Origin of the sequence: Achromobacter sp. (assembly GCF_050285585.1) — a bacterium.
Taxonomy (GTDB): domain Bacteria; phylum Pseudomonadota; class Gammaproteobacteria; order Burkholderiales; family Burkholderiaceae_B; genus Achromobacter.
Genome location: NZ_JBLZXF010000005.1, coordinates 234,604 through 288,088 on the forward strand (window position 1 = coordinate 234,604; position 53,485 = coordinate 288,088).

The following is a 53,485-nucleotide window of genomic DNA, read 5'->3' on the forward strand; positions in this document are numbered from 1 at the left end:
GCCGACATCGCGCGCGACTTCCAGGCCGGCAAGACGGTCCAGTCCGACGGCGTGGCCGTTACCGCCACCGGCGACATCGACAACCTCGAAGACATCCGCGTCTTCTCGGTGGCGTACCTGCGCCGCGAGCAGGACCTGGACCTGCAGGCCTTCGGCCTGGCTTTCGACAACTACTACCTGGAAAGCTCGCTCTACACCTCGGGCCGTGTCGAAGACACCGTCAAGGCGCTGGTCGCCGGCGGCCACACCTACGAGGAGGGCGGCGCCCTGTGGCTGCGCACCACCGAACTCGGCACGGGCGACGACAAGGACCGCGTCATGCGGAAAAGCGAAGGCGGCTACACCTATTTCGTGCCCGATGTCGCCTACCACAAGGCCAAATGGGAGCGCGGCTTCCACCGCGCCGTGAACATCCAGGGCAGCGACCACCACGGCACCGTGGCGCGGGTGCGCGCCGGGCTGCAGGCTCTGGAAGAGGGTATCCCCAAGGACTACCCGTCCTACGTGCTGCACAAGATGGTCAAGGTGATGCGCGGCGGCGAAGAGGTCAAGATTTCCAAGCGCGCCGGCAGCTACGTGACCATGCGCGACCTGATCGACTGGGTAGGCCGCGACGCCGTGCGCTACTTCCTGATCCAGCGCCGCGCCGACACGGAATTCGTGTTCGACGTGGACCTGGCGCTGTCCAAGAGCGACGAGAACCCCGTGTACTACATCCAGTACGCCCACGCCCGCATCTGCTCGGTGGTGGCCAATGCCGCCATGCCGGCCGCCGACGTGGCGCAGGCCGACGCCGCGCTGCTCACCGCCCCGACCGAATTCGCCCTGATGCAACGCCTGGCCGAATTCCCGGGCGTGATCGCCCTGGCCGCCCAGGAACTGTCCCCGCACCACATCGCCTTCTGGCTGCGTGACTGCGCCTCGGACTTCCACGCCTGGTACAACGCGGAACGCGTGCTGGTCGACGACGCGGCGCTGAAGCTGGCCCGCCTGCGCCTGGCCTCGACCACGCGCCAGGTCCTGGCCAACGGCCTGGAGTTGTTGGGCGTGTCCGCGCCCGAGCGGATGTAACATCGGTTCATGGCAACAAAGCGCAAAACCACCCGCCGTTCCTCCGGCGAAAGCGGCAGCACCCTGTACGGGGCGCTGGCCGGCCTGCTCCTCGGCCTGATCGTGGCCGCCGTCGTCGCCTTCTACGTCACCAAGGCGCCCGTGCCCTTCGTGGACCGGGCCAGCCGCCAGGGCGACTCGGGCAAGCTGCCCGATCCCCGCCAGGCCCCGGATCCCAATGCCGGCCTGTACGGCCGTGACGGCGGCGCGGGCGCCGCGCCCACGGGCCCCACCGCGACCGCCCCCGCGCCGCTGCCCGGCGCCGGCGTTGCCAAGCCCGACGAGCCGCCTTCCAAGATGGACGACCTGGGCGCGCTGATCGCGACCTTGCCCTCCACCCGGCAGCAGCCCGCCGCGACGGCGCCGGCTCCCGCCGCCGCGCCGCCCACGCCCATTTCGAAAGCCGCTCCGGCCCCGGCGCCCGCCGCCAAGCCGGCTCCCTCCGCCTCCGCGGCGACGGGCACGTACTACCTGCAGGCAGGCGCCTTCCGGGGCGAGAACGACGCTGAATCGCTCAAGGCCCGCATCATCCTGCTGGGCTTGCCGGTGGCCGTGCAAAAGGCGGAAGTGAACGGCAAGCCCATCAATCGGGTCAGGGTGGGGCCGTTCGCCCGCCTCGACGACATGAACCGCGCCCGCGGCAGGCTGGGCGAAAACAAGATCGAAACCGCGGTGGTGCGCCAGTAAGGCGCGCCCCCGCCGGCGCAGGCATTGAACTTATCCGGCCCTGGGCCTGTCTGTAACTCTTTACTCAGGAACCTCTCATCCATGGTGTCCCCCAAGATTATCCGCATCCTGGCCGCGGCCGCGTTGACCGCCACGGCGTTCTTCAGCCCGGCGAGCCATGCCCAAGGCGCGCAGCAATACGTACCCATCAATCCGCCGCTGCCGTCGGACACGCCGGGCAAAGTGGAAGTGCTGGAATTCTTCGCCTACACCTGCCCCCACTGCGCCGCGATCGAGCCGCTGGTCGAGGACTGGGTCAAGACCGCGCCCCCGGACGTGGTGCTCAAGCAGATCCCCATCGCCTTCAACGCCGGCATGAAGCCGCTGCAGCAGCTCTACTACACGCTGCTTGCGCTGGACCGTCCCGACCTGCACGCCAAGGTCTTCACCGCCATCCATGGCGAGCACAAGCGCCTGTTCGACAAGAAGGCCATGGGCGAATGGGTCGCGTCCCAGGGCGTAGACCGCGCCAAGTTCGACTCGGTCTTCGATTCGTTCAGCGTGCAGACCCAAGTGCAGCGCGCCAGCCAGCTGGCCGACGCCTACCGCATCGAAGGCACGCCGTCGTTCGCCGTGGGCGGCAAGTTCATGACCTCGCCGGTCATGGCAGGCAACAGCTATGAAGGCGCGCTGAAGGAAGTGGATCGCCTGATCCCCATGGCGCGCAACTGATCCGCCCCCCCCAGTAGGATCCCGACGCCCCGAGCCTCTGCGGCCGGGGCGTTTCTGTTTTGGCCAGCGCCCCGCAGACGCGGCAGGCTCGGCCTTGGACGCCTGCGCCCGCGCTACACTTTCCGCACAATAATTCGCCGCCGCGGCGGCATCCAACGGGTGGAAGACAATGAGACAGCAATTCCTGCGCAGCAGCGCGGCGGCCGGCCTGTGCCTGGCGTTGGCCGCGGGCCTGGCCCATGCCAGCGACGCCGAGGGCGTGAAGATAGGCGTTCTTACCGACATGGCGGGCGTCACCGCCGACGCCACCGGCAAGGGTTCCGTCGAGGCGGCCCGGCTGGCCATCGAGGAAATGGGCGGCAGCGTACTGGGCAAGCCCATCTCCCTGGTATCGGGCGACCACCAGCACCGCCCCGACATCGGCAGCAGCATGGTGCGCAAGTGGTATGACACCGACGGCGTGGACGTGGTCGTGGACGTGCCCAACTCCTCGGTCGCGCTGGCGGTGCAGGGCATCGCGCGGGAGAAGAAGAAACTCGTGCTGTTCTCCAGCCCGGGCACCACCGCGCTGTCGCAGGCGCAGTGCTCGCCCTATGGCGTGCAATGGACGTACACCACCTACGCGCTGTCGCGCGGCACGGCGACCGCCGTGGTGAACGAAGGCAACAAGCGCTGGTTCATCCTGGCCTCGGACTACGCCTTCGGCAAGCAGCTGGCGGCGGACACCGAAGCAGTGGTCAAGGCCAGCGGCGGCGAAGTGCTGGGAACCGTCTACCACCCGCTGAACGCCTCGGACTTCGCGTCCTTCCTGCTGCAGGCGCAAGGCTCCAAGGCGCAGATCATCGCCATCGCGAACGCGGGCGGCGACACCATCTCGGCCATCAAGCAGGCCGCCGAATTCGGCATCGGCAGCACGCAGCGCCTGGCCGCCATGCTGTTGCTGCTCACCGACGTGCACAGCCTGGGCCTCCCGGCGGCGCAGAAAACCTATCTGACCGTGCCTTCCTACTGGGACATGAACGACGGCACGCGCGCCTTCGCCAAGAAGTTCGAGGCCCGGGTCGGACGCCCGCCCACCTTCCTGCAGGCGGGGGTATACGGCTCCGTGCGCCACTACCTGCAATCGGTCAAGGCGGCCGGCACCACGGACGCCGACGCCGTCATGGCGAAAATGAAATCGCTGCCCATCGACGACCCCTTCAGCCTGAACGCCCATATCCGCCAGGACGGCCTGGTGGTGCGCGACATGATGCTGGCGCAGGTCAAGACGCCGGAACAATCCAAGGCGCCCTGGGACTACTACAACATCGTGCGCCGCATTCCCGGCGACACGCTGGCCTGGCCGCTGTCGGAAAGCCAATGTCCCCTGGCCAAGCAATGAGTCCGCCCCTGGCGCTGGCCGATTTCGGGAGCTTCTACGCAGGCGGCCGGCAGGTGCGCATCGCCGGCCAGCCGACGCGCGACATCGCGTTCACGCAAAGCGCCTCGCTGGCCTACGATCCCAACGGGCTGTATCACTTCGAGCAGGCCTATGTGCAGTATTTCGTCCCGGCGGAACTGAAGCATCCCTTGCCCATCGTGCTGCTGCATGGCGGCGGCATGACGGGCGCGATGTGGGAACAGACGCCGGACGGCCGGCCGGGCTGGCTGCAGCACTTCCTGCGCCAGGGCCACGCGGTGTACGTGGTCGACAACGTCGAACGCGGCCGCGCGGGCTGGGCGCCGTTCAAGGAGGTCTGGCCGGAAGCGCCCATCATCCGCAACGCCGAGGAAAGCTGGTCGCTGTTCCGGTTCGGGCGCGCCGAGGACTACCCGGCGCGACGCGCCTTCGATGGGCAGCGCTTCCCGATCGCCGCGTTCGATGAGTTCATCCGCCACGCGGTGCCGCGCTGGCTGGGCAACAACGACGCCGCCCTGGAAGGGTTCTGCGCGGCGCTGGACCGCATCGGCCCCTGCCTGGTGCTGGCGCACAGCCACGGCGGCGAGGTGGCCTACCGCGCCCTGCACGCCAGGCCGGGGTTGGTGCGCGGAGTCATCGGCGTGGAGCCCTCGGGTTTCTCGCCCGAGGTGCACGCCGCCAGCGTGGCCGGCAAGCCGTTCCTGTTCGTCTATGGCGACTATCTGGACGCCACGCCGCTGTGGGAACGGCTGTGCGACATGGGCCAGGCCTATGCCGGCGAACTGGCGGGCCATGGCGCGCGCGTCGCCACGTGGCGCCTGGCCGACATGGGCGTGGCCGGCAATTCGCACATGCCCATGATGGACGACAACAGCGACGACATCGCGGCGCGCATCGGCGCCTGGATACGCGCCGCGGCGGCCTGAGGGCCGCGCGCCGGGATTCAGCCCTGAACGGCCGCGGCCTTCTCCAGGGCCTGGGTCAGGTCGGCGATGATGTCTTCGGGCGACTCCAGGCCGATGTGCAGGCGCACCAGCGCGTTCTCGCCTTCGCCCCAATAGCGGTGCTTGGCCAGGTCCTTGCCCGACACCAGCTGCACCAGGCTTTCGTAACCGCCCCACGAGAAGCCGATTCCGAACAGCGTCAGCGAGTCGACGAACTCGCGCGCCGCCGCGGGCGACAGGCGCAGCTCGACGGAAAGCATGCCGTTGGAACCCGTGCAGTCGCGCTGCCACAGGGCGTGGCCCGGATCCTTCGGCCAGGCCGGGTGGAACAGGCGCACGGTTTCGGGGCGGCTGTGCAGGAACTCGCACACCTGCAAGGCATGGCGCGCGTGCTGCGCCATGCGGATCGGCATGGTGCGCACGCCGCGCAATGCCAGCCAGGCGTCGTCCGCGCTGATGGAATAGCCCATGGCGTACTGCGTGCGGTTCAGCTTGCGGGCGATCGCTTCGTCGTTGGTGACGACGGCGCCCAGCATCAGGTCGGAGTGCCCGCCCACATACTTGGTGCCCGCGATGACCGACACGTGCGCGCCCAGGGTCAGCGGGCGGTAGATATAGCCCGACCCCCAGGTGTTGTCGGTGGCCAGCACCAGGCCGTGGCGCTGCGCGACGGCGGCCATCGCGCCCATGTCCAGCATCTCGAACAGCAGGGAACCCGGCGATTCCACATACAGCAGCTTGGTGTTCGGCCGCACCAGCTCGTCCAGGTCCTCGCCGGCCGCGAAATAGGTAATGTCGATGTTCATGCGCTTCAGGACGGCGTCGTCCAGCTCGCGCATCGGCCCGTAGACGCAGTCCGAGATCAGGGCGTGGTCGCCCGCCGAGCACAGGGCCATCATCACCATGGTCATCGCCGACAGGCCCGACGACGCCAGATAGCAGTGCGTGCCGCCCTCGAGCTGCGTGAAGACCTGCTCCAGCGCGGCATGCGTATCCATGCCCATGCGGCCGTAGGTCGTGGCGCGCCCGCCGGCGGCCTTGCTGCGCTGCGCCTGCTCCAGCGCGGCGATATTCGCGAAGCGCACCGTGCTGGCCCGCATCGGAGGCAGCGGCACGGGCGCGGTGCCGGTCTCGGGGTTGAACGGGGCGGTGCCCGCATGCTGCAGAAGCGTATCGATGTGTTTGGTAGGCATCTTCAAGGTGACGGCTGCGAATGGACGGGAGGAAAGCGGATAGGATGAACCTTATCAGGCGCGGCGCGCCCTGTCGTGGGGATGGGCCCCGGTCACCCCACCCACGTGACGGTTTCGGACTGCGCCGCGCGATTCGTGCGGTAGCTGTTGGCGGGGTGCGAGGTGTCCGCATAGCCGAAGGAAATGCCGCAGACCACGCGCCGCCCCGCCGGTATGCCGAGCTCCTGGCGCAGCACTTCCGGATACATGGCGAGCGAGGCCTGCGCCACGGTCGCCACGCCATTGGCCTGGGCCGCCAGCATGAAATTGGCGACATAACCGCCGCAATCCACCGCGCCGTACTCGCCCAGCGCCTCATCGGTGGTGATGATGGCCACGTGCGGCGCGTCGAACAGCTGGAAGTTGCGCATTTCCTGGCGGCGGTAGGCTTCGCGGTCGCCGCGCTGCACCCCGACCGCGCCGTACAGCTGGAACCCCGATTCGCGCCGCCGGGCCAGGTATTCGCCCTGGTATTCGCGCGGGAACGGGAAATCCGGCGTGAAGCCGGCCTGGTCGGCCCGGCGCTGCAACGCGCCGCGCAGGCGCTCCGTGCCCGCCCCCTCGGTGATGGCCACCTGCCAGGGCTGGCAATTGCACCAGGAGGCCGTGCGCTGGGCCAGTTCCAGGATGCGTTCGATCGTGGCGCGAGGAACCGGCTCGGGCAGGAACGCGCGGCAGCTGTGGCGCGCCCGCAGCCACGCTTCCAGCGCCGCGTCCGGGCGCGGATCGGCGTGGGGCGGGTGTTCCGGACGAGGCTGCGCGACGGACTGGGGCATGGTGTTGTCTCTCCTGGTCGGTGCCCGGAAGGTCCCGGAAGGACGCATGGGGCGCTCATGAATAGGCGGTGCTTTGCCTTTATGATGCCATCTCCGGCCCTTGCGTAGCCGGCCGACCCGTTCCAGGCGAAATCCCATGCTGCCCATCGATACCCTGATTGCGTTCTTCGGCATTGCCGTCCTGCTGGCCCTGACCCCGGGGCCCGACAACCTGTTCGTGCTGATGCAATCGGCCATCTGGGGCCGCAAGGCGGGCATGTTCGTGGTGCTGGGGCTGTGCACCGGGCTGCTGGGCCATACGGCGGCCGTGGCCGTGGGGCTGGCCGCCGTATTCGCGGCCTCGCCCTTGGCCTTCACCGTGCTCAAGCTGGCGGGCGCCGCCTACCTCGCGTACCTGGCCTGGCAGATCCTGCGCGCGCCGGTCGGAGGCAGCGCCGGAACGCGGCCGGAGCCCATGAAGCCGGGCGCGCTGTACCGCCGGGGCATCGTGATGAACCTGACCAATCCGAAGGTGCTGCTGTTCTTCTTCGCGTTCCTGCCGCAGTTCACCTCGCCGGCCCGGGGGCCGGTGGGCGTGCAGACCATGCAACTGGGCGCGGTATTCATGGCGTCCACGCTGCTGGTATTCGGCGCCATCGCTTTCTTCTCGGGCGCATTCGGCGAACTGCTGCAGCGCTCGGCGACCGCCAAGCGCTGGCTGAACCGCATTGCCGCGCTGGTATTCGTGGGCCTGGCGCTGCGGCTGGCGACCGCAACGCGCTAGGGCGCGCGGCGCCCTGCCGCCGTCAGGCGGCCGTAAACCGCACGATGCCGTCCGCGCCTTGCTCGCGCTTGAGCTTGCCCTCGAAGTAGAGCGCGTGCAGGTGCGCCAGCGCCTCGCCCATGGCGAAGGTCAGCTGGTGCAGGTCCAGCTTGCGCTTGAAGAGCACGGGCACGATGTCCGAGGTGGATTGCGCCTGGCCCGTACAGGCTTCCAGCACTTCCGCCAGGCGGTCGCGGTGGTGGTCGTGCTGCTGCTTGATGCGCTCGTGCAGGCCCTTGAAGGGGCGGCCGTGCGCCGGCAGCACCAGCGTGTCCTCGGGCAGGTCGCCGTAGCGGTCCAGCGAGCGCAGGTACAGGGGCAGGGGATTGGCGTCCGGCTCGTAGTCGAACACGCTGACGTTGGTGGAAATGCGCGGCAGCACCATATCGCCCGAGATCAGCACGGCCAGGTCCGGCGAAAACAGCGACGCGTGTTCCGGCGCATGCCCGTAGCCCACGATCACGCGCCAATCGCGCCCCCCGATGCGGACCTGATCGCCATGCAGGATGCGCGTGTAGTGCGACGGCATCGCCGGCACCAGATTGGGATAGTAGTTGGCGCGCTGGCGGATCTGCTCCTGCGCGTCCGGGTCGGTCAGCCCATGGCGGGCGAAATGCTCGACCGCCGATTGGCCGCCGGGGCCCGCGCCCGCATCGCCGCGGCGCGACGACCACAGCGATGCCACCATGAAATCGGTCATCGTCATCCACAGGCGGGCGTTCCAGCGTTCGCACAGCCAGTGCGCCAGGCCGACGTGGTCGGGATGCATGTGCGTGACCAGCACCCGCAGCACGGGCAGGCCCTCCAGCTCGTGCTCGAAGACCTGCTCCCACAGCGTCTTCACCTCGTCGCGCGCGATGCCGCAGTCGACGATGGTCCAGCCCTCCTTGCCGTCGATGTTGTCGCGCAATAGCCAGAGGTTGATATGATCCAGCGCGAATGGCAACGGCATCCGTATCCATTTGACCCCTTCCGCCACCACGTGCGCGCGGCCGGCCTCGGGCTGGAAGTCGGCCCAGGGGTATTGCAGTTTCTGCTCGTTGGGGTTCATTGCCTCTCGCTCCACGCTTGACGTTCCGGTCAAGTCATCATAATTTACGTTTACGTAAACTGCCACACGTCGCATGCCCTCGTCAACCTGGACCATCTCCGAACTCGCGCGCGAGTTCGACGTCACGCCCCGCACGATCCGCTTCTACGAAGACCAGGGGATCGTCAGCCCGGCGCGCGAGGGGCGCAACCGCATCTTCGGGCCGCGCGACCGCACGCGCCTGAAACTGGCCCTGCGCGGCAAACGGCTGGGCTTGCAGCTGTCCGAGATCCTGACCCTGATCGACATGTACGACGGGCCAGGCGACACCGAGGTCCAGCTGCGCCAGTACCTGAGCGTACTGCAACAGCATCGCGCCACCCTGGAACAGCAGCGCCGCGACATCGAAGACACCCTGCAGGAAATCTCGCTGCAGGAACAGCAGTGCCGCGAGCTGCTCGCCCAGAAGCCCTGACGCGGCGTTGCGGCCCGGCGATCAATCCGCCTTGATATTGCCTTCCTTGATGAGGCGGGCATTGCTCGCGTATTCCGCCTGCACCTGCTTGGCGAAGGCGTCGCCGGCGGCGGTGCCGGGTTGCAGGTACGACTTGGCCAGCAGGTCCTGGAACTCGGGGCTGGCCACCGCCTTCGCCAGCGCGGCCTGCAAGGGCTGCGCCACCGTGGGCGGCAGGTTCGCGGGCGCGAACACGCCGAAGTTCGAGTAGTACTGCGCCTGCGGCAGCTTCAGCTCGGCCATGGTGGGCACGTCCGGCCACGCGGCCAGGCGCTGGGGAGCCATCACGGCCAGCGGCTTGAGCGCGCCGCTGGCGACGTGCGGCAGCACCACGTCGCTATTGACCACCAGCAGTTCGACCACGCCGCCCAGCCCGTCGGTCAGCGCCTGGCTGTTGCCGCGGTAGGGCACGTGCAACATCTTGGTGCCCGTCCGGGCGGTGACGGCGGCCATACCGATGTGGGCCACGGTGCCCTGGCCCGGCGTGCCGTAGCGCACGCCGTCGGGATGCGATTTCGCGTAGTCGACCAGGCCGGCGAAGTCCTTCACCGGCAGCGCCTTGGTCGCGACGATCGCGACCGGCGCGACCGCGACGCTGGCCACCGGCGTCAGGTCCTTCATCGGGTCGTAGTTGGTCTTGGCCAGGTGCGGAAAGATCGTCAGCGGGCTGGTGGACGCCAGCAGCAGCGTCGTGCCGTCCGGCTGCGCGCGCGCCACGTAGTCGGTGCCGACCGACGCGCCCGCGCCCGGCTTGTTTTCAACGATCACCGTTGCATTGGCCTCTTTGCGCAGCACGTCGCCCAGACGGCGGCCGATCGCATCGGCGCTGCCGCCGGCCGTATAGGGCACGACCAGCGTGACGGGCTTGGCCGGCCAGCCTTGCGCCATCGCGCCGCCCGCCATGATTGCCAGGGCCGCCCCCGCGGCCCCGACCAGCAAAGTCTTCTTTTTCATATTGTCCTAGTGATATTGCGTAGCACTGCGTTGAATGAAACGGGGCGGACGCGGCGCTCAGGCCGCCAGATAGCGCTGCGCCAGGCGCACCCAGTACGATGCGCCTGCCGGAATCAGGGAATCATTGAAGTCGTAGCTGGCGTTGTGCAGCATGCAGGGGCCCAGGCCGTGGCCCGCCATGCGGTGCTCGCCATCGCCGTTGCCCAGGAACACGTAACAGCCTGGCTTTTCCTGCAGCAGGAAGGCGAAGTCCTCCGAGGCCATGGCCGGCTCGATCGTCAGCGCGCGTTCTGCGCCCACCACGTCGCGCATCACCTCCATGCAGAACTCGGTCTCGGCCACGGTGTTGACCAGCGCCGGGTAGCGGCGTTCGAAGAACACCTCCGCCTCGCAGCCATGCGCGGCCGCGATGCTGCCGGCGATTTCGTTCATGCGGCGCTCGATCAGGTCCACCACGGCGGTGCTGTATGCGCGCACCGAACCGCCCAGCCAGGCGGTATTCGGAATGACGTTGATCACGCTGCCGCCGGCCTGCACCTGCGTGATGGACAGCACGGCGGCGTCCAGCGGGCGCTTGCTGCGCGTCAGGATGGTTTGCAGCGACTGGCCGATGGCGAACAGCGCCGGCACCGGGTCATTGCAGTCCTGCGGCGCCGCGGCATGGCCGCCCTTGCCCTTGACGGTGATCTTGAACCCATTGGCCGCCGCCATCATGGGGCCCGCGCACACGCCGAACGAACCGGCCGGCAGGCCCGGCCAGTTGTGCATGCCGAACACGGCTTCGCACGGGAAGCGCGTGAACAGGCCATCCTGGATCATGGCGCGGCCGCCCGCGCCGCCTTCCTCGGCCGGCTGGAAACACAGATACACCGTGCCGTCGAAGCCCCCCGCCGTCTGCAGGTGCCGGGCGGCTGCCAGCAGCATGGCCGTGTGCCCGTCATGGCCGCAGCCGTGCATCTTGCCGTCATGGCGCGAGCGGTGCTCGAACTGGTTTTCTTCCTGCATGGGCAGCGCGTCCATGTCGGCGCGCAGCATGATGGCGCGGTCGGACGCTCCCTGCTTGATCACGCCGACCACGCCCGTCTTGGCGATGCCGGTGTGCGTCTCGATGCCCCAGCCGCGCAGCGCGTCCGCCACGACCTTGGCCGTGCGGTGCTCTTCGTAGCAGAGTTCGGGATGCATGTGGATATCGCGCCGCAGCGCCACGATTTCGTCGAGATTGGATAGTTCGAGCACGGCAACTCCGTCGCGGTGGTACATGATTTCAGGGACAGATTCGAATATTACTCATCGGCCCTCCGCGCGAAATCGCGTTTCCCCTAGGGATAACCCGACTCCAATTTACGTTTACGTAAACGTAATATTTGCAGTGCATCATTGCGCGGCAATGGCGGATCGGCGCATCATGAGCCCACCTGCGGCGGCATGGCGCGCGGTACGGGCGTCCATAAGAATGTAAGTACCTACTATCACGGAGACATCGATGAATCTTCCCGGCCTGAACTTCGACTTGGGCGAAGACCTGGACATGCTGCGCGACGCCGTGCGCCATTTCGCGCAGGCCGAGATCGCGCCCCGCGCGGCTGAAGTCGACCGCAGCGACCAGTTCCCCATGGATCTCTGGCGCAAATTCGGCGAGCTGGGCGTGCTGGGCATGACGGCCGACGAAGAGTACGGCGGCGCCAATCTGGGCTATCTGGCCCATATGGTCGTGATGGAGGAAATCTCGCGCGCCAGCGCGTCGGTGGGCCTGTCCTACGGCGCCCACTCCAACCTGTGCGTGAACCAGATCAACCGCAACGGCACGGCGGCCCAGAAAGCCAAGTACCTGCCCAAGCTGATTTCCGGCGAGCATATCGGCGCCCTCGCCATGAGCGAGCCGGGCGCGGGTTCCGATGTGGTCAGCATGAAGCTGCGCGCCGACAAGAAAGGCGACCGCTACGTGCTCAACGGGACCAAGATGTGGATCACCAACGGCCCCGACGCGGACACGCTCGTCGTCTACGCCAAGACGGACCCCGAGGCGCACCAGCGCGGCATCACCGCCTTCCTGGTGGAGAAGGGCTTCAAGGGCTTTTCCATCGCGCAGAAGCTCGACAAGCTGGGCATGCGAGGCAGCCACACCGGCGAGCTGGTGTTCCAGGACTGCGAGATCCCCGAGGAGAACGTGCTGGGCCAGGTCAACGGCGGGGTCAAGGTGCTGATGAGCGGCCTGGACTACGAACGCGCCGTGCTGTCCGGCGGGCCGCTGGGCATCATGCAGGCCGTGATGGACGTGGTGGTGCCCTATATCCACGACCGCAAGCAGTTCGGCCAGGCCATCGGCGAATTCCAGCTCATCCAGGGCAAGGTCGCCGACCTGTACACCACGCTGCAAGCCAGCCGCGCGTTCTGCTACCAGGTGGGCAAGAACCTGGACAAGCTGGGCGCGGAACACGTGCGCCAGGTGCGCAAGGACTGCGCCGCGCTGATCCTGTACACGGCCGAGAAAGCCACCTGGATGGCGGGCGAGGGCGTGCAGATCCTGGGCGGCAACGGCTACATCAACGAGTACCCGGTGGGCCGCCTGTGGCGCGACGCCAAGCTGTACGAGATCGGCGCCGGCACCAGCGAAATCCGCCGCATGCTGATCGGCCGCGAGCTGTTCAACGAAACCGCCTGACCTCAGGCCGAGCCCCGCCATGATCCGCATGTCCGACGTCCAGCACATCGAGCAGGCCCCCGCCCCGGGGCCCTCGCCGCTGGACGTGGCGCAATTGATCCTGGCGGGCTTCGACCGCCACTACGCGCTGTTCCGCTACAGCGCGCAGCGCGCCAAGGCGCTGTTCGAATCCGGGGACTGGCACGGCATCCAGCACCTGTCGCGCGAGCGCATCGAGTACTACGACATGCGGGTGCGCGAATGCGCCTCGCAACTCGAAGGCGCGCTGCGCGGCCGCCCGGGTTCGGCCGCGCCCGGGGCGAACGGCGCCGATGCCGGCGTGAATGGCGCCAACGGCGCGGGCGGTCCCGCGCCGCTGGACGAGGCGCAGACCGCGTTCTGGCAGCAAGTAAAGCAGGAATACGTGGGCCTGCTGGGCGCACACCGCCAGCCCGAATGCGCCGAGACCTTCTTCAACTCGGTGTCGTGCCGCATCCTGCACCGCGACTACTTCCACAACGATTTCCTGTTCGTGCGGCCCGCCGTGGCCACCGAATACCTGGACAGCCACAAGCCCTCGTACCGGGTGTACTACCCGGTGGCCGAAGGCCTGCAGAAAAGCCTGATCCGCATGGTTGCGGACTTCGGCCTGGCGCTGCCCTTCGAAGACCTGCCCCGCGACACCCGTCTGCTGGCGCGAGCCGCGGTCAAGCAGCTGCGCGCCCAGCTTCCCCGCCACGTGGGCCGGCGCATCGCCAGCGATTGCCAGATCCATGCGCTGGGCTCGCTGTTCTTCCGCAACAAGGGCGCCTACATCGTCGGGCGCCTGATCAACCAGTCCACGGTGTATCCGTTCACCGTGGCGCTCACGCGCAATCCCGCGGGCCAGGTCCGGCTCGACGCGCTGCTGCTGGGCGCCGATGACCTCAGCACCCTGTTCAGCTTCACCCGCGCCTATTTCCTGGTCGACATGGAAACCCCGGCGGCGGTGGTGAATTTCCTGTCCAGCCTGCTGCCGCGCAAGCCCAAGGCCGAGCTCTACACCATGATCGGCCTGCAGAAGCAGGGCAAGACGCTGTTCTACCGCGATTTCCTGCACCACCTGGCCCATTCGCGCGATGCGTTCGACATCGCGCCCGGCATCAAGGGGATGGTGATGTGCGTGTTCACGCTGCCCTCCTATCCCTATGTCTTCAAGCTGATCAAGGACCGCATCGACAAAGACGGCATGGACCACGCCACCGTGCGGCGCAAATACCAGATGGTGAAGCTGCACGACCGCGTGGGGCGCATGGCCGATACCTGGGAGTACTCCCAGGTGGCGCTGCCGCGCAGCCGCTTCGCGCCGGCGCTGCTCGACGAACTGCAACGACTGGTGCCCAGCCTGATCGAGGTCACGGGCGACACGGTGCTCATCCGTCACGTCTACATCGAACGGCGGATGACGCCTCTCAACCTGTACCTGCAACAGGCGTCCGACGCGCTGCTGGACCCGGCCGTGCGCGAATACGGCGACGCCATCCGCCAACTGGCCGCGGCCAATATCTTCCCCGGCGACATGCTGTACAAGAATTTCGGCGTCACGCGGCTGGGACGGGTCGTCTTCTACGACTACGACGAAATCCAGCGCATGACCGAAATGAATTTCCGGCGCATTCCGCCCGCCCCCAACGAAGAGGCGGAAATGGCGTCGGAACCCTGGTACGCCATCGGTCCGAACGACGTGTTTCCGGAAGAATTCGGCCGTTTCCTGCTGGGCGACGCGCGGGTGCGCGGCGCCTTCATGCGTCACCATTCGGAGCTGCTGGAACCCGAATGGTGGCAGGCCTGCCGGACGCACGTGGCGCAAGGCCGGATTGAAGAATTTTTCCCTTACGATACGGACAGACGCCTGCGTCCCGAACGCCCGCCGGGCGCCGACGCGGCCTCGTAACCCGAGCTGTCCCGACCCTCACAGGAGCTAGTCATGTCAGATCCCATCGTTATCGTTTCCGTCGCCCGCACGCCCATGGGCGGCATGCTGGGCGCCTTGTCCGGCCTGGCCGCGCACGAACTGGGTTCGGTCGCCATCAAGGCCGCCGTCGAACGCGCGGGCATCAAGCCCGAGCTGGTCGAAGAAGTCATCATGGGCAACGTGCTGCAGGCGGGCCAGGGCCAGGCCCCGGCGCGCCAGGCCGCGCTGGGCGCCGGCCTGCCGCTGGGCGTGTCGTGCACCACCATCCACAAGGTGTGCGGATCGGGCCTGAAGGCCGCCATGTTCGGCCATGACCTGCTGGCCGCGGGCACCGCCAACGTCGTCGTCGCCGGCGGCCAGGAAAGCATGAGCAACGCGCCGTACCTGCTGTTGAAGGGCCGCCAGGGCTACCGCTACGGCCACAACACCGTGTACGACCACATGGCCCTGGACGGCCTGGAAGACGCCTACGACAAGGGCAAGGCCATGGGCGTCTTCGCCGAAGACTGCGCCGCCAAGTACTCGTTCACCCGCGAGCAGCAGGACGCCTTCTCGCTGGAATCGCTGCGCCGCGCCCGCGCCGCCTCGGAAGATGGCAGCTTCAAGTGGGAGATCGCCCCCGTCACCGTGGCCGGCCGCAAGGGCGACACGGTGATCGACACCGACGAGGCCCCGACCAAGGCCATGCCGGAAAAGATCCCCACCCTCAAGCCCGCGTTCAAGAAGGACGGCACCGTCACCGCCGCCAACTCGTCCTCGATCTCCGACGGCGCGGCCGCCATGGTGCTGATGCGCGCGTCCACCGCCGAGAAGCTGGGCGTGAAGCCGCTGGCCCGCATCGTGGCCCACAGCCAGCACTCGCAAGAGCCGAACTGGTTCACCACGGCCCCCGTCGGCGCGCTGAAGAACCTGTTCGCCAAGACCGGCTGGAAGGCCGAAGACGTGGACCTGTACGAAATCAACGAAGCCTTCGCGGTGGTCACCATGGCCGCCATGGCCGATTTCAAGCTGCCGCATGACAAGGTCAACGTCCATGGCGGCGCCACCGCCCTGGGCCACCCGATCGGCGCATCCGGCGCCCGCCTGATGGCCACGCTGGTCGGCGCGCTGCGCAAGACCGGCGGCAAGCGCGGCGTGGCCACGCTGTGCATCGGCGGCGGCGAAGCCGTGGCGATGGCCATCGAAATGATCTAAGCCGGCATCGGCGCGGGCGGCCCTGCGGGGCCTGCCCGCGCCAGATGGATTCCGCTGCGCCTTTTTTGCATGGCGTTGTGCGCGACGGGTCGGTCGCGCGCCAGGCAGGAAAGGCGCAACGAAATCCCTCTCCGATTCCGACAAGAATGCCCGCCATACCGGGCAACGAGACAAACCGCTCCCCGAGCGCCTTCAAATTTCCAACAAGCAGGACGGGTGGAACCCCATGCCCATCATTGAATCCCGCATCAATACGCGGTCGCAGGACTACACCGACAATGCGCGCGCCATGCAGGCGCAGCTGGACGATCTGAACGAGAAGCTGGCGCAGACCGCGCTGGGCGGCAGCGAGGCCGCGCGCGCCAAGCACGTGGCGCGCGGCAAGCTGCTGCCGCGCGACCGCGTCGAGAACCTGATCGACCCCGGCACCCCGTTCCTGGAACTGTCGCCGATGGCGGCCCATGGCATGTACGGCGGCGAAGCGCCGGGCGCCGGCGTCATTACGGGCATCGGGCGCGTGGCGGGCACGGAATGCGTGATCGTCTGCAATGACGCCACGGTCAAGGGCGGCACCTACTATCCGATGACGGTCAAGAAGCACCTGCGCGCGCAGGAGATCGCCGCGCAGAACCACCTGCCCTGCGTCTACCTCGTGGATTCGGGCGGCGCCAACCTGCCTCAGCAGGACGAAGTCTTCCCCGACCGCGAGCACTTCGGCCGCATCTTCTACAACCAGGCGCAGATGTCCTCGCAGGGCATCTCCCAGATCGCGGTGGTGATGGGTTCCTGCACCGCCGGCGGCGCCTACGTGCCCGCCATGAGCGACGAGTCCATCATCGTCAAGAACCAGGGCACCATCTTCCTGGGCGGCCCGCCCTTGGTCAAGGCCGCCACGGGCGAGGAGGTCAGCGCCGAGGACCTGGGCGGCGGCGACGTGCACACGCGCCTGTCGGGCGTGGCCGACCACCTGGCCGCCAACGACATGCACGCGCTGCAGCTGGCGCGCAACGCCGTCGCGCGCCTGAACCGCAAGAAGCCGCAGCCGCTGGCCACCGTGCCCGTGCGCGAGCCGCGCTACGACCCCTCCGAACTGAACGGCATCATCCCCGCCGACACGCGCAAGCCGTACGACGTGCGCGAAGTCATCGCGCGCATCGTGGACGGTTCCGAATTCGACGAGTTCAAGGCGCGCTTCGGCCCCACGCTGGTCACCGGTTTCGCCCACATCCACGGCATGCCGGTCGGCATCGTGGCCAACAACGGGATCCTGTTTTCCGAATCCGCGCAGAAGGGCGCGCACTTCATCGAACTGTGCGCGCAACGCAAGATCCCGCTGGTGTTCCTGCAGAACATCACCGGCTTCATGGTGGGCCGCAAGTACGAAAACGAAGGCATCGCCCGCCACGGCGCCAAGATGGTGACGGCGGTGGCCACGGCCGCCGTGCCGAAGTTCACCGTGCTCATCGGCGGCTCGTTCGGCGCCGGCAACTACGGCATGTGCGGCCGCGCCTATTCGCCGCGCATGCTGTTCATGTGGCCCAACGCCCGCATCTCGGTCATGGGCGGCGAGCAGGCGGCCAGCGTGCTGGCCACCGTCAAGCGCGACGGCATCGAGGCCCGCGGCGGCCAATGGTCGGCTGAGGAAGAGGCGGCCTTCAAGGCCCCCATCCGCGAACAGTACGAACACGAAGGGCATCCCTATTACGCCACCGCGCGCCTGTGGGACGACGGCATCATCGCCCCGTCCGACACGCGCCGCGTGCTGGGGCTGGCCTTGTCGGCCGCGCTGAACGCGCCCATCGAAGACACCAAGTTCGGCGTGTTCCGCATGTAGGGCGGCTCCGCCGGCCTCACCGCAGTTCAAGAATAATTTCAGCCTGGATGACATCCATGTTCGACACTTTGCTGATTGCCAACCGCGGCGAAATCGCTTGCCGCGTGGCCGCCACCGCCCGCCGCATGGGCATCCGCACCGTTGCGGTGTATTCCGACGCCGACGCCAACGCCCGCCACGTCGCCTCCTGCGACCAGGCCGTCCATATCGGCGGCGCCGAGCCGCGCGCAAGCTACCTGCGCGCCGACGCCATCCTGCAGGCCGCGCGCGACACCGGCGCGCAGGCCATCCACCCCGGCTATGGCTTCCTGTCCGAGAACGAAGACTTCGCCAAGGCGGCCGCCGATGCCGGCATCGCCTTCGTCGGCCCGCCGGCGTCCGCCATCGCCGCCATGGGCAGCAAATCCGCCGCCAAGGCCCTGATGGAAAAGGCCGGCGTGCCGCTGGTTCCCGGCTACCACGGCGACAACCAGGACCCGCAGTTCCTGAAGAGCCAGGCCGACGCCATCGGCTACCCCGTGCTGATCAAGGCCAGCGCCGGCGGCGGCGGCAAGGGCATGCGCGTGGTGGAATCGTCCGGCGCCTTCCTCGACGCGCTGGCTTCCTGCCAGCGCGAAGCCGCGTCCAGCTTCGGCGACGACCGCGTCCTGATCGAGCGCTATCTGCAAAAGCCCCGCCATATCGAGATCCAGGTGTTCGCGGACACGCAGGGCAACTGCGTCTACCTGTTCGAGCGCGACTGCTCGGTGCAGCGCCGCCACCAGAAAGTGATCGAGGAAGCGCCCGCCCCCGGCATGACGCAAGAGCGCCGCCAGGCGATGGGCGAGGCCGCCGTGGCGGCCGCGCGCGCCGTGGGCTACGTGGGCGCCGGCACGGTGGAGTTCATCGCCGAACCGGACGGCCGCTTCTACTTCATGGAAATGAATACGCGCCTGCAGGTCGAACACCCGGTCACCGAAATGATCACCGGACACGACCTGGTCGAATGGCAGTTGCGCGTGGCCGCCGGCCAGCCGCTGCCGGCGCGCCAGGAAGACCTGCGCATCGCCGGCCACGCCATCGAGGCCCGCATCTATGCCGAAAACCCCGAGAAGGGCTTCCTGCCCTCCATCGGCACGCTGGCCTACCTGGGCCTGCCGGCGCACACCGCCTTCGTCAACGGCGACATCCGGGTCGATGGCGGAGTGCGCATGGGCGACACGATCACGCCCTACTACGATCCCATGATCGCCAAGCTCATCGTGCACGGCGCCGACCGCGACCAGGCCCGCGCCCGAATGCTGCAGGCCCTGGCGCAAACGCAGGCGGTGGGCGTGCAGACCAACGTCGCCTTCCTGTCGCGGCTGATGAAGGACAGCGCCTTCGCCGCCGCCGACCTGGATACCGGCCTCATCGAACGCCAGCGCGCCACGCTGCTGCCCGAACCCGAAGCCGCCGGCGCTTCCGTGCTGGCCCTGGCCAGCGCGGCGGTGCTGGTGCGCCAGGGCCTGGGCGCGCCCGGCAAGGGCGGCGCCGATCCCTGGGACGCCCGCGACGGCTGGCGCCTGGGCGGCCGCTACCATCGTGAGCTGCAATGGGTGGACAACGGCACGACCCGCAAGGCGCTCGTGGCGCGCGACGGCGCGGCCTGGACGCTGGACTGCGGCGACGGTCCAAAGGCCTTCCTGTGGCGCGCCCACGCCAGCGCGAACCCGAACCTCGCCTATGGCCTGCGCATCACGCTGGACGGCCACGAAAGCGCCGGCACGGTCGTGCTGCACGCGGACCGCGCCAACGTCTTCACCGACGCCGGCTCGCACGCGCTGGAGCTCTACGACCCGCTGGCGCATTCGCAGGACACCCAAGGCGAACATGGCGGAGGACTGACCGCGCCCATGCCGGGCAAGATCATCTCGATCTCGGTCAAGGCCGGCGACACCGTGGAAAAGGGCCAGCCCCTGCTCGTAATGGAAGCCATGAAAATGGAGCACACCATCTCCGCGCCGGCGGACGGCAAGGTGGCGGAGGTGTTCTATGCCGTGGGCGACCAGGTGACCGAAGGCGCGGAACTGGTGGCGATCGGCGAATAGCCGACGCGCAGCGCTTCCTGGAACGGGCCACGGCCTGATATCATTGCCTCACGGGGCCGGTCCGCGGACCGGCCCTGACTCTTCCTGGCCCTAGCGGCCGCCTACGCCTCGCGCGCTCCCTCGTCCCGCCGCCTCCCAGGCACCATCACGGCGTCGACGATCTCCCCCGGTTTTCCGTATTCCCCTCAACCCGCGTTTCCACGGGAAAAACATGCGCTATTCCAAGACCATTGCCCCCGCGGGCAAGGACGGGCCGTTGCTGTCCGTGCTTTCGATGTCCGTATTTTTCGTCGGCGCGAGCGAATTCATGCTCACAGCGATGTTGAACCCGCTCGCCGAGGCCTTCGGCGCCGGTTCCGCCCGGGTCACATGGCTGATCTCCAGCTATGCGTTCGCGTACGCCATCGCGGCGCCCGTCTTCGGCCACCTGTCGGACCGCCTAGATCGGCGCCGCCTGTTGCTCGTCGCGTTGTTATTGTCCGCGCTGGACGGCCTGGGCATCGCCTTCGCGCCCACGTTCGAGATTGCGGTGGCGCTGCGGATTTTCGGCGGCCTCGCCTCCGCGGTCATCGTCCCCAATGCGTTCGCGCTGATCGCCGAAGCCATCCCGCGCCAGCGCCATGCCTCGGCCATGGGCGCGGTCATGCTCGGCATGACCGCGGGCATCGCGACGGGCCCCGCGCTTGCCGGCCTGCTCACCCAATGGATAGGCTGGCGCGCGCCCTTCATGCTGGCCTCGGCGGGATGTCTGGCCGCCTTCATCGTCGGCGGCATCGCGATACCCGCCCGCCGCGTTCCCGGCTCGCCGGCCCCTGTGCGCGCGATGCGGTGGCTGCGCGAGCCGCTCATCGTGCGGCCGCTGCTCGCCAAGGGACTTTGGAACGGGACCGGCGTTGCCGCATTCCTGCTGTCGGGGGAGGTCTTGCGCCTGCGCTATGGGCTGGACGTGGCCCATGTCGGCCTGAGCGCGGCCGCATTCGGCATCGGGCTCGCCGTGGGCAATCTCTCCGCGGGCATGCTGCGGCGCCTGGGTTCCGGCGAAGCGCGCGCGCTGGTCATCACCACCACGCTGCTCATTGCCTCCGTGGCCGCGTTCTATCTTATGCCCTTGCCGCTGCCGGCCGCGCTCGTTTGCCTGGCCGCATGGGGAGCCGCGCTGGGCGCGGGCGCGCCGCTGTCCACCGCCGTGCTGGCGAGCCGCTCGGACCGCGACAAGGGCGCGGTGCTGGCCGCCGCGGAAACCCTGAACAACGTGTCCATCCTGTCGTTCGTTCCACTGGCGGCGCCGCTGCTCGCGGTTGGAACCGGCCAGCTGGCGGCAGGCGTACTGCTGACCGGCCTGGGCGCGGGCGCCGCCCTGACGGTCCGCGATGCCTTGAGATCGGATCGATGATCGGCGCGTCGCGCCGGCCGGGCCGGCGCCCGCGCCACCAGGTCCGCGCTCGGCGCTGCCCTCTTAGTTTCCCGTCAGCGAATTGTTCCTAGAATGCCGGTTCCAGCGCCCGCCGCGCCGTCCGTCCTCCTTCCTACATGCCTGCGCCCGACTCCCCCAGTCCGCTTTCCCGTCCCGCCTTTCTGCATTTCCTCAGCGCCCGCGTCGGCGCGTCGCTGGCCTTCCAGATCGTGTCCGTCGCGGTGGGCTGGCAGGTCTACGAACTCTCCGGCAGCGCGCTGGACCTGGGCCTGATCGGGCTGGCGCAATTCCTGCCCATGGCGGCGCTGACGCTGGTGGTCGGCCACGTGGCCGACCGCTACGACCGCCGCAGGATCGTGGCGATCTGCATGGCCATCGAGGCCCTGGCCACGCTGACTCTGGCGGTGGCCGCGCTCCATGGCCTGGGCGGCAGACCGCTGATCTACGCGACCCTCATCGTCATGAGTTCGGCCCGCGCCTTCGAGGCGCCCACGCTCGCCACGCTGATCCCCGCCATCGTGCCGCGCGCCTGGCTGCCGCGCGCCACCGCGCTGTCGTCCTCCGGCGGGCAGATCGCGCAGATCGCCGGGCCCGCGCTGGGCGGCGTCGGCTACGGCCTGGGCGCAGGCTGGATCTACTGCGTGGCCGCCGCGCTGTACCTGACGGCCTTCGCCTCCATCGCCAGCATGGCCATCGACCGCCCGCCCCCGCGCAAGGAGCCCACCACCTGGCGCACGCTGTTCGCGGGCATCACCTTCATCTTCCAGCGCCGCCTGCTGCTGGGCACGCTGTCGCTGGACCTGTTCGCCGTGCTGCTGGGCGGGGCCACCGCGCTGCTGCCCATCTTCGCCAAGGACATCCTGAACGCCGGCCCCTGGGCGCTGGGCGCGTTGCGCGCCGCCCCGGCTTGCGGCGCCATGCTCATGTCCCTCGCGCTGGCGCGGCTGAGCCTGGGCGAGCACGTGGGACGGCTGCTGTTCGGCGCGCTGCTGCTGTTCGGCGTGGCGACCACGGTGTTCGGCCTGTCCACCTCGATCCCGCTGTCGGTGGCCGCGCTTATTGTGCTGGGCGCGGCCGATTCCATCAGCGTCGTGGTGCGGTCCTCGCTGGTGCAGCTGAATACGCCCGACCACATGCTGGGCCGCGTCAGCGCCGTGAACACGCTGTTCGTCAGCGCCTCCAACCAGCTGGGCGAGTTCGAGTCCGGCATGCTGGCCGCCCTGGTCGGCGCGGTGCCCGCCGTCGTGATCGGCGGGGAGGGCACCATGGCGGTGGCGGGGCTGTGGATGTGGTGGTTCCCGGAACTGCGCAAGCTGCGCACCCTGACCCCGGCATGAAGCCTCTGCCCGGGCAGCCCGGGATTCAGTCTCCCGCCGCCTCCGCCCGCGCCGCCGGCACGGCGCGGGACGCGGGGCCGCCGCCCGTCAGCCGCGCGAACAGCATGAAGCTGACGGCCACCGCCGCCAGGTTGTAAATGGTGGCCCAGGCCAGCGCATGGCCATAGCGCTGCGCGCGGTCCACGTCCAGCAGCTCGGGCGATCCGATCGCCGCGAACAAGATCACGCCCACCACCGCGACGCCGACGGTGGTGCCGGTCAATTGCATGGTGGACGAGATGCCCGACCCCATGCCCGCGTCTTCCGCCCGCACCGCGCCCAGCACGGCGTTGAACGCCAGCGGTATCACGATGCCCTGGCCGGCGCCGTTGAGCACCAGCGCCGCCACGATCAGCCCCATATTGGCCACGTCCAGGATCGCGGCGGCCGCCGATAGCGTAATGCCCGCGCCGAACACCAGCACGCCCAGCAGCAGCGCGCGGCGGCCCAGGCGCTCCGCCAGGCGCGGGCCGCTGACCGACGCGGCGAAGAACGCGACCGCCGAGGGCGTGAACACCGCGCCCGCGGCCAGCGGACCCAGTTCCAGGCCGAACTGCAACAGCATGGTCAGCGACAGGAAGAAGGAACTGATCGCGGAGAAGAACAGGAACACCGCGCTCACGCCGGTGACGAAGCGGCGATTGGCGAACAGGGCCATCTCGATCAGCGGCACCCCGCCGCGCCGCGACAGGCCCCGCTCATAGCGCACGAAGAAGGCCAGCACGGGCACCCCCGCCGCCGGACCGGCATACGACCACCAGGGCCAGCCGTGGTCGTGCCCCAGCATGATAGGCACCAGCAGCAGGAACAGGCCCAGCGCCGCCAGCAGGGCGCCCGCCGCGTCGAGCCGGCTGGAGACGGACGCCCGCGTCTCGGGAATGCAGAGGCGGGCGGCCAGCATCGCCGCCAGCCCGATGGGCAGGTTGATCAGGAATATCGTGCGCCAGCCCAGGCCGCCATAATCCCGCTCGATCAGGAATCCGCCCGCGAGTTGCGATAGGGTCGCCGCCACGCCCTGCACCGCGCCCATCGCGCCGAAGGCCCGCGCGCGGCTGGCGCCGTCGAACATGACGCGGATGGAGGCCAGCACCTGCGGCATCAGCAGCGCGGCCGCGGCGCCCTGGATCACGCGGCCGCCAATTAGAATCCCGGGACCGGGGGCCAGCCCGCAGATCAGCGACGACGCCGTGAACAATCCCATGCCCCACACAAAGATGCGACGGCGGCCGTACAGGTCGCCCAGCCGCGCGCCGATGATCAGCAGCACGGCCAGCGCGGCGTCGTAGGCGACGATCACCAGGTGGACCTGCGAGAAACTCGCGCCCAGCCGCGTCTGCAGGCTGGGTAGCGATACATTGACGATGAAGAGATCGAGAATGATGAGGAAATTCGCCGAAAGCAGGGCGGCCAGGGCGAACCAGCGGCCGGGGCCGGAAGAAGAAGTGTCGGTCATGTCGTTGGCCTGAGGGATGGGAAGTATTAATATACGTACGACCGTATATTAAATTGAAGAATCGCATGCTGACAAGCGAGGACGGAGTCATGGTTGAAACGGATCGCCGCCGCATCCGGGGCGAAAAGGCGCGCGCCGGGGTATTGGCCCATTCGGCGCGCATCGCATCGGTCGAAGGGCTGGAAGGGCTGACGTTCGGCCGCCTGGCCACCGAGGCGGGCGTGGCCAAGGGCAACATCCAAGTGCTGTTCGGCGACAAGGAAGCCTTGCAGCTGGCCACGCTGGAAAGCGCGGTGGACCTCTACCGCGTGGCCGTGGTGGCGCCCGCGATGGCTCTGGCCAGCCCCGGCGAGCGGCTGCGCGCGCTGGTCGCGGGCTGGTTCCGGTTCGTGCAGGATCGCAGCCTGCCCGGCGGCTGTTTCCTCACGGCGGCCAGCAGTGAATATCGCACCCGGCCCGGCGCGATCCGCGACCGCGTCAACCAGCACAGGGCCGAGGCGCGCGACCGCTTCGAAACGCTCGCGCGCGAGGCCATCGCGGCGAAAGAACTGCCGGCGGCCACGGATCCGGTCAGGCTGGCTTTCGATCTGCTGGCCTACCAGGCCATCGCCAACGTGGCCGCCTCGATGGGCGACGAGGCGCAATTCACGATGGCGCGGGAGCGTTCGCTGGAAATCGTCCACGCAAACTAGGGCGAGCCGCCCCCGCCGCCCCCTCCGCGGCGTCGGCCAAAGTTGATACAATGGGAATCATTATCATTCCATTCAAGTCTTGACGACGCGTCCGGCCCGCCCGCCGCGCGGCCGGCACGACTGCAGGGGCATCATGGGGGAGCGTTTCTTCGGCGTGATCGCCGAGGCGTACAAAGCGTGGAACGCGGAGCTGACCGGTTTCCTGAACCGCCAGCTCAAGCGCTCGCCGGATACCGCCCAGGACTTGGCGCAGGAAACCTTCGCCAAGTGGCTGGCGGCCAGCAATGGCGCCGAGCCGCCGGAAAAGCCCCGCGCCTACCTCTACGAAATCGCGCGCAACCTCCTGCGCGACCACTGGCGCCGCGAAGGCGTGCGCGGCGAGCACCTGGCCGCCAGCCTGGACGACCAGGCATTCGCGCCCCAGGCGGGCGGGCTGGCCGCCGACCCGCGGATGCAGCCCGAGGCGCGCGCCGACGTGAACCAGCGCCTGCGGCGGCTGCAGGCGGCCATCGACGCCATGCCCCCGCGCCAGCGCGAGGCCTTCCTGCTTTATCGGTATGATGAATTGCGTTGCGAGGAGATCGCCGACCGCATGGGCATTTCGCTGCGGGCGGTGGAAAAACACCTGCAACTGGCGTTGGCACACTGCAAGCGCCACGTGCACGGCGAAGCATCATGACCCCACCCCGTCCCCTGTCCCCCATCGAAGAGGCCGCAAGCGCATGGTTCGTGCGCCGCCGCGAGCGCTCGTCCGACGCGGGCGCCGAACAGGCATTCCAGGCATGGCTGGCGGAATCGCCGCGGCACAGGCAGGAGTACGAGCGCCTGGCCCGGGTCTGGGAAGACATGGCTTGCCTGCCGCGCCCCGACGCGGCGTCCGCCAGGCCCCCCGCGCCGCGCCGGCCGGCCTTCCTGCGCTGGGGCGGGGCGCTGGCCGCCCTGGTGCTGGTCACCGGCGCGGCCTACCAGTACCTGCCCGTCAGCTATGAATCGGTCGCCAACGCGTCCACCCAGACCCGCAGCCTGGACATGCCCGACGGCACCCGGGTCCACGCCAATGTCGGCACCCGTGTCAGCGTGCGGTACACACTGGCGGAGCGCCGCATCGACATCGACGGCGGCGAAGTCTATATCGACGCCGCCTCCGACCGCCGCCCCCTCGTCGTGGCCGCCGGCGGCGCCGAGCTGCACGACATCGGCACCGAATTCAACGTGCTGCTGCTGCCCGACACGCTGCAGGTCGGCGTGCGCAGCGGGCAGGTGATGCTGGACGCCAGCGGCGCGGACGGCCCGAAGGAGCACACGCTGCGGGCCGGCGACACCGTGCTGCTGGCGCGCGCCGGCGGCCGGCTGCTGGCCCGCCAGCAGGTGGCGCCCGGCGAGGTCGGCGCCTGGCAGGACGGCGTGGCCGTGGTGCACGACGCCACCCTGCAGCAGCTGGCCGGCTACCTCGCCCTGTACCGCGAAGCGCCGGTGCGCTTCGCCGACGAGCGCGCGCGCGGCCTGCGCCTGTCCGGCACGCTGGACCTGCGCCATCCCGAGGCTTTCCTGGACACGCTGCCCGGCCTGCTGCCCGTGACGCTGAACCGCCGTCCCGACGGCTCGGCGGTGATCGCCAGCCGCTGAACCCAGTCCGCCTCGAATTGCGAATAATTTTTCTTTCGGACGTACGGGTTCCGGCGCCTGGCGCGTCTTCCCCGGTGAAGATCCACTTCTAGACTGGGGAAAGTCCATGGCGCAACGCCATTTCCGCCGCCGGCTGAACGCCGGCCGTTACGCGCTGCTGTGCGCGCTGTCGATGAGCGCCGCGCTGGCGGTCCAGGCCTTCGCGCCGTCCGTGGCCCACGCCCAAAACGCGGCCGCGCAAGCCTTCGACCTGCCCGCCGGCGGCCTGGCCGACGCGCTGGTGGCGCTGGGCCGCCAGGCGCAGGTGCAGGTGCTGTTCAGCCCCGACGCGGTCGCGGGCCGCCAGGCGCCCGCCGTGTCCGGCAGGATGAGCACGCAAGCGGCGCTGGACCGTCTGCTGGCAAAGAGCGGGCTGGTCGCGGTGCCCAGCGCCACGGGTTTCGTGGTCCGATTCCCGGCGGCCTCCACGGCCGCCGACGCGACGACGCTGGCGCCGGTCACGGTCACCGGCAGCGATCTCGCCGTCACCGAGGGCACGGGTTCCTACACCTCGTCCGCCGTCACCCTGGGCAAGAACGCGCAAAGCCTGCGCCAGATCCCGCAATCGGTCTCCGTGGTCACGCGCCAGCTGCTGGACGACCAGAACCTGGTGAACCTGGACGACGCCATGCGCACCGTGACCGGCATCACGGTGGAAGCGGGCAGCATCGGCGGCAACCACGGCAACTTCTATTCGCGCGGCTATGCGCTGGACACGATTCAGGTGGACGGCGTGAACACGCCCGCCAGCACCGGCAACGACCTGAGCTCGGGGTTCGGCCTGGCCATCTACGACCACATCGAAGTGCTGCGCGGCCCCTCCGGCCTGTACCAGGGCGCGGGCGACCCCGGCGGCACCGTCAACCTGGTGCGCAAGCGCGCGCAGAAGGATTTCGCCTTCAGCGGCCAGGTGATGACGGGATCCTGGGACCGCTACTACGCCGAAGCCGACATCACCGGCCCGCTGGACAGCGACGGCCGCCTGCGCGGCCGCCTGGTGGCGTCCTATGACGACCGCCGCTCCTTCGTCGACGGCGTCTACACCGAAAAGCCCCTGTTCTACGGCACCCTGAGCTTCGACCTGACGCCCGACACCGTGCTGACCGCCGGGGCCACTTACCAGCAGTACAAGGGCCGCCCCTTCTTCGGCCTGCCCGGCTACGAGGACGGCCAATTGCTGGACGTGCGCCGCTCCACCAACCTGGATCCCAACTGGAACCACATCACCGAAGAGATCACCGAGTACTTCGCCGACGTGGAACACCGCCTGTCCAACGGCGGCCGCATCAAGGTCAGCGGCGTCTACCGGGAACAGGACGAGCCCAGCCGCGAATTCGGCTGGTCCGACTGCGCGGTGGACCCGGTCACCGGCGACACCTGCCTGGTTTCGTGGAAATACCGCAGCCACTGGAAAACCTACGGCCTGGACGCCTTCGTCGCCACGCCGTTCCAGGCCTTCGGCCGCGAGCATGAACTGATCGTGGGCGCCGACTACCGCAACATCCGCAAGAACTTCCGCTACGGCGGCGGCGACAACGCCGATATCAACCTCTACCACCCGGACAACGACATCCCGAAGCCGGACTACGCGTTCACCAACGGCAACGACAGCAAGACCGACCAGTACGGCCTGTATGCGCGCACCAATCTGCGCGTGGCCGACGCGGTCACCATCATCGCCGGCGGCCGCTACACGTGGTGGGAAAACCGCACGCAGAACCGCAACGCCTACTTCAACCAGTTCACCGACACCAAGAGCGACATCAATGGCAAGTTCACGCCGTACCTCGGCCTGGTGGTGGACTTGAATGAACAGTTGTCGGCCTATGCCAGCTACACCAGCATCTTCACGCCGCAGACCACCACCGACGTCAACGGCCAGTTGCTGGACCCGCGCACCGGCAAGCAGTTCGAGATCGGTTTGAAGGGCGAGTTCCTGGACAAGCGGCTGAACGGCCATGCGGCGCTCTTTCGCATGGAAGACGAAAACCGCGCCATGACGGACCCGGCCAATCCGCTCTTCTCCATGGCTGCGGGCAAGATGCGCAGCCAGGGCTTCGAGGCCGAAATCAGCGGCAGCCCGGCGCCGGGCTGGGACATCACCGCCGGCTACGCCTACACCGCCACCAAGACCCTGAAGGGCACGGAAGAGCAGAAGTCGCAGCAATACGCCTTCATCACGCCGCGCCACACCTTCAACCTGTGGACGAAGTACACCTTCGCCACGGGGACGCTGGAAGGCCTGTCGCTGGGCGCGGGCGTGCGCAGCGTCAGCAGCATGTACCGTCTGAACGGCCCGGTGAAATTCGAACAGCGCCCCTACACCACCGTATCCGCGCAGGCCGGCTACCGCTTCAACAAACACCTGGACGCCACCCTGACGGTGAACAATCTGTTCGACAAGGTCTACTACCAGCGCGTATGGGCGGCCTACGGCTCGAACTACTACGGCGAGCCGCGAAGCGTGATGCTGAATCTGCGGGCGACGTACTGAACATCGCGCCGGAACGCGCGAAGCCGCCGTGCGCCTTGCGGCGCGGCGGCATCAAGGCTCGCGGGGAATCAGGTGTTGTCTTTCACGGTAGTCGTGGGCCCGTTGGCCTTGACGGACGCCACGCCTTTGTCCCGCGCCGCCGTGCTCGAATACATTTCGCTGCGGCCGATGGCTTGGCCGTTCGCCGCGCTCAACGTGAAATACGGCGAGCCGTCGCTGGCCGTCTTGAGCTGGTATCTCGCGTCGACCTGCGAGTTCTGGCGGACCGATGCGATGCCATCCTGGGCGCTGGCCTTGGTGGTGTATCGCTCGCTGGTGAGGATGACCTCGTTGTTGCCGGCTTTCAGGTTGAACATGTACTGATCGCCGCTGCGCTTCAAATCGTAGTAACCACTCATAGCAATCTCCAATATTCTGGCTTGGTCTAGGAATTGGCTGATACTGCGATGCGCACACTTGAACGCTGGCTGATAGTAGTGCAAGTCCCTTGTTCTGGAAATACGCGCCACGCGCGCGTCCGTTGCGCCCGGCAAGGCGGCGCCGCGGCCGCCCGATGGACCGCTATTCTTCTCGCACGGCGCGGATCAGGTCGGGCGCGGCATCGGATTGCGGCTTGAAGTACAGCGTGGGCGCCCGATACACCAGGTCGTGCAACGCCGCCTCCAGCTTGGGCAACTTGAAATCCGCCGCGCTCGGCGCCTGCCGGAAATCGTCCAGGCTGGCGGGCAGATGCTTCAGGGTAATCGCGTCTATGAAGCAGATGGGATCGGCGGCCATGGTCTCGCACCATTCCGGCGTGATCACCGGCTGGTCCACCGGCAGCACGAAACCGTCCGTCAGCACCGCCTCCCCCGCCTCCAGCTTGATTGCAGCGATCGGCGAGAACGCCAGGTCCACGTCGATGGCGGGCACTCGCGCGATATCGGCCTTGCCCTGCTTGAACGCGCGGTCCATGTCGATCCACCAGCGGAACTCCCGCGCCGCCTCGTCGCAACCGCCGCCCAGCCGCAGCAACACCTCGCAGCCCTGGCCCAGGCCATCGTCGGCCTCTTGCGCCGACTGCGGCGCGCCGGCGGTCCGCTTGAAGTCGGCATCCACCGCGTATCCCAGCTCCGCCATGCCGATCTTCTTCAGCCTGTCGGCCGAGCTCAGCGAGCCCGGCCCCGGCTCGATATCGGGCAGCGCGGTGCGAGGCTGATGATACGTAATGCGGTTGAGCCGGTACTCGCCCGGCCACACGGGAATCACCTGATAAAGCAGCGTGCCTCGAGCCGTCTGGAACGACGGACCGACATCCAGCAGATCCGGCTTGTGATCGCCCTGTCCGGCGCTGATCGCCAGGCCCTTTTCCGACGTGTGATTCCAATGCAGCAAGGTACTGCGCTCGCGCATGTAGCGATCGCGTGTCGCTTCGTCATCGAAATCGCGCCGGGGCGCGGCGTCCAGATTGATGGTCGGAATCACCAGCAGCGCCATCCCCTGTTGCCGCGCATCGCCCAGCAAACCATCGATCCTCTCGCGATGGCGCTCCGCCATCGCAACCGCGCCCGCCGCCACGTCCGAATCGGAAACGGGCTCGGCAAACGCCAGCACCGGAGCAAGAAAAGCGATCAGGCAAGCGCGGACAAGCACGGGGAAAGACGGCATCGTTCTTGGTTCCTGTATTCGAAGCAGAAGAGCGAGGCATCGCGGCATTCGAGTATTGGCATGCCGCAGTGCCTCGGCAAGAAGCGAGGCCATGATATCGCGTCGACGCGCCATTCAAGGGCGGCCGGTCTTTCCGGAAGCTTTCGGCCGATTTTCTTGCCGCCTAAATGTCATAACTGAACGTCGTGACCTGCAGGCTGGGTTCGATCCGAAGCCGGAATCCGTAAGGCGCGGGGCGGGCATTATCGTATCGGCCGGCGAACAGTTTCGCGGCGGCGAATTCGATGTATTTCCCTCTTTTGTCGGCGATCACCCGCGCGCCGGGGCAATCCAGCAGATTCAAATGCACGACCGGCTCGCTCACCCCCTCGCAGCGGATCGCAAGTTCCACATCGCCATCGAAAGGCCAGATCGTCAGCGCCAGCGACAACGGCCGCCTATCCACCTCGTAGCGGTAGGCAACGCCGTATTCCTCCTCGACCGGCAGCACGCCGAGGATATCGAGAAAATCGTAAGGGTCCCAGGAAAAATCCGGCATGAATATCCCGTTCAATGTCGTTGCCGAGCGCGATTGCCCAGCGCGAAAGTGTTGGAAATCCGCGTCACGAAAGATTTTCTTGCACCTCGGCAACTCTGGACAGTTATCTAAATAACTGCAAAGCAATGCGAAGTTCGCAAGCATTGTGAGCTAGGATGAATTCGTGTCCTATCAAGGAAACCCATCATGGCTCCTATCTCGCAAAAACCGCTTGCCCTCAAGTCGGTACGCCCCAATGTCATGGAGGTCGAGTACGGCGCATTTCGTGGCTACGTGGACGTCATAGATCACTCGCAGCAGACTCCCATGTGCAAGACGCACTTCTGCCGCACCGTCTGGCCGTCCCGGGACATGGCCGAACAGCAGGCGATGGAACTGGCCCGCAGCCTCCAGCGCGCGCGCGTGCCGGGCGCATCCCGCGCCATGTTGCTCACCGCCGGCCTGAGCGACGCCACGGCGGGCCGCAAGCCGCTGGAGTTCGTGCCCGTCAGCCTGGTCAAGCAGCAGCCCACGATGCCGGTGGCCAAGCGCCATCTGCGCCTGGTGGCGTAAGCGGCCATCCCGCCGCGGGCGGACAGCGAAGCGCCCCGCGAACTCCGCCCCCAAGTGCCGGACTACAATTCCGAGGCAATTCGCCGGACAAATTGTAGTTCGGCACTCTTCCAGCGACTCCTCACGCGGCATGAAAAGAATAGCAGACGCGACATCCCGGATGGCGTTCGAGCTGCTGGCCGCGTCGCTCGCCGCGCCCAAGGCGCGGTGCGAAGAGGAGCAAGGCGCCATCGCCGAACTGAGAAAATTGGGCTTCGTGGAAGAGTGAAGGCAGAGAGTAGACTGACCGCCTGTCTACCCGTATCGAGTCCACCTCCATGCCAGTCAAAGCCCTGCGTATCGGCCTGGTTCAAATGATCGCGCCGCGCGGCGGCAAGGCCAAGGCCCCGTGCGCGGGAGGTACGAATCCAGCGACACCATCGCCTATCTTGAACGACGCATGGCGGGTGTGGCCTGACGGAAGCGCGCCCGCATGACGCGCCTGGCACGCCTCATCCTCATCACGCTGAGCGCCGCGGGCGCGCTGGCCGGCTGCGATTCCTCGCTGCCCCCGGCGCCGCCGGGATCGAAACTCAACGCCGAAGCCATCGCCACCCGCGACACACCGCCGGAACAGCAATTCAAAGGCATGCTGGCGGGCCAGCCCGTGCACCTGCTTGTCCACAACTGCAAGGTGTACAAGGTCGATCAGGCCGACGGCGAGAACGTGGCCTGGACGCTGGTACTCGAAGGCGAGTTCTATCCGCTGCCGACCCGCTGCATCCGGCAATCGCTGACGGAGAGCAAGGGCGGGGTGACCGCGTTCATCGGACGGCAGGCATTCGGAGCAGGGGGGTGCTGCACCGGCACGCCGGAATACCGCTCAAGCGACGGGCTCAACTGGAAACCGCGTTAAGCGCGGCGGCGCCGGCGCGCTATCGGAAATGCGGCGCAAGCCAGAACCCCGCCGCCACCGCCAGCGCCAGCCACAGCGCCACGATCAGCGCCGCGCCGGTCCGGCTGCGGGGCTTGGCGCCGTTCGTCCGCATCCACGCCTCGGCCTGCTCTCGGCATTCCCGCAGCACGTCCGGCGGCAACAGTCGGATGGCCAGCCAGATCAGGCCGGGCAGCAGCAGAACGTCATCAAGGTAGCCCAGCACCGGAATGAAGTCCGGTATCAGATCGATGGGGCTGAGCGCATAGGCCACCACGAACACCCCCAGCGCCTTTGCATACCAGGGCGTGCGGGCATGCTTGCCGGCAAACCATAGCGTCAGGCCGTCGCGCTTGATCCGGCGGGCCCAGGCTTTGAGGCGCTCGCTGATGTTCATGGCGTTCGATCCGGGCAAGCCGCGGCAAGGCCCCTAGCGCAACGCCGCCACGTCGACAGTCATCGCCCCGCAAGCCTCCACCAGCTCGGCATCGTGGCTGGCAAACAGCACCACGCGATCCTTGCCCCAGGCCTTGAACAGCTCGGCCAGCACCGCGCGCCCCTGCGCATCGAATCCATTGCTGGGCCCGTCCGCGATCACCACCGCCGGATTCCCCAGGGCCGCCGCCGTCACGAAGACCTTGCGCCGCGTCCCCGTCGACATCTGTTCAAAGCGCTTGTCCAGATGCGGCTCCAGCCCCAGGTCAAAGGCCAGCTCCAGCGTGGCCTCATCGAGCGCCGCGTTCTTTTCCGCCGCGACCTGTTCCAGCAGCCCGCGCCCGGTCTGCGTGGGAAACACGAGGCAGTTGTCGGGCACGTAGGCCAGGCGCGCCCGGGCCTGCTGGGGCGCGTGGGTGAGGGAATGCCCGTCGATCCAGACGTCGCCGCTATCCGGCGCGATGGCGCCGGCGATGAGGTTCAGGAGGGTGGATTTTCCGGTGCTGTCTTCTTCGCATAGCGCCACGCACCCGGGCGTGAAACAGTGGGTCAGGCCCTGGAAGACGGGGAAGTCGCCGTAGCGTTTGCTGAGCTGTTGGATTCGTAGCATGCGGGAAGTTTACGCAGGAACGCGCAGAACGGCACGGCTTGCGTGCCATTGCGCCTTTCGGGGGGACGGGGTTTCAATCCGCCCGCGCTCGCCCACAGGGCATGCACGCCGACTTTCACCAGATAAAACTTTGTTGCGCTGCAACTTTACCCGCGCCGCGCGGCCTTCTTATCTTGTATTCCTGTTCTCTTTTCCCGTCGCCCGCCCCATGCCCACCCTGGATTCCGCCGCCGTTTCCTCCACGAAAAAGGCCTGCCGCGTGCTCGCCAGCCTGTCGGACCGGCGCATCCACCGGCTGACGGATATCGCCCAGCATGCGAGCCTGGACATGTCCACGGCGCTGCGCATCCTGAAGGACCTGGAGTCCGAAGGTTTCGTAGAGCGAGACCCCGAAAGCAAGCATTACATGCTCGGCCCGCAGGTCTATGCCATGCACCATGCCATGGTGGACGGCCTGGATTTGCGCGGGCTGGCGCGGCCGGCGCTGATCCGGCTGGCGCGGCGGTTCGGGGATACCGTGATTCTGTCGATGCCGGTGGGCTGGGAGTCGGTGTGCGTGGACCTGTGCTTCGGCGACTACCCCATACGGGCGAACTACCTTGAGGTCGGCAGCCGCCGGCCACTAGGCGTAGGCGCCGGCAGCCTGGCGTTGCTGTCGGCGCTGGACGAGGACGAGGCGCAGGCGCTCTTGCCGCTGGTGCGCGAACGGCTGGCGGCGCGGTATCCGCGGTTCCCGGCAGAGGCGCTGGACGCGGCGGCGCGGCGGGCTCGCGAGCTGGGGCACGCGATGCTGCTGGACGTGGTGGTGGAGAAGATGGGCGGGCTGGGCGTGGCGGTGCGAGGGCCGAGCGGCCGCGCGATCGGCGCGCTGAGCGTGGCCGCCTTGAACGAACGTATCGAGCCGCGCGAGCAGGAGCTGGCGCAGGCCCTGGCCGAGGAGGCGCGCGCGATCGAACGCGCGTGGATGCCGCATGCTTGAGCGCACGGAGAACACCGGCCTGGCGCACGCCTATATGCAGGGCGCGGCGGTGACGCGGTTTGGCCGGCATGAAGGGCGCGGCGCGCTGGACCTGATGGCCGAAGCGGCGGAGGCCGCGCTGGGGCGCGCCGGACTCGCCCGCCAGCGCGGCGCCATCGATGGCGTGCTGTGCGGTTACGCGACGACGTTTCCGCACCTGATGCTGGCCAGCCTCCTGAGCGAGAAACTGGGGCTGGAACCGCACTATGCGCACGGCATGCAGATGGGCGGGGCGACGGGGGCCGGCATGGTGATGCTGGCGCGCGAACTGGTGCGCACGGGCACCTGCCGCCGGGTGCTGGTGGTGGCGGGCGAGAACCGCCTGACCGGGCAGGCGGTGGACGCGTCCATCCAGACGCTGGCGCAGGTGGGCGAGGCAGACGTGGAGGTGCCCAATGGCGCGTCGGTGCCGGCGTATTACGCGTTGCTGGCGTCGGCCTATATGCATGCCACCGGAACGCGGCGGGAGGATCTGGCCGAGCTGGCGGTGCTGATGCGCCGGAACGCGGGCGGGCATCCGCTGGCGCAGCTGCGCGAGCCCGTCAGCGTGCAGGCCGTGCTGGATTCCAGGCCGATCGCGACGCCGCTGCATTTGCTGGATTGCTGCCCGATTTCCGATGGCGCGGTGGCGCTGGTGGTCGGCGCGGACGAAGGGCCGGTACGCATTACCGGGGCGGGCCAGGCGCACCGCCACCAGCATCTGTCGGCCATGCGCGACGTGAGGGATACCGGCGCGGCGCGCTCGGCCGGCCGGGCGCTGGCGCAGGCGGGCGTGACGGGCGCGGACATCGATTACCTAGCGGTCTACGACTCGTTCACGATCACCCTGGCCATGCTGCTGGAAGAACTGGGCTTTGCGCCGCGCGGCGGCGCGGCCGCACGGGTGCGGCGCGGCGATTTCGATGCGACGGGGCCGCTGCCGCTCAACACGCACGGCGGCCTGCTGTCGTTCGGGCATTCGGGCGTGGCGGGCGGGCTGGCGCACGTGGCGGAGGCCTGGACGCAGCTTGCCGGCCTGGCGGGCAGCCGGCAAGTTGCGCCGCGCAAGCGGGCGCTGGTGCACGCGGATGGCGGCGTGCTGTCGGCGCACGTGAGCCTGGTATTGCAGGCGGAGGATCGGGCATGAGCGAACGGCATCCCCTGGACTTGCGGCGCTGCGCGGATTGCGGCGCATGGTGGGCGCTGCGTCCGTATGCCTGCGCCGCCTGCGGCGGTACCAACCTGCAATGGGCGCGCGCGAGCGGCGAAGGCGAGGTGCTTGCGCACAGCACGGTGCACCGCGCGCCGGATGCCTCGTGGCGCGCGCAGGCCCCCTACGTGCTGGCACTGGTGCGGCTGCGCGAGGGCGCGGTGCTGATGGGCCATGCCACGCCCGGCGTGGCGATCGGGCAGGCGGTATGCGCCCGCGATTTCGAGCATGGTGGCAACACCCTGCTTTGCTTCGAGGCGCGCCGGCCGCCGTGATGCACCGCCGGCAAGCGTAGCCCCCTTTCCAACCCACTGAAAAAACGTCCCACCGAGGACGGAGGAGACACTCATGCCTGCAATTTCCGCATGGCGCGCGGCGCTGGCCGCATTTACCCTGGCGGCGTGCGCGGCGCCGGGCCTGGCGCCGGCCGCGTCGGCCTGGCCGGAGAAGCCCGTGACGCTGGTGGTGCCGTATCCGCCCGGCGGCCCGACCGACATCGTGGCCCGCGTGGTGGCGCAGGGCCTGGGCGATGCGCTGGGCCAGACGGTGATCGTGGACAACCGCTCGGGCGCGGGCGGCAATATCGGTGCCGACATGGTGGCCAAGAGCGCCCCCGATGGCTACACGCTGCTGCTGGCCACCACGGCGCACGCCATCAATATGTCCCTCTTCAAGAACCTGGGCTACGACACGCAGAAGAGCTTTGCTCCCGTGTCGCTGCTGACCAAGGGGCCGCTGGTCATCGTGACGCGGCCCGACCTGCCCGCGCACAGCGTGGGCGAACTCATCGCCCTGGCCAAGCAGCGCGCGGGCCAGCTGACGTTTGCGTCGTCGGGCAACGGGCAATCCACCCATCTGTCGGCGGAGCTCTTCAACACCATGGCCGGCACGCGCATGGTGCATGTGCCGTACCGCGGCAGCGCGCCCGCGCTTACCGACGTGATGGGCGGGCAGGCCGACCTGATGTTCGACACGATGCTGTCTTCCATGCCCTATGTGAAGTCCGGCAAGCTGCAGGCGCTGGCCATTACCGGCGCGCAGCGTTCGCCGGCCGCGCCCGATCTGCCCACGGTGGCGGAAGCGGGGCTGAAGGACTACGAAGCCACGGCATGGAACGGCCTGATGGCGCCGGCGGGCACGCCCGCGGCGGTGGTGCAGAAGCTGAGCGCGGCCCTGCAGCAGGTGCTGGGCCGGCCGGACGTGCAGCAGAAATTCGCGGCGCAGGGCTTCGCGGCGGACTGGATGACGCCAGACGATACGCGCCGCTTCGTCGGCGACGAGGTGCGGAAATGGGCCGAGGTGGTGCGCGCCTCCGGGGCCACCGTCAACTGAAGGCGCGGGCCTCTATCTACTGAAAGGAGCATTCATGGTTTCCGACAACCGCGACGCGGCCGCGCTGGACCGGCTGCTGGCCCCCGCATCGATCGCCATCGTGGGCGCGTCCGACAATCCCGACAAGATCGGCGGGCGGCCCATCCATTACATGCGGCGCCACGGGTACGCGGGCACGTTGTATCCCATCAACCCGCAACGCGCCGAAGTGCAGGGCGAGCGGGCGTGGCCCGATCTGGACGCGCTGCCCGCCGCCCCGGACCTGGCCATCGTGGCCGTGGCCGGCGAGCAGGCCGTGCAGGCCGTGGACCGCTGCGCGGCGCTGGGCGTGTCGGCCGCCATCGTGATCTCGGCGGGGTTCTCGGAAACCGGCGAGGCGGGCCGCCTGCGGCAGGATGCGATGACGGCGCGGGCGCGCGCGGCCGGCATGCGCATCGTGGGGCCGAACTCGCAGGGGCTGGCCAATTTCGGCAACGGCGCCATCGCGAGCTTCTCCACCATGTTCCTGGAGGTGGAGCCGCAGGACGGCCCCGTGGCGGTCATCAGCCAGAGCGGCGGCATGTGCGCGATGGTGTACGGCCTGCTGCGCCAGCGCGGCGCAGGCGTGCGGCACGTGCACGCCACGGGCAACGAGGCCGACGTGACGGTGGCGGAACTGGCCTGCGCGGCGCTGCGCGACCCCGAGGTGCGCATCGTGCTGCTGTACCTGGAGTCGCTGCGCGACGCCGGCGCGCTGGCCGAGGCGGCCGCGCTGGCGCGGGCGCGCAACGTGCCGCTGATCGCGGTGAAGGCGGGCCGTTCGGAGGCCGGCGCGCGCGCGGCCGCCTCGCACACGGGCGCGCTGGCCAATGAAGACCGCACGGTGGATGCCTTCTTCGCCCACCACGCCATTCTGCGGGCGCGCGACCCGCAGGAGCTGGTGCGCTACGCCGAGCTGGCGCTGCGCGGCCCGCTGCCGCAAGGGCCGCGCGTGGTGGTGGTGAGCAATTCGGGCGCGAGCTGCGTGCTGGCCGCCGACGCGGCGGTGGAACGCGGCCTGGAGATCGCTCCGCTGGGCCGGGCCACGCAGGAAGAACTGGGCCGGCGGCTGCCGGGCTTTGCCACCACGGGCAACCCGGTGGACATCACCGCCGCGCTGCTCTCGAACAACGGCCTGTTCGGCGAAGTGCTGCCGCCCATTGCGCGGGATCCGGCGGCCGATATGTTCCTGATCGACATCCCGGTGGCCGGCCGCGGCTATGACGTGGCGCGCTTCGCGTCGGACACCGCGCGCTTCGCGCAAGCCGCGGCCAAGCCGGTGGCGGTGGTGGCGTGGCAGGACAACGTCGCCGCCGCGTTCCGGGCGCACGGCGTAGCGGTCTACGCGGACGAACAGCAGGCGGTGGAAGCGATGGCCGGCCTGTGGCGGCTGCATGCGCTGCGCGGCCGCGCCGCCCCGGCCGCGCCCGAGACCCGCCTGGATGCGCCGGCCGGCGCGCGGCCCGGCTTCCTGTCCGAAGCCGCCAGCCTGGCCTTGCTGGGCGCGCAGGGCATCGCCGTCGGCGAACACGCGCTATGCGCGGAGGCCGACGCGGCGGTGGCGGCGTGGCGCCGGATGGGCGCGCCGGTGGCGCTGAAGGCGTGCTCGGCGCGCTTGCCGCACAAGTCCGAACACGGGTTGGTGGCGCTGGGCCTGAACGGCGAGGCCGCACTGCGCGAAGCCCTGGCGCGGCAGGCGGACACGCTGGCCGCCCTGGGCGTGGACGACGCGAGCTGGATCGTGGCGCGCATGCAGCGCGGCCTGCACGAGCTGGCGCTGGGCGTGCGCAACGACCCGGTGTTCGGCCCCGTGGTGATGCTGGGCGCGGGCGGCAAGTACGTGGAAGCGCTGGGCGACGTGGCGCTGCTGATGCCGCCCTTTGCGGCCGACGACGCTTTGGAGGCGCTGCGCGGCCTGCGCATCGGCAAGCTGCTGGCCGGCGTGCGCGGCGAGCCTGCGGCCGACATACAGGCGGTGGCGGAGCAGGCCGTGCGCCTGGGCCGCTACGCGCTGGCGGCGGCCGGGCATGTAGCCTCCATCGACATCAATCCGGTGCTGGTGGGCGCGCGGGGCGAGGGCGCGGTGGCGCTGGACGCGCTGGTGGAGCTGTCGGACCGCGTGGACAAGGCGGCGCGCCGCGCTGCCTGAATGACGAAAACCAATGGAGACACGCATGGCAAAGCACCTGTGCAGGACCCTGATCGCGGGCGCCGCGCTGGCCCTGTCCGCCGCCGCCCAGGCCGCGCCAGGCTGGCCCGCGCGCCCGATCACGCTGGTGGTGCCGTTTCCGCCTGGCGGCACGACGGACTTGCTGGCGCGGCTGGTAGCGCGCGAGGCGGGCACGCGGCTGGGCCAGAGCGTAGTGGTCGAGAACCGTCCCGGCGCGGGCGGCGGCATCGGCGCGGCCGCGGTGGCGCGCGCCCAGCCCGACGGCTACACGCTGCTGATGGGCACGCTGGGCACGCAGGCCACCAACCAGTTCATCTACGCGCAGATGCCGTATGACTCGGCGCAGGGCTTCGCGCCGGTGACGCTGGTGGCCAACTCGCCCAACGTGCTGCTGGTCAACCCCAAGCTGGGCATCGCCTCCGTGGCGCAGCTCATCGAGCAGGCGCGGCGCGCGCCGGGCTCGCTGAATTTCGCGTCCACCAGCCTGGGCGGCTCGCCGCATCTGTCGGGCGAACTGTTCAACCGGCTGGCCAAGGTGGACATCCGCCACGTTCCTTACAAGGGCTCGGCCCCCGCCATGACGGATCTGCTGGGCGGGCAGGTACAGCTCATGTACGACAACCTGCCCTCGGCCATGGGCCAGATCAAGGCCGGCGCGGTCAAGGCGCTGGCGGTGACGACCACCCAGCGCGTGCCCATGCTGCCGGACGTGCCCACGGTGGCCGAGGCCGGGCTGCCCGGCTACGAGGTGAATTCCTGGTTCGGGCTGCTGGCGCCGGCCGGCACGCCGCCCGAGATCGTCGGCAAGGTGCGCGACGCGGTGGCCGCGGCGCTGGCCGAGCCGGGCACGCGCCGCCAGGTCGAGGAACTGGGCGCGATCCCCGTGGCGGGCACGCCCGCGCAATACGCGGAGACCATCCGCGCCGACACCGCCAAGTGGCGGCAGGTCATCCAGGACGCCGGCATCCGGCCCCAGTAAGGCAGCGGCAAGCACAAAGGAGGCAGACATGAACGACAAGGCAGGCAGGCTGCGCATCGGCTCGGGCGCGGGCTGGTGGGGCGACCGCATCGATCCGGCGCGCTGGAACGCGGAGCGCGGCGCGCTGGATTTCCTGTGTTTCGAGACCATGGCGGAGGCCACCGTCTCGGCCGCGCAGGTGCGCAAGCGGCGCGATCCGGCCTTCGCGGGATACGACACCTGGCTGGATGACCGCATGCGCGCGGTGCTGCCGCACTGCAAGGCGAACGGCACCCGCATCGTTTCCAACCAGGGCTGGATCAACCCGCAGGGCGCGGCCCGCCGCGTGGCCGAGCTGTGCGCGGAGGCGGGCTGGACCGGCGCCCGCGTGGCCGCCGTGACGGCCACCGACCTGAGCGCGGAAATCGCCGCGAGCGAGCTGCGCATCATGGAGACCGGCGCGCCGGTCTCCTCCGTGCGCGACACGCTGATTTCCGCCGAACCCTATGCGGGCGCGGCCGCCATCGTGCAGGCGCTGGACCAGGGCGCCGACATCGTCGTCACGGGGCGCGTGGCCGACCCCTCGCTGTTCCTGGCGCCCATGATGCACCACTACGGCTGGCGCGAGGACGACTGGACGCGGCTGGGCCAGGGCAGCGGCATCGGCCATCTGCTGGAATGCGGCGCGCAGGTCACGGGCGGCTACTTCGGGGACCCGGGCTACAAGGACGTGCCCGAACCCTGGAACTTGGCGTTTCCCTACGCCGACGTGGACGCCGACGGCGCGGCGGAAATCGGCAAGGTGGAAGGCACGGGCGGCTGCATCGACCTGCGCACCGTGAAAGAGCAGATGTTCTACGAAGTTCACGACCCGGCGCGCTACATCACACCCGACGTAGTGGTGGACTTCACGACGGCGCGCCTGGAACAGGCCGCCCGGGACCGCGTCCGCGTGAGCGGCATTTCGGGGCACGCGCGCACGCCCACGCTCAAGGTCTCCATCGGCTGCACGGAAGGCCATATCGGCGAGGACATGTTTTTCTTTGCCGGTCCGGGCTGCCTGGAGAAAGCGCGGCTGGCCGAAACCATTCTGCGCGAGCGCCTACGCGCAGCCGGCCTGCAAGCCGAGGACCTGCGCATCGATTTCATCGGCGTGAACGCGGTGCATGGCGCGGCCTCGGCCGCCTTGCGCGAAGAGCCGGCCGAGGTGGCGCTGCGCATCGCCGCGCGTTGCGCCAGCCGCGCCCAGGCCGAGAAGATCGGCCGGGAAGTGGACGGGATGGCGGTCTGCGGGCTGGCGTCCACCGGCAAGCGCGTGCCCCACCAGGACCGCACGCGCGAAGTCATCGGTCTGTGGTCCACGCTGGTGCCGCGCGAGCGCGTGGCGTGCCGCGTGGAATTCGTCTAAGGAGACCTCTCATGCGGGTTACGTTGCGTAGCGTGGCGCACACGCGCTCCGGCGACAAGGGCAATACCTCGAACATCGCGGTCATTGCCTACGAGCCGCAGTTCTATCCCCACATCAAGCGCGCGCTCACGGTCCCGGCCATGCGCGCCATCTACAACGAACAGGCCGTGCGCGGCGACATCACGCGCTACGAGGTGGACGGCCTGGGCGTGCTGAATTTCGTGCTGGACGGCGCGCTGGGCGGCGGCGTGTCGCGCAGCCTGGCCATCGACAATTACGGCAAGGCCCTGGCCAGCGCCGTGCTACGGTTGCAACTGGAGGTGCCGGACGATCTGGCGCCTTTGCTGCGAGGTCCCCAACCCACCAAGGAGGGTAGCGGATGTTCGAAGACCTGAAATCCCGCGCCGTGCTGATCACAGGCGCGTACAGCGGACTGGGGCGCCACTTCGCCGGCGTGCTGGCGGGCGCGGGCGCCCGGGTGGCGCTATGCGGGCGCCGCACGGCGCTGGGCGAGGAAGCCGCCGCCGCCATCCGGGCGAATGGCGGGCAGGCCTGCGTGATCGGCATGGACGTGACCCAGCCGGCCAGCGTGCAGGCGGCGTTCGACGCCGCGGCCGAGGCCCTGGGGCCGGTCAGCGTTGTCATCAACAACGCCGGCATCGCGGTATCGCGGCCCGCGCTGGAGCTCAGCGAAGACGACTGGACCGGCCTGGTGGACGTGAACCTGAATGGCGCCTGGCGCGTGGCCCAGGCGGCCGCCCGGCACTTCATCGCCCACGGCACCCCGGGCGCCATCGTCAACATCGCGTCCATCCTGGGCCAACGCGTCGCCTCGCACGTGGCGCCCTATGCGGCCGCCAAGGCGGGCCTGCTGCACCTGACGCGCGCCCTGGCCCTCGAATGGGCGCGCCACGGCATCCGCGTGAACGCGCTCGCCCCCGGCTACATCGCCACCGATCTCAACCGCGAATTCTTTGCCTCGCCGGCCGGCGAGGCGCTGATCAAACGCGTTCCCCAGCGCCGGCTCGGCCAGCCCCAGGACCTGGACGGCCCGCTGCTGTTGCTGGCGTCGGATGCCTCGGCGTTCATGACCGGCTCGGTAATCGACGTGGACGGCGGCCACCTGGCCAGCTCGCTATAACCCGCAACCCTGCCCCCCGGGGCCGCGCCCCGGCAAGGAGACATCGCATGGATTTCTCGCTACCGCCCGAACTGGAAGACTACCGCCGCCGAGTGCGCGATTTCGTCGACCGGGAACTGATCCCCCTGGAAGCCGACCGGGCCAACTACGACGACCACGAGAACATTGCCGAAGCCGCATTGGAACGCGCCCGCGCCCGGGTGCGCGAGGCCGGCCTGTGGGCCCTGCAGATGCCGCGCGAACTCGGCGGCCAGGGCCTGCCCATGACGGGGCTGGCCGCCTGCTACGAGGAAATGAACCGCTCCATTTTCGGGCCGGTATGCTTCAACGCGGCGGCCCCGGACGACGGCAATATGCGCGTGCTGGCGCAAGTGGCCCGGCCGGACCAGAAAGCGCGCTGGCTCCAGCCCATCGTCGACGGCAAGGTGCGTTCGTCGTTCATCATGACCGAACCGCATCCCGGCAGCGGCTCGGACCCGTCCATGATGCGCACCACCGCCACGCTGAAGAACGGCAAATGGGTGGTGAACGGCCGCAAATGGTTCATCACCGGCGCGGGCGTGGCGCGGCACTTCATCCTCATCGCCCGCACCTCCGACGACGCGCGCAAAGGCCTCAGCGCCTTCCTGTTCGACGCGGACCAGCCGGGCTGGCGCATCGAGCGCCGCATTCCCATCATGGGCCCGGAAGAACACGGCGGCCACTGCGAACTGGTGTTCGACGGGCTGGAGATCCCCGACGAGAACCGGCTGATGGAAGTGGGCGACGGCCTCAAGCTCACGCAGATCCGCCTGGGGCCGGCGCGGCTGACCCACTGCATGCGCTGGCTGGGCCTGGCGCGCCGCGCCATGGCGGTGGCGGTGGACTACGTGGGCCAGCGCAGCAGCTTCGGCCAGAAGCTGGCCGAACGCGAAGGCGTGCAATGGCTGCTGGGCGAAGCCGCCATGCAGATCGAGATCGGCCGCCTGCTGACCATGCGCGCCGCCGTCCGCCTGGACCAGGGCGACTACGCGCGCAAGGAGATCTCCATGGCCAAGATCGTGGTGTCGGAAACCCTGCAAAAGGTGGTGGACACGGCGCTTCAGCTCAACGGCGCGCGCGGCTACTCCAAGGACACGCCGCTGGAATGGATCTACCGCTACGCGCGGCAGGCCCGGCTGGTGGACGGCGCCTCCGAGGTGCACAAAATGGTGCTGGCGCGCTACCTCATGGACGAGGGCGACGCCTACTGGCGCTGGGACGACGCGGATGCCCCGCGCAAGGCCCTGGTATGACGAGCCCCGCCCATGCTTGCGCGCCGCAGTGGCTGCCCGCGCTGGCCGCCTACCTGGGCGGCCTGGGGCTGGCGGACCCGGCCACGCTGACGCTGCGGCCGCTGTCCGGCGGGCAGTCCAACCCCACGTACCTGCTTGAAGACGCCACCGGCCGGCGCGTGCTGCGCAAGCAGCCGCCCGGCGAGCTGCTGCCCTCGGCCCACGCCGTGGACCGCGAGTACCGCGTGATGTCGGCCCTGGCGGACAGCGCCGTGCCGGTGCCGCGCATGCTGCATTACTGCGCCGACCGCGCCATCGTCGGCACGCCCTTCTACCTGATGAGCTATGCGCAAGGGCGCGTCTTCATGGACCCGGGGCTGCCTGGCATGGCCGCGGCCGAGCGCGCCGCCCTCTACGCCGAGGCGGGCCGGGTGCTGGCCGCGCTGCACGCCGTGGACCCGGCCGAGGCGGGGCTGTCGGACTACGGCCGCAGCGGCGATTACTTCGCGCGGCAGGTGGGCCGCTGGACCCGCCAGTACCGCGACACGCAGACCGAAACCATCGCCGCCATGGACGCGCTGATCGACTGGCTGCCGCGCCACCTGCCCGAGGACGACGGCCAGACCCGGCTGGTGCATGGCGACTACCGCATCGACAACCTGGTGTTCCACCCCACGGAGCCCCGCGCCATCGCGCTGCTCGACTGGGAACTGTCCACGCTCGGCCACCCGCTGGCGGACCTGGCCTACCACTGCATGTGCTGGCGCATCCCTCCCGCCCTGTGGCGCGGCATCGCGGGCCTGGACCTGGGCGCGCTGGGCATTCCGGACGAAGGCGCCTTCGTCGCCGCCTATTGCCGCGAACGCGGCATCGCGCCGCCGCCCAACTGGGATGTCTATCTGGCCTACAGCTTCTTCCGCATCGCCGCCATTCTGCAAGGCGTGTACGCGCGCGCCCGCGCCGGCAACGCCGCCGCCGAGGACGCCCTGGAAATGGGCGCGCGCGTGGCCCCGCTGGCGGAGCTGGGCTGGCAGGCCGCCTGCCGCGAATCCCGCCGCGCGCCGGCGGACCAGGAGAAACCGCAATGATCGCCGATACCGACGACCTGCCGCGCAACGCCGCCAACCACGTGCCCCTCTCGCCGCTGGGCTTCCTGGACTGGGCCGCCAGCGTATTCCCGGAACGCCCCGCGCTCGTGCATGGCGCAAGCTTCAGCCAGGGCTGGCGCGCCACGCGCGACCGCTGCCAGCGCATGGCGGCCGCGCTGCGAAGCTGGGGCGTCGCGCGCGGCGACGTGGTAGCCGTGCTGGCGCCGAACACCCCCGCGCTGTACGAAGCGCATTTCGGCGTGCCCATGGCGGGCGCGGTCCTCAATGCGCTCAACACACGGCTGGACGCCGCCACCCTGGCCTACATCCTGTCGCATGGCGGCGCCACCGTGCTGCTCTTCGACAGCGAATACAGCGCGCAGGTGCGCGAAGTGCTGGCTCTCCTCGACACGCCGCCGCGCACGGTGCGCATCGAAGACCGCGAATTCCAAGGCGAACACGGCACGCTGGGCGATGCCGAGTACGAAGCCTGGCTCGCCGCCCAGCCGCCCGACACAAACTGGCAACGGCCCGCCGACGAATGGCAGAACATCTGCCTCAACTACACCTCGGGCACCACCGGCAACCCCAAAGGAGTGCTCTACCACCACCGCGGCGCCTACCTCAACGCCATGGGCAACGTGCTGTCCTGCGGCATGCCGCCGCACGCGGTGTACCTGTGGACCTTGCCCATGTTCCATTGCAACGGCTGGTGCTTCCCGTGGACGCTCGCGGCGCTGGCCGGCACCAGCGTCTGCCTGCGGCGCGTCGAACCCGCCGCCATCTTCGAAGCCATCGAACGCCATCGCGTAGGCTTCTTCTGCGCCGCCCCAGTGGTCCTCACCATGCTGGTCAACGCCCCCGCCGCCGTCCGTCGGCGCGCCGCGCATCCCGTGCAGGCCATGACCGGCGGCGCCGCCCCGCCCGCCGCCATCATCGAAGCCATGGACGACCTGGGCATCGGCGTCACCCACCTGTACGGCCTCACCGAAACCTATGGCCCATCCATCAGCTGCGCCTGGCACGAAGAATGGGACGCCCTGCCGCTGGCGCAGCGCGCCGCCCGCAAAGCCCGCATCGGCGTGCGCAAACTGAACGTGGAAGAAGTCCAGGTATGGGACCCCGAGGGCCGGCCCGTGCCCCCCGACGGCGCCAGCCTCGGCGAAATCGTGCTGCGCGGCAACACCCTCATGAAAGGCTACCTGCACGACCCCGCCGCCACCGCCGACGCCTTCGCCGGCGGCTGGTTCCATTCCGGCGACCTGGGCGTCGTGCATCCCGACGGCTACATCGAAATCAAGGACCGCGCCAAGGACATCATCATTTCCGGCGGCGAGAACATCTCCACCGTCGAAATCGAAGGCGTGCTGTACCGCCACCCCGACGTGCTGGAAGCCGCCGTCGTGGCACGCCCCGATCCGACCTGGGGCGAAACGCCCTGCGCCTTCGTGGCGCTGAAGGACGGCGCCGCCGCCAGCGCCGACGACATCCTGGCCCACTGCCGCGAGCAACTCGCGCGGTTCAAGGTACCGCGCACCATCGTGTTTGGACCGCTGCCCAAGACGGCTACCGGAAAGATACAGAAGTTCATGCTGCGGGAGCGGGCTAGGGGGTTGTGACGTTGCGGAACCGGGGTGAGTTCTCGGGAGGCGCGCTTGGATTTCCGCCAGCAACGCTTCGGCAGTCGCGCAAGACTACGTCAGGTTCAATCCGCCATCGGAAAGCAGCACCTCGCCGGTCAAATAGTCTGACGCGATAAGCATGGAGACCGCCTGGGCGATATCCTCCGGGCTGGCCGCCCGGCGCATCGGCGCCTTGTCGCGCCACAACGCCTGGGCCTGCGTCCAATCGGCCGTTAGCGGCGTATCCACCAGGCCGGGCGCCACCGCATTCACCCGGATATCCGGAGCCAGCGAAAGCGCGAGCAGGCGCGTCACGTGGTTGAGCGCCGCCTTGGTCGCCGCATAAGGAATGGAAGCGCCCTTGGGCCGGATTCCGGCGTGCGAACTCACATTGACCACGCAAGCAGGCCTGCCCTTCGCCGCCGCCGCTTGCAGCGCAGCCTGCGCCTCGGCCACCAGGCGAAACGGCGCAACGACGTTGACCTCATGCAACGCATGCCAGATGTCCGGCGTAGCGGCCGCCAGATCCGCGTGAGGAATGACCCGGCTGATACCGGCGTTATTGACCAACACATCCAGCCGCCCCCATGCCGCGACCGCCTCGCGGACCAGCCGGATCCTGTCGGCATCGTTCGCCAGATCCGCTTGCACATAGGCCGCCGCACCCAACTCGCGTGCCAGCGCATGGCCGGCTTCAGCCGAACGCCGGGAATGCACGACCACCGCATAGCCGTCCCGCGACAGACGGCGGGCGATGGCCTCGCCTATGCCGGAGGTCGAACCCGTGACGAGCGCGACGGGGCGCGAAGACTGAAGACTGGACATCGAAGAATCTCTTGAACAGGAGGGCGCCGGATGCGGCGGTCGGACTACAAATTAACACCGTCCTCGCGCGGCGCGCCCCTATTGCGCTAAGGCCCCCGTGGTAGACCGCCGAGCCTTAGAGCAATAGGGGCGCTGGAAACACCCGCGCAATTCAAACCCGTGCAGGGGCCGTTCATTGCATGCGTATGGGAACTGGAAGTGACTGCCCATGAGCGCGGCGCGTGGATGCGGCATGCGCTGCGCGAGGACCCGGATACCAACGCCTATGTGGCGGACGTGCTGCCAACGGGCAGCTATTGAGACGGCCCCGAGCTGTGCCGCCGGGCGCTCATTTCCTGAGATAGGACTTCTTCCCGCTATCGGTGTAGCAGAACGTTCCGCCGCGCGGCCCTGTGCAGTACTGGCCATCACGGCAACTGCATGCGCCATTGGAACCTGCGGCCGACGGCTTGGAAATAAGGGGCGACGCGCTGGAACCCGGATTTGAGCACACGCGTTTCGATGCGCTGATCGATCCGTCGCGGCACAGAAACTGTTCGCCGACGCAACGCTCCACGCCGCCCTTCTTTCCGGAGCAGGGATAGTTCGCCGAATGGGCTGCCGTGGCAAACAGCACGGCAGCCAACAGCAGACCAAGGCGCATCGTCATTTCCTCAAAAATGCGGCGGGAGCCAACTGCGATCAGCTATCGCAACGGCCTTCGACCGCCAGATTCACTTCGGGTTTGGAGATCACCCGCTTACCTTCCTCTTCCGTGACCTGCTCCACGCCAGCGCCTCCCACGAATACGCCGAGCTTGATGAATTGGCGCACGAAGTAATTCTTGCCCGCCTCCATCATCACCATCAGATCGTTCGGCGAAAACTCCGATTCGGTGGAGACTTTGTGCTGCTCGTCGCCGGCCACCTGTGTGTAGAAGAACACGCGATCGGCTGTTTCGCCCAGGCACTTGCCATCGACGTACACGTCTTTCTTCAGAGCTTTGCCCACGAAGCTGTCCCGGTAGACATACAGGCCGGACTTTCCTTCGTCCGGCGCCGGGAACGATTTGGCCTGCTTATTCTGCTCGGCCGGCGCCATCGGCACATTGGCGCAACCGGCGATCGCCATTACGCAAACGGCAGAGGCCGCCAACTTCAACATCTTTTTATTCATTTGAACCATCTTCGTCAGCTTAGTAATGCGCCGTTCCCTGCCCTTCGCAGGGAACGGATAAATGTATCCGAACAATTCTAATAATGTCACATGAATACATAAATTGCTACCCTAAAAAAGGGCCGGACCTATCGACGCGCTTGCCCCGTGGGTATCAAGGTGAATGCTCCCTAATACCTGCTTAAAAAAATGGCAGCCTACGACTCCCGAGCGAAATCGCCTGGCACCCTTTTCCTCACAGTGCACGAAACCGAAGGCGCAACCTTTCTGATGGCGCACGACAAGGGCAGCACGCACTTCAGCGATCTGCACTTTCACGATTGCACCTTCGACAACTGCGCCTTGTCCATGATGAAGCATCCGCAGCGCATGTCGCGGGTACGGAACGTGCGACTGTCCAAATGCCGCGCCGTGAACTCGATGATCCAGCCCTGCCTGTTCGAAGACGTGCTGATAGAGGACCTATCCACCAACCCCATCCTGCTGGTGTGGGCCTCGTTTTTCCGGCGCGTCAAACTCGCGGGCAAAATCGGCAAGCTCAACCTCAACCTGACGCCCACGGCGTTCTGCACGGACGCGCGCATTCTTGAACCCTTCGCGGCGGCGCGCGCCGCCTTCTACTCTGAGACGGATTGGGCCCTGGACATCAGCGAAGCCAAGCTGCTGGGCCTGCGCTGCGAAGGCGTGCCCCTGCACCTGATCCGGCGCGATCCGCACACGCAAGTCATCGTGGACAAACAGGGCCGCTATCCCGGATATCCGGCCCTGGGCGCGGACTTCTCCAAGGCATTCCCGGGCATCGCCAGCGTTCTGCAAGGCTTTGACGAATCGCCCCGGCAGTCCATCCTGCTGACGGCATCGCTGGCCGCGCCCAGAGCCAGGCGGGATGAGGAGAAGGGCGCGATAGCGGAACTCAGGACACTGGGATTCGTGGAGGAAGGCGCGGCGTGAATCCCGATACCGGCAGGAACCAGAACGGCCCTTTCTACGACCTGGGCGGATTGACCATCGCGGATGCGGTGATGATCGGACGGAACGTAAGTCCCACGGACCGAACGTAAGCCCCATCACGTCCGGCCATCCCCTCGAACCCTCCCTGCGGCGGGTTCATTGTCACCAGGAACGTACCTGCGGACACACTGATCACTAGAAATCCAGCCAAAGTGATACGGTCGATTGCCGAATAACGCATGTACGATTGCGACCATATTGCCCGGCGCAGGCCGTGACGCTAACACTTTTTTTGTTTTTCTCGAGCAGCGTGATCTCACACTCGTCGGAATCGGGCTGATGCTTTTCGTGGACCGCACGGCGATCGTTTATTTGTCTTTGCCTTGCCCATGAGTAGTAAACGAAGCTGCTGAAGCAGCGGTTTGAGGAAATGATGAATTTTTGGGTCCCTGTAGTCTTCGGTACGTTCAAGCTCCTCGTGTTGGGCACGGGCATGTTTCTCGCCATTAAGTCTCACTACGATGGAGAGAAAAAGGAGAAGAAGGAGCAGGAGCGGGAGCAGGGGCAGGAGACAAAGGCTCCCTAGCGGAGACCTCGTCGTGACCGGCCAATGAAAGGTGTCAGGCTACGGTTTCGGCAAGGCGGTCGCTGACGTTCATGCCGCGCGGGACGCGGATCTTTTACGGGGATATCGGCAAATCCTGGAACGGACGGCTAGGGGCCGCCCGTCCGCTCCTGTCCGGCCTAGAACCGCCCGCGCAACGTCAACGTCACACTGCGCGGCGCGCCGTAGTTGTTGCGGTTCTCGACATAGCCCGGATACTCGTAATACACCTTGTCGAACAGATTGTTCACGTTCAACGCCGCCGTCCAATTCGACCGCATAGAAACTGCGCGACAGCGGCACGCCGTCGTACTGGATGTTCGTGATCTTGAACCCGCGAGAATAGAAATTGCGGCCGCCATCGGCCACCTCGCTGATCGTCACGCCCGTGGTGTTCTCCAATACCTCGCTGATCGTCGACAGGTTCTGGTCATCGATACGCTTGCGCGTCACCACCGTGACCGACTGCGGAATGTCCTTCAACGCCTGCCCGGTCTTGCCGATAGTCGCCATGCTGGAACCGTATGACTGCGTGCCCTCCGTCTGCGCATGATAGGCGCCCGTCACCAGCACCGGCGCCAGCGTGCTGGTGGCGGACGGCGGCTCGGCCTCCACACGGATGCCGCCATCCACATTCACCGCGCGATAGCCCGTGCCCGCCAACAACGCGCGCAAGCCATCCGCCACGCCATACTGGCCATTCAGGCCCGCGCTGCGCGCCCCGCTCAACTGCGACGAGGAATACCCCAACGATATCCCCGCCTGCCGCGCAAACGCGGCCAGCGCGTCATTCAACGGCCCCGGCGCAATCGCGTACACGCGGGCGGCATCGGACTGCGCCGCCCTAGCCGGCGCGGCCTGGGCGTAGGAGGGCGGCGGCGCCGTCATGGCGGCCAAGGCCGCCGCCAACGGCAACAGCACGGTAAAGAAGGGATGGGGGCAAGCGCGCAAGCAAGCCCGCGCGCCGGACGACGGCGTCGCGGCCCGGAGACGATGGGTCTTCACGAAAGGGATACTCCAATGAGGGTCGGTCGGTGCTGGGCCGTGCGCACGGCTACAACCGGTATGACGAACGAATTCGCCCATCCCCTCAGATTTTTTTTGCTTGTTCAGCCCCGCGCCCGTTCCGGCGCCCGTTTCGGCGCCCGTGCGCGTGCCCGAACCCGCGTCACCCGCCCGCCCCACCACAAGCGCCCCGCCTGCGGCTCCACCGGCAGAATCTGACGCAGCAGCGCCAGCACCTTGCGCGTATCGTCCAATTGAAACACCCCCGACACCTGCAACCGCGCCACCGCCGGGTCACACTCGATCGCCCCGTGATAACGCGACAGCTCCTGCAAGAAAGCGTCCAGCGGCATATCGCGCACCGACAAAGCCCCCTCGACCCAGGCCGCGCCATCCATCATGCGCCCCTCCACCGGCGCCAGCGCCCGCGCGCCTTGCGGCGTCATCCGCGCAGACTCCCCGGCCCGCAGCGTCGCGCCCGCCGCCTCACCCGCGCCATCGCGCGGCAGCAACGCCACCGCGCCTTCATCCACCGCCACCTCGCTGCCGTCGTCCCACTGCCGCACCCGATACCGCGTGCCCAGCGCCTGTGCCCGTCCGTCGCGCGTCTCCACGAACAGCGGCCGCGACAGCGGGTCATGCCCCGAAATCATATACACCTCGCCCGCCAGCAAACGAATGCGCCGCACCGGCCCGCCATAATCAATATCGACCGCCGTCTCCGTATTCAGCACCAGCGTCCCGCCATCCGGCAGCGCGACACGACGCCGCTCGCCCCGCGACGTAGACACATCGGCCAACGCCTGCCGCACCGCAGGCACATCCCCCGCCCGCCACGCCACCCAACCGCCCGCCGTGTTGTATTGCAGCTTGATGCGCCAACGGATGGCCTCGTCCAACACCGCCCGATCCGCCGCGTCCTCCGCGCCGTCCTCCGCACGGGCGCCTGACGCCCCGGGCGACACGCCCGTCCGATCAAACCCCATAGACCAACCGATAGCAGTGCTGCAACGCCTGCGCCAGATAACGCTCCACCGTCGCCACCGACTTCCCCACCTGCCGCGCAATCTGCGGGCACGTATGCCCCCTCCATCTGCGCCAACAGAAACACCTCGCGCACCTCCGGCTTCAACCGGCCCAGCATCTGCGCCACCTGCTCCAGCGACTCCAGAATCAACAGCCGCGATTCCTCTGACGGCCAATGGCTCTGCGGATACGTCTGCAACACCGCCAGATAACTGCGCTCGACCTCCAGCCGCCGCCAATGGTCCACCAGCAAGCGGTTCGCAATGGTGCGCAGGTAGGCCCGCGGCTCGCGCAGCGCGGTGTCAGACGGGGAGGGGGAGTTTGCCGACAGCAGGCGCACAAACGTGTCCTGCGCCAGATCCGCCGCGCGATGCGCATCGCCCAGCTTCAGCCGCAGCCAGCCGTGCAGCCAGGAATGATGGTCGCGGTACAGCGTCGCGATACCGGCGTCGGGACTGGCGCTGGGGGTGGCGGGCATGGGGATATGTTGGGAATGGGAATTGTTCCCATTATATCCAGACGAATACCGGCGCAAGCCCGGTGTTCGTCTCCCATGCCCGCCAGCGCGGGCGGGTCTTTGTCGTTGAGCGGGCGCCTACTGCAACGACGCCGGTGCGTCGTGCAACACGCCGCAAGGGTCCGCATCCACGCCGCAAGCCCGCGCCTGCTCCAGCATCGCGTCCGCCAAGGTCCCCAAGTGATCGCACAAGCCTTCCACCCCGCCCATCAACGCCGCCACCGTCCACGCGTCTAGCGGCTGCCCGCCAGTCGCGTCAGGCTCTGACGCGCTGTTGCCCACCATGCGTGCCATGGCCGCGATGGCGTAGCGGGCCCGGTCGATTTGGTAGAGAGGGGATAGGGGGACCAGGCCGTGCTCGGGATCGGCGTCGACGGACCAGGGGTTTTGGGTGAGGGGGTGGGATTGCATGACAGGCTCCAAAGACGAGTTAGGCCTGCTCCCCACTTCCAAATGGGGTGGGCGGGCACAAGGCAAGGTTGGAAGACCGGCGTCTTTGGAAACCGGCGTGCGCGAACGCACCCTCGCCAAGGCCCGCCCATAGGGACGTGCAGAGGCGTTCGGA

Annotated in this window: 51 protein-coding genes and 2 pseudogenes (1 of these 53 cut by a window edge); 35 read left to right on the forward strand and 18 right to left on the reverse strand. The window is 68.3% G+C overall.

Going from position 1 to position 53,485, the window contains the following annotated elements:
• The 5 genes from argS to ACN6PJ_RS10255 all read left to right on the forward strand — a co-directional run.
• Positions 1-1,071: the 3' portion of an arginine--tRNA ligase gene (argS, locus tag ACN6PJ_RS10235; protein WP_427995748.1), read on the forward strand. It extends 627 nt beyond the left edge of the window; only the last 1,071 of its 1,698 coding nucleotides appear in the window; its start codon lies beyond the left edge, outside the window; it ends in the stop codon at positions 1,069-1,071.
• A 9-nt stretch (positions 1,072-1,080) separates the two neighbouring features.
• Positions 1,081-1,797, forward strand: coding sequence for an SPOR domain-containing protein (locus ACN6PJ_RS10240; protein ID WP_427995749.1), 717 nt, complete (start codon positions 1,081-1,083; stop codon positions 1,795-1,797).
• Between the two features lie 81 nt (positions 1,798-1,878).
• A complete protein-coding gene (locus ACN6PJ_RS10245; protein WP_427995750.1) occupies positions 1,879-2,508 on the forward strand; it encodes a thiol:disulfide interchange protein DsbA/DsbL in 630 nt (209 codons plus the stop codon).
• A 169-nt stretch (positions 2,509-2,677) separates the two neighbouring features.
• Positions 2,678-3,889 carry an ABC transporter substrate-binding protein gene (locus ACN6PJ_RS10250; RefSeq protein WP_427995751.1) on the forward strand — a complete coding sequence of 404 codons (1,212 nt, stop codon included), beginning with the start codon at positions 2,678-2,680 and terminating at the stop codon, positions 3,887-3,889.
• Positions 3,868-4,833 carry a hypothetical protein gene (locus ACN6PJ_RS10255; protein WP_427995752.1) on the forward strand — a complete coding sequence of 322 codons (966 nt, stop codon included), beginning with the start codon at positions 3,868-3,870 and terminating at the stop codon, positions 4,831-4,833. The genes ACN6PJ_RS10250 and ACN6PJ_RS10255 overlap by 22 nt, the downstream gene beginning before the upstream one ends.
• Before the next feature lie 17 nt (positions 4,834-4,850).
• On the opposite strand, the gene metC is transcribed toward ACN6PJ_RS10255, so the two are convergent.
• The gene (metC, locus tag ACN6PJ_RS10260; RefSeq protein WP_427995753.1) at positions 4,851-6,044 is read right to left on the reverse strand and encodes a cystathionine beta-lyase; all 1,194 of its coding nucleotides are present in this window, start codon (positions 6,042-6,044) and stop codon (positions 4,851-4,853) included.
• Positions 6,045-6,136: 92 nt separating this feature from the next.
• Positions 6,137-6,859, reverse strand: coding sequence for a nitroreductase (locus ACN6PJ_RS10265; RefSeq protein WP_427995754.1), 723 nt, complete (start codon positions 6,857-6,859; stop codon positions 6,137-6,139).
• Between the two features lie 136 nt (positions 6,860-6,995).
• Here ACN6PJ_RS10265 and ACN6PJ_RS10270 point away from each other — a divergent pair, with 136 nt between their 5' ends.
• Positions 6,996-7,622, forward strand: a complete 627-nt coding sequence (locus tag ACN6PJ_RS10270; RefSeq protein ID WP_427995755.1) for a LysE family translocator — start codon at positions 6,996-6,998, stop codon at positions 7,620-7,622.
• Positions 7,623-7,644: 22 nt separating this feature from the next.
• On the opposite strand, the gene ACN6PJ_RS10275 is transcribed toward ACN6PJ_RS10270, so the two are convergent.
• Entirely contained in the window at positions 7,645-8,712 is a 1,068-nt protein-coding gene (locus ACN6PJ_RS10275) for an MBL fold metallo-hydrolase (protein ID WP_427995756.1), read from the reverse strand.
• A 73-nt stretch (positions 8,713-8,785) separates the two neighbouring features.
• On the opposite strand from ACN6PJ_RS10275, the gene ACN6PJ_RS10280 reads away from it, so the two are divergent.
• On the forward strand, positions 8,786-9,166 hold the full coding sequence (locus ACN6PJ_RS10280; RefSeq protein WP_043541307.1) for a MerR family transcriptional regulator: 381 nt from the start codon (positions 8,786-8,788) through the stop codon (positions 9,164-9,166).
• Positions 9,167-9,187: 21 nt separating this feature from the next.
• Here the strand turns inward: ACN6PJ_RS10280 and ACN6PJ_RS10285 are convergent, their stop codons facing one another.
• The gene (locus ACN6PJ_RS10285; protein WP_427995757.1) at positions 9,188-10,159 is read right to left on the reverse strand and encodes a Bug family tripartite tricarboxylate transporter substrate binding protein; all 972 of its coding nucleotides are present in this window, start codon (positions 10,157-10,159) and stop codon (positions 9,188-9,190) included.
• A 57-nt stretch (positions 10,160-10,216) separates the two neighbouring features.
• On the reverse strand, positions 10,217-11,395 hold the full coding sequence (locus ACN6PJ_RS10290) for a M20 aminoacylase family protein (RefSeq protein WP_427995758.1): 1,179 nt from the start codon (positions 11,393-11,395) through the stop codon (positions 10,217-10,219).
• Between the two features lie 247 nt (positions 11,396-11,642).
• Here ACN6PJ_RS10290 and ACN6PJ_RS10295 point away from each other — a divergent pair, with 247 nt between their 5' ends.
• The 7 genes from ACN6PJ_RS10295 to ACN6PJ_RS10325 all read left to right on the forward strand — a co-directional run bounded on the left by ACN6PJ_RS10295 (position 11,643) and on the right by ACN6PJ_RS10325 (position 22,602).
• Positions 11,643-12,821, forward strand: a complete 1,179-nt coding sequence (locus ACN6PJ_RS10295) for an isovaleryl-CoA dehydrogenase (RefSeq protein ID WP_427995759.1) — start codon at positions 11,643-11,645, stop codon at positions 12,819-12,821.
• 19 nt (positions 12,822-12,840) lie between these two features.
• Entirely contained in the window at positions 12,841-14,733 is a 1,893-nt protein-coding gene (aceK, locus tag ACN6PJ_RS10300; protein WP_427995760.1) for a bifunctional isocitrate dehydrogenase kinase/phosphatase, read from the forward strand.
• 33 nt (positions 14,734-14,766) lie between these two features.
• Positions 14,767-15,948, forward strand: a complete 1,182-nt coding sequence (locus tag ACN6PJ_RS10305; protein WP_427995761.1) for an acetyl-CoA C-acetyltransferase — start codon at positions 14,767-14,769, stop codon at positions 15,946-15,948.
• A 226-nt stretch (positions 15,949-16,174) separates the two neighbouring features.
• Positions 16,175-17,782 (forward strand): carboxyl transferase domain-containing protein, encoded by a 1,608-nt coding sequence (locus tag ACN6PJ_RS10310; RefSeq protein ID WP_427995762.1) that lies wholly within the window; start codon positions 16,175-16,177, stop codon positions 17,780-17,782.
• A 56-nt stretch (positions 17,783-17,838) separates the two neighbouring features.
• Positions 17,839-19,851, forward strand: a complete 2,013-nt coding sequence (locus ACN6PJ_RS10315) for an acetyl/propionyl/methylcrotonyl-CoA carboxylase subunit alpha (RefSeq protein ID WP_427995763.1) — start codon at positions 17,839-17,841, stop codon at positions 19,849-19,851.
• A 211-nt stretch (positions 19,852-20,062) separates the two neighbouring features.
• Positions 20,063-21,244, forward strand: a complete 1,182-nt coding sequence (locus ACN6PJ_RS10320) for an MFS transporter (protein ID WP_427995764.1) — start codon at positions 20,063-20,065, stop codon at positions 21,242-21,244.
• A gap of 137 nt (positions 21,245-21,381) precedes the next feature.
• The gene (locus ACN6PJ_RS10325; protein WP_427995765.1) at positions 21,382-22,602 is read left to right on the forward strand and encodes an MFS transporter; all 1,221 of its coding nucleotides are present in this window, start codon (positions 21,382-21,384) and stop codon (positions 22,600-22,602) included.
• 25 nt (positions 22,603-22,627) lie between these two features.
• Here the strand turns inward: ACN6PJ_RS10325 and ACN6PJ_RS10330 are convergent, their stop codons facing one another.
• The gene (locus tag ACN6PJ_RS10330; protein ID WP_427995766.1) at positions 22,628-24,094 is read right to left on the reverse strand and encodes an MFS transporter; all 1,467 of its coding nucleotides are present in this window, start codon (positions 24,092-24,094) and stop codon (positions 22,628-22,630) included.
• Positions 24,095-24,183: 89 nt separating this feature from the next.
• Between ACN6PJ_RS10330 and ACN6PJ_RS10335 the strand changes: the two genes are divergently transcribed.
• From ACN6PJ_RS10335 to ACN6PJ_RS10350, 4 genes are all read left to right on the forward strand, one after another.
• The gene (locus tag ACN6PJ_RS10335) at positions 24,184-24,786 is read left to right on the forward strand and encodes a TetR/AcrR family transcriptional regulator (protein WP_427995767.1); all 603 of its coding nucleotides are present in this window, start codon (positions 24,184-24,186) and stop codon (positions 24,784-24,786) included.
• 133 nt (positions 24,787-24,919) lie between these two features.
• The gene (locus ACN6PJ_RS10340) at positions 24,920-25,465 is read left to right on the forward strand and encodes an RNA polymerase sigma factor (RefSeq protein ID WP_427995768.1); all 546 of its coding nucleotides are present in this window, start codon (positions 24,920-24,922) and stop codon (positions 25,463-25,465) included.
• Positions 25,462-26,412, forward strand: a complete 951-nt coding sequence (locus ACN6PJ_RS10345; RefSeq protein WP_427995769.1) for a FecR family protein — start codon at positions 25,462-25,464, stop codon at positions 26,410-26,412. The genes ACN6PJ_RS10340 and ACN6PJ_RS10345 overlap by 4 nt, the downstream gene beginning before the upstream one ends.
• 106 nt (positions 26,413-26,518) lie before the next feature.
• Positions 26,519-28,945, forward strand: coding sequence for a TonB-dependent siderophore receptor (locus tag ACN6PJ_RS10350; protein ID WP_427995770.1), 2,427 nt, complete (start codon positions 26,519-26,521; stop codon positions 28,943-28,945).
• 68 nt (positions 28,946-29,013) lie between these two features.
• Here the strand turns inward: ACN6PJ_RS10350 and ACN6PJ_RS10355 are convergent, their stop codons facing one another.
• From ACN6PJ_RS10355 to ACN6PJ_RS10365, 3 genes are all read right to left on the reverse strand, one after another.
• Positions 29,014-29,343 (reverse strand): YegP family protein, encoded by a 330-nt coding sequence (locus tag ACN6PJ_RS10355; RefSeq protein WP_427995771.1) that lies wholly within the window; start codon positions 29,341-29,343, stop codon positions 29,014-29,016.
• A 163-nt stretch (positions 29,344-29,506) separates the two neighbouring features.
• Positions 29,507-30,592: a hypothetical protein gene (locus ACN6PJ_RS10360; RefSeq protein ID WP_427995772.1), complete on the reverse strand. Its 1,086-nt coding sequence runs from the start codon at positions 30,590-30,592 to the stop codon at positions 29,507-29,509.
• 163 nt (positions 30,593-30,755) lie between these two features.
• Positions 30,756-31,130 carry a hypothetical protein gene (locus tag ACN6PJ_RS10365; RefSeq protein WP_427995773.1) on the reverse strand — a complete coding sequence of 125 codons (375 nt, stop codon included), beginning with the start codon at positions 31,128-31,130 and terminating at the stop codon, positions 30,756-30,758.
• A gap of 186 nt (positions 31,131-31,316) precedes the next feature.
• Between ACN6PJ_RS10365 and ACN6PJ_RS10370 the strand changes: the two genes are divergently transcribed.
• From ACN6PJ_RS10370 to ACN6PJ_RS10380, 3 genes are all read left to right on the forward strand, one after another.
• Positions 31,317-31,682: a hypothetical protein gene (locus ACN6PJ_RS10370; protein WP_427995774.1), complete on the forward strand. Its 366-nt coding sequence runs from the start codon at positions 31,317-31,319 to the stop codon at positions 31,680-31,682.
• A 130-nt stretch (positions 31,683-31,812) separates the two neighbouring features.
• A complete protein-coding gene (locus ACN6PJ_RS10375; RefSeq protein ID WP_427995775.1) occupies positions 31,813-31,950 on the forward strand; it encodes a hypothetical protein in 138 nt (45 codons plus the stop codon).
• Positions 31,951-32,154: 204 nt separating this feature from the next.
• Positions 32,155-32,577 carry a hypothetical protein gene (locus ACN6PJ_RS10380; protein WP_427995776.1) on the forward strand — a complete coding sequence of 141 codons (423 nt, stop codon included), beginning with the start codon at positions 32,155-32,157 and terminating at the stop codon, positions 32,575-32,577.
• Positions 32,578-32,596: 19 nt separating this feature from the next.
• Here ACN6PJ_RS10380 and ACN6PJ_RS10385 read toward each other — a convergent pair whose 3' ends face one another.
• Both ACN6PJ_RS10385 and ACN6PJ_RS10390 read right to left on the reverse strand, forming a co-directional pair.
• Positions 32,597-32,992, reverse strand: a complete 396-nt coding sequence (locus ACN6PJ_RS10385) for a YkvA family protein (protein ID WP_427995777.1) — start codon at positions 32,990-32,992, stop codon at positions 32,597-32,599.
• 33 nt (positions 32,993-33,025) lie between these two features.
• Positions 33,026-33,640: an ABC transporter ATP-binding protein gene (locus ACN6PJ_RS10390; RefSeq protein ID WP_427995778.1), complete on the reverse strand. Its 615-nt coding sequence runs from the start codon at positions 33,638-33,640 to the stop codon at positions 33,026-33,028.
• Positions 33,641-33,848: 208 nt separating this feature from the next.
• Between ACN6PJ_RS10390 and ACN6PJ_RS10395 the strand changes: the two genes are divergently transcribed.
• The 12 genes from ACN6PJ_RS10395 (at position 33,849) to ACN6PJ_RS10450 (ending at position 46,834) form a co-directional block, all read left to right on the forward strand.
• Complete coding sequence (locus ACN6PJ_RS10395; RefSeq protein ID WP_427995779.1) at positions 33,849-34,619, forward strand: IclR family transcriptional regulator; 771 nt, start codon at positions 33,849-33,851, stop codon at positions 34,617-34,619.
• A complete protein-coding gene (locus ACN6PJ_RS10400) occupies positions 34,612-35,784 on the forward strand; it encodes a thiolase family protein (RefSeq protein ID WP_427995780.1) in 1,173 nt (390 codons plus the stop codon). The genes ACN6PJ_RS10395 and ACN6PJ_RS10400 overlap by 8 nt, the downstream gene beginning before the upstream one ends.
• On the forward strand, positions 35,781-36,122 hold the full coding sequence (locus ACN6PJ_RS10405; RefSeq protein WP_427995781.1) for a Zn-ribbon domain-containing OB-fold protein: 342 nt from the start codon (positions 35,781-35,783) through the stop codon (positions 36,120-36,122). Before ACN6PJ_RS10400 ends, ACN6PJ_RS10405 begins: the two co-directional genes overlap by 4 nt.
• Positions 36,123-36,195: 73 nt before the next feature.
• On the forward strand, positions 36,196-37,179 hold the full coding sequence (locus ACN6PJ_RS10410; RefSeq protein ID WP_427995782.1) for a tripartite tricarboxylate transporter substrate binding protein: 984 nt from the start codon (positions 36,196-36,198) through the stop codon (positions 37,177-37,179).
• A gap of 34 nt (positions 37,180-37,213) precedes the next feature.
• Positions 37,214-39,346 carry an acetate--CoA ligase family protein gene (locus ACN6PJ_RS10415; protein ID WP_427995783.1) on the forward strand — a complete coding sequence of 711 codons (2,133 nt, stop codon included), beginning with the start codon at positions 37,214-37,216 and terminating at the stop codon, positions 39,344-39,346.
• A gap of 25 nt (positions 39,347-39,371) precedes the next feature.
• Positions 39,372-40,346 (forward strand): Bug family tripartite tricarboxylate transporter substrate binding protein, encoded by a 975-nt coding sequence (locus tag ACN6PJ_RS10420; protein WP_427995784.1) that lies wholly within the window; start codon positions 39,372-39,374, stop codon positions 40,344-40,346.
• A gap of 28 nt (positions 40,347-40,374) precedes the next feature.
• Positions 40,375-41,733: an acyclic terpene utilization AtuA family protein gene (locus tag ACN6PJ_RS10425; protein ID WP_427995785.1), complete on the forward strand. Its 1,359-nt coding sequence runs from the start codon at positions 40,375-40,377 to the stop codon at positions 41,731-41,733.
• Positions 41,734-41,744: 11 nt separating this feature from the next.
• A complete protein-coding gene (locus ACN6PJ_RS10430) occupies positions 41,745-42,128 on the forward strand; it encodes an AtuA-related protein (RefSeq protein WP_427995786.1) in 384 nt (127 codons plus the stop codon).
• Entirely contained in the window at positions 42,113-42,874 is a 762-nt protein-coding gene (locus ACN6PJ_RS10435; RefSeq protein WP_427995787.1) for an SDR family NAD(P)-dependent oxidoreductase, read from the forward strand. The genes ACN6PJ_RS10430 and ACN6PJ_RS10435 overlap by 16 nt, the downstream gene beginning before the upstream one ends.
• A gap of 47 nt (positions 42,875-42,921) precedes the next feature.
• On the forward strand, positions 42,922-44,148 hold the full coding sequence (locus ACN6PJ_RS10440) for an acyl-CoA dehydrogenase family protein (RefSeq protein ID WP_427995788.1): 1,227 nt from the start codon (positions 42,922-42,924) through the stop codon (positions 44,146-44,148).
• The gene (locus ACN6PJ_RS10445) at positions 44,145-45,215 is read left to right on the forward strand and encodes a phosphotransferase family protein (protein WP_427995789.1); all 1,071 of its coding nucleotides are present in this window, start codon (positions 44,145-44,147) and stop codon (positions 45,213-45,215) included. The genes ACN6PJ_RS10440 and ACN6PJ_RS10445 overlap by 4 nt, the downstream gene beginning before the upstream one ends.
• A complete protein-coding gene (locus tag ACN6PJ_RS10450) occupies positions 45,212-46,834 on the forward strand; it encodes an AMP-binding protein (protein ID WP_427995790.1) in 1,623 nt (540 codons plus the stop codon). Before ACN6PJ_RS10445 ends, ACN6PJ_RS10450 begins: the two co-directional genes overlap by 4 nt.
• A 75-nt stretch (positions 46,835-46,909) precedes the next feature.
• On the opposite strand, the gene ACN6PJ_RS10455 is transcribed toward ACN6PJ_RS10450, so the two are convergent.
• From ACN6PJ_RS10455 to ACN6PJ_RS10465, 3 genes are all read right to left on the reverse strand, one after another.
• Positions 46,910-47,662, reverse strand: coding sequence for an SDR family NAD(P)-dependent oxidoreductase (locus ACN6PJ_RS10455; protein WP_427995791.1), 753 nt, complete (start codon positions 47,660-47,662; stop codon positions 46,910-46,912).
• A gap of 328 nt (positions 47,663-47,990) precedes the next feature.
• On the reverse strand, positions 47,991-48,305 hold the full coding sequence (locus ACN6PJ_RS10460) for a hypothetical protein (RefSeq protein ID WP_427995792.1): 315 nt from the start codon (positions 48,303-48,305) through the stop codon (positions 47,991-47,993).
• Between the two features lie 38 nt (positions 48,306-48,343).
• On the reverse strand, positions 48,344-48,805 hold the full coding sequence (locus ACN6PJ_RS10465; RefSeq protein WP_427995793.1) for a DUF2846 domain-containing protein: 462 nt from the start codon (positions 48,803-48,805) through the stop codon (positions 48,344-48,346).
• A 282-nt stretch (positions 48,806-49,087) separates the two neighbouring features.
• Between ACN6PJ_RS10465 and ACN6PJ_RS10470 the strand changes: the two genes are divergently transcribed.
• Complete coding sequence (locus ACN6PJ_RS10470; protein ID WP_427995794.1) at positions 49,088-49,768, forward strand: hypothetical protein; 681 nt, start codon at positions 49,088-49,090, stop codon at positions 49,766-49,768.
• Between the two features lie 17 nt (positions 49,769-49,785).
• Positions 49,786-50,004: pseudogene (locus ACN6PJ_RS10475) on the forward strand (sugar O-acetyltransferase); the annotation flags it as partial.
• Between the two features lie 419 nt (positions 50,005-50,423).
• Here the strand turns inward: ACN6PJ_RS10475 and ACN6PJ_RS10480 are convergent.
• The 4 genes and pseudogenes from ACN6PJ_RS10480 to ACN6PJ_RS10495 form a co-directional block, all read right to left on the reverse strand.
• Positions 50,424-51,377: a TonB-dependent receptor plug domain-containing protein gene (locus tag ACN6PJ_RS10480; RefSeq protein WP_427995795.1), complete on the reverse strand. Its 954-nt coding sequence runs from the start codon at positions 51,375-51,377 to the stop codon at positions 50,424-50,426.
• 104 nt (positions 51,378-51,481) lie between these two features.
• Positions 51,482-52,279 carry a FecR domain-containing protein gene (locus ACN6PJ_RS10485; protein ID WP_427995796.1) on the reverse strand — a complete coding sequence of 266 codons (798 nt, stop codon included), beginning with the start codon at positions 52,277-52,279 and terminating at the stop codon, positions 51,482-51,484.
• Positions 52,280-52,352: 73 nt separating this feature from the next.
• Positions 52,353-52,881: pseudogene (locus tag ACN6PJ_RS10490) on the reverse strand (sigma-70 family RNA polymerase sigma factor).
• A gap of 117 nt (positions 52,882-52,998) precedes the next feature.
• The gene (locus tag ACN6PJ_RS10495) at positions 52,999-53,331 is read right to left on the reverse strand and encodes a hypothetical protein (protein ID WP_427995797.1); all 333 of its coding nucleotides are present in this window, start codon (positions 53,329-53,331) and stop codon (positions 52,999-53,001) included.
• Positions 53,332-53,485 lie beyond the last annotated feature (154 nt).

What these genes read in the sequence shown, in the direction of transcription:
- ACN6PJ_RS10240 (WP_427995749.1), top strand. Translation starts at nt 1,081, where the DNA reads ATGGCAACAAAGCGCAAAACCACCCGCCGTTCCTCCGGCGAAAGCGGC.
- ACN6PJ_RS10245 (WP_427995750.1), top strand. Translation starts at nt 1,879, where the DNA reads ATGGTGTCCCCCAAGATTATCCGCATCCTGGCCGCGGCCGCGTTGACC.
- ACN6PJ_RS10250 (WP_427995751.1), top strand. Translation starts at nt 2,678, where the DNA reads ATGAGACAGCAATTCCTGCGCAGCAGCGCGGCGGCCGGCCTGTGCCTG.
- ACN6PJ_RS10255 (WP_427995752.1), top strand. Translation starts at nt 3,868, where the DNA reads ATGTCCCCTGGCCAAGCAATGAGTCCGCCCCTGGCGCTGGCCGATTTC.
- metC (WP_427995753.1), bottom strand. Translation starts at nt 6,044, where the DNA reads ATGCCTACCAAACACATCGATACGCTTCTGCAGCATGCGGGCACCGCC.
- ACN6PJ_RS10265 (WP_427995754.1), bottom strand. Translation starts at nt 6,859, where the DNA reads ATGCCCCAGTCCGTCGCGCAGCCTCGTCCGGAACACCCGCCCCACGCC.
- ACN6PJ_RS10270 (WP_427995755.1), top strand. Translation starts at nt 6,996, where the DNA reads ATGCTGCCCATCGATACCCTGATTGCGTTCTTCGGCATTGCCGTCCTG.
- ACN6PJ_RS10275 (WP_427995756.1), bottom strand. Translation starts at nt 8,712, where the DNA reads ATGAACCCCAACGAGCAGAAACTGCAATACCCCTGGGCCGACTTCCAG.
- ACN6PJ_RS10280 (WP_043541307.1), top strand. Translation starts at nt 8,786, where the DNA reads ATGCCCTCGTCAACCTGGACCATCTCCGAACTCGCGCGCGAGTTCGAC.
- ACN6PJ_RS10285 (WP_427995757.1), bottom strand. Translation starts at nt 10,159, where the DNA reads ATGAAAAAGAAGACTTTGCTGGTCGGGGCCGCGGGGGCGGCCCTGGCA.
- ACN6PJ_RS10295 (WP_427995759.1), top strand. Translation starts at nt 11,643, where the DNA reads ATGAATCTTCCCGGCCTGAACTTCGACTTGGGCGAAGACCTGGACATG.
- aceK (WP_427995760.1), top strand. Translation starts at nt 12,841, where the DNA reads ATGATCCGCATGTCCGACGTCCAGCACATCGAGCAGGCCCCCGCCCCG.
- ACN6PJ_RS10305 (WP_427995761.1), top strand. Translation starts at nt 14,767, where the DNA reads ATGTCAGATCCCATCGTTATCGTTTCCGTCGCCCGCACGCCCATGGGC.
- ACN6PJ_RS10310 (WP_427995762.1), top strand. Translation starts at nt 16,175, where the DNA reads ATGCCCATCATTGAATCCCGCATCAATACGCGGTCGCAGGACTACACC.
- ACN6PJ_RS10315 (WP_427995763.1), top strand. Translation starts at nt 17,839, where the DNA reads ATGTTCGACACTTTGCTGATTGCCAACCGCGGCGAAATCGCTTGCCGC.
- ACN6PJ_RS10320 (WP_427995764.1), top strand. Translation starts at nt 20,063, where the DNA reads ATGCGCTATTCCAAGACCATTGCCCCCGCGGGCAAGGACGGGCCGTTG.
- ACN6PJ_RS10325 (WP_427995765.1), top strand. Translation starts at nt 21,382, where the DNA reads ATGCCTGCGCCCGACTCCCCCAGTCCGCTTTCCCGTCCCGCCTTTCTG.
- ACN6PJ_RS10330 (WP_427995766.1), bottom strand. Translation starts at nt 24,094, where the DNA reads ATGACCGACACTTCTTCTTCCGGCCCCGGCCGCTGGTTCGCCCTGGCC.
- ACN6PJ_RS10335 (WP_427995767.1), top strand. Translation starts at nt 24,184, where the DNA reads ATGGTTGAAACGGATCGCCGCCGCATCCGGGGCGAAAAGGCGCGCGCC.
- ACN6PJ_RS10340 (WP_427995768.1), top strand. Translation starts at nt 24,920, where the DNA reads ATGGGGGAGCGTTTCTTCGGCGTGATCGCCGAGGCGTACAAAGCGTGG.
- ACN6PJ_RS10345 (WP_427995769.1), top strand. Translation starts at nt 25,462, where the DNA reads ATGACCCCACCCCGTCCCCTGTCCCCCATCGAAGAGGCCGCAAGCGCA.
- ACN6PJ_RS10350 (WP_427995770.1), top strand. Translation starts at nt 26,519, where the DNA reads ATGGCGCAACGCCATTTCCGCCGCCGGCTGAACGCCGGCCGTTACGCG.
- ACN6PJ_RS10355 (WP_427995771.1), bottom strand. Translation starts at nt 29,343, where the DNA reads ATGAGTGGTTACTACGATTTGAAGCGCAGCGGCGATCAGTACATGTTC.
- ACN6PJ_RS10360 (WP_427995772.1), bottom strand. Translation starts at nt 30,592, where the DNA reads ATGCCGTCTTTCCCCGTGCTTGTCCGCGCTTGCCTGATCGCTTTTCTT.
- ACN6PJ_RS10365 (WP_427995773.1), bottom strand. Translation starts at nt 31,130, where the DNA reads ATGCCGGATTTTTCCTGGGACCCTTACGATTTTCTCGATATCCTCGGC.
- ACN6PJ_RS10370 (WP_427995774.1), top strand. Translation starts at nt 31,317, where the DNA reads ATGGCTCCTATCTCGCAAAAACCGCTTGCCCTCAAGTCGGTACGCCCC.
- ACN6PJ_RS10375 (WP_427995775.1), top strand. Translation starts at nt 31,813, where the DNA reads ATGAAAAGAATAGCAGACGCGACATCCCGGATGGCGTTCGAGCTGCTG.
- ACN6PJ_RS10380 (WP_427995776.1), top strand. Translation starts at nt 32,155, where the DNA reads ATGACGCGCCTGGCACGCCTCATCCTCATCACGCTGAGCGCCGCGGGC.
- ACN6PJ_RS10385 (WP_427995777.1), bottom strand. Translation starts at nt 32,992, where the DNA reads ATGAACATCAGCGAGCGCCTCAAAGCCTGGGCCCGCCGGATCAAGCGC.
- ACN6PJ_RS10390 (WP_427995778.1), bottom strand. Translation starts at nt 33,640, where the DNA reads ATGCTACGAATCCAACAGCTCAGCAAACGCTACGGCGACTTCCCCGTC.
- ACN6PJ_RS10395 (WP_427995779.1), top strand. Translation starts at nt 33,849, where the DNA reads ATGCCCACCCTGGATTCCGCCGCCGTTTCCTCCACGAAAAAGGCCTGC.
- ACN6PJ_RS10400 (WP_427995780.1), top strand. Translation starts at nt 34,612, where the DNA reads ATGCTTGAGCGCACGGAGAACACCGGCCTGGCGCACGCCTATATGCAG.
- ACN6PJ_RS10405 (WP_427995781.1), top strand. Translation starts at nt 35,781, where the DNA reads ATGAGCGAACGGCATCCCCTGGACTTGCGGCGCTGCGCGGATTGCGGC.
- ACN6PJ_RS10410 (WP_427995782.1), top strand. Translation starts at nt 36,196, where the DNA reads ATGCCTGCAATTTCCGCATGGCGCGCGGCGCTGGCCGCATTTACCCTG.
- ACN6PJ_RS10415 (WP_427995783.1), top strand. Translation starts at nt 37,214, where the DNA reads ATGGTTTCCGACAACCGCGACGCGGCCGCGCTGGACCGGCTGCTGGCC.
- ACN6PJ_RS10420 (WP_427995784.1), top strand. Translation starts at nt 39,372, where the DNA reads ATGGCAAAGCACCTGTGCAGGACCCTGATCGCGGGCGCCGCGCTGGCC.
- ACN6PJ_RS10425 (WP_427995785.1), top strand. Translation starts at nt 40,375, where the DNA reads ATGAACGACAAGGCAGGCAGGCTGCGCATCGGCTCGGGCGCGGGCTGG.
- ACN6PJ_RS10430 (WP_427995786.1), top strand. Translation starts at nt 41,745, where the DNA reads ATGCGGGTTACGTTGCGTAGCGTGGCGCACACGCGCTCCGGCGACAAG.
- ACN6PJ_RS10435 (WP_427995787.1), top strand. Translation starts at nt 42,113, where the DNA reads ATGTTCGAAGACCTGAAATCCCGCGCCGTGCTGATCACAGGCGCGTAC.
- ACN6PJ_RS10440 (WP_427995788.1), top strand. Translation starts at nt 42,922, where the DNA reads ATGGATTTCTCGCTACCGCCCGAACTGGAAGACTACCGCCGCCGAGTG.
- ACN6PJ_RS10445 (WP_427995789.1), top strand. Translation starts at nt 44,145, where the DNA reads ATGACGAGCCCCGCCCATGCTTGCGCGCCGCAGTGGCTGCCCGCGCTG.
- ACN6PJ_RS10450 (WP_427995790.1), top strand. Translation starts at nt 45,212, where the DNA reads ATGATCGCCGATACCGACGACCTGCCGCGCAACGCCGCCAACCACGTG.
- ACN6PJ_RS10455 (WP_427995791.1), bottom strand. Translation starts at nt 47,662, where the DNA reads ATGTCCAGTCTTCAGTCTTCGCGCCCCGTCGCGCTCGTCACGGGTTCG.
- ACN6PJ_RS10460 (WP_427995792.1), bottom strand. Translation starts at nt 48,305, where the DNA reads ATGCGCCTTGGTCTGCTGTTGGCTGCCGTGCTGTTTGCCACGGCAGCC.
- ACN6PJ_RS10465 (WP_427995793.1), bottom strand. Translation starts at nt 48,805, where the DNA reads ATGTTGAAGTTGGCGGCCTCTGCCGTTTGCGTAATGGCGATCGCCGGT.
- ACN6PJ_RS10470 (WP_427995794.1), top strand. Translation starts at nt 49,088, where the DNA reads ATGGCGCACGACAAGGGCAGCACGCACTTCAGCGATCTGCACTTTCAC.
- ACN6PJ_RS10495 (WP_427995797.1), bottom strand. Translation starts at nt 53,331, where the DNA reads ATGCAATCCCACCCCCTCACCCAAAACCCCTGGTCCGTCGACGCCGAT.